Annotated in this window: 66 protein-coding genes (1 of these 66 running past the window's edge); 41 read left to right on the forward strand and 25 right to left on the reverse strand. The window is 54.0% G+C overall.

The features are described from left to right. The first annotated feature begins 320 nt into the window (after nt 1–320). From DET50_RS08065 to DET50_RS08095, 7 genes are all read left to right on the forward strand, one after another. On the forward strand, nt 321–527 hold the full coding sequence (locus DET50_RS08065) for a hypothetical protein (RefSeq protein WP_147252200.1): 207 nt from the start codon (nt 321–323) through the stop codon (nt 525–527). A 155-nt stretch (nt 528–682) separates the two neighbouring features. Beyond that, entirely contained in the window at nt 683–1,585 is a 903-nt protein-coding gene (locus DET50_RS08070; RefSeq protein WP_113862360.1) for an abortive infection family protein, read from the forward strand. A gap of 434 nt (nt 1,586–2,019) precedes the next feature. Continuing rightward, nucleotides 2,020–5,169, forward strand: a complete 3,150-nt coding sequence (locus DET50_RS08075) for a P-loop NTPase (protein ID WP_113862361.1) — start codon at nt 2,020–2,022, stop codon at nt 5,167–5,169. 448 nt (nt 5,170–5,617) lie between these two features. After that, nucleotides 5,618–5,878 carry a hypothetical protein gene (locus DET50_RS08080; RefSeq protein WP_113862362.1) on the forward strand — a complete coding sequence of 87 codons (261 nt, stop codon included), beginning with the start codon at nt 5,618–5,620 and terminating at the stop codon, nt 5,876–5,878. Nucleotides 5,879–5,918: 40 nt separating this feature from the next. Continuing rightward, nucleotides 5,919–6,416, forward strand: coding sequence for a hypothetical protein (locus DET50_RS08085; protein WP_113862363.1), 498 nt, complete (start codon nt 5,919–5,921; stop codon nt 6,414–6,416). A 130-nt stretch (nt 6,417–6,546) separates the two neighbouring features. Next, entirely contained in the window at nt 6,547–6,822 is a 276-nt protein-coding gene (locus DET50_RS08090) for a hypothetical protein (RefSeq protein ID WP_113862364.1), read from the forward strand. A 15-nt stretch (nt 6,823–6,837) separates the two neighbouring features. After that, entirely contained in the window at nt 6,838–7,269 is a 432-nt protein-coding gene (locus DET50_RS08095; RefSeq protein WP_113862365.1) for a hypothetical protein, read from the forward strand. 160 nt (nt 7,270–7,429) lie between these two features. Here DET50_RS08095 and DET50_RS08100 read toward each other — a convergent pair whose 3' ends face one another. Further along, on the reverse strand, nt 7,430–7,861 hold the full coding sequence (locus DET50_RS08100; protein ID WP_113862366.1) for a tautomerase family protein: 432 nt from the start codon (nt 7,859–7,861) through the stop codon (nt 7,430–7,432). Between the two features lie 147 nt (nt 7,862–8,008). Here DET50_RS08100 and DET50_RS08105 point away from each other — a divergent pair, with 147 nt between their 5' ends. Next, the gene (locus tag DET50_RS08105; RefSeq protein ID WP_113862367.1) at nt 8,009–8,464 is read left to right on the forward strand and encodes a metallophosphoesterase family protein; all 456 of its coding nucleotides are present in this window, start codon (nt 8,009–8,011) and stop codon (nt 8,462–8,464) included. A 40-nt stretch (nt 8,465–8,504) separates the two neighbouring features. Here DET50_RS08105 and DET50_RS08110 read toward each other — a convergent pair whose 3' ends face one another. Together DET50_RS08110 and DET50_RS19405 are read right to left on the reverse strand one after the other, a co-directional pair. Then, nucleotides 8,505–8,900: an MOSC domain-containing protein gene (locus DET50_RS08110; RefSeq protein ID WP_404932727.1), complete on the reverse strand. Its 396-nt coding sequence runs from the start codon at nt 8,898–8,900 to the stop codon at nt 8,505–8,507. Nucleotides 8,901–9,029: 129 nt separating this feature from the next. After that, nucleotides 9,030–9,197, reverse strand: a complete 168-nt coding sequence (locus DET50_RS19405; RefSeq protein WP_181799948.1) for a hypothetical protein — start codon at nt 9,195–9,197, stop codon at nt 9,030–9,032. A 124-nt stretch (nt 9,198–9,321) separates the two neighbouring features. On the opposite strand from DET50_RS19405, the gene DET50_RS19490 reads away from it, so the two are divergent. Continuing rightward, nucleotides 9,322–9,459, forward strand: a complete 138-nt coding sequence (locus DET50_RS19490) for a hypothetical protein (RefSeq protein ID WP_220150131.1) — start codon at nt 9,322–9,324, stop codon at nt 9,457–9,459. Nucleotides 9,460–10,016: 557 nt separating this feature from the next. On the opposite strand, the gene DET50_RS08120 is transcribed toward DET50_RS19490, so the two are convergent. Together DET50_RS08120 and DET50_RS08125 are read right to left on the reverse strand one after the other, a co-directional pair. Next, entirely contained in the window at nt 10,017–11,678 is a 1,662-nt protein-coding gene (locus tag DET50_RS08120; protein ID WP_113862369.1) for a choice-of-anchor X domain-containing protein, read from the reverse strand. Beyond that, nucleotides 11,675–13,234 (reverse strand): lipase family protein, encoded by a 1,560-nt coding sequence (locus DET50_RS08125; RefSeq protein WP_113862370.1) that lies wholly within the window; start codon nt 13,232–13,234, stop codon nt 11,675–11,677. The genes DET50_RS08120 and DET50_RS08125 overlap by 4 nt, the downstream gene beginning before the upstream one ends. 1,060 nt (nt 13,235–14,294) lie before the next feature. Between DET50_RS08125 and DET50_RS08130 the strand changes: the two genes are divergently transcribed. From DET50_RS08130 to DET50_RS08155, 6 genes are all read left to right on the forward strand, one after another. Next, nucleotides 14,295–14,723: a hypothetical protein gene (locus tag DET50_RS08130; RefSeq protein ID WP_113862371.1), complete on the forward strand. Its 429-nt coding sequence runs from the start codon at nt 14,295–14,297 to the stop codon at nt 14,721–14,723. Between the two features lie 88 nt (nt 14,724–14,811). After that, complete coding sequence (locus tag DET50_RS08135; RefSeq protein WP_181799949.1) at nt 14,812–16,158, forward strand: S41 family peptidase; 1,347 nt, start codon at nt 14,812–14,814, stop codon at nt 16,156–16,158. Between the two features lie 55 nt (nt 16,159–16,213). Further along, entirely contained in the window at nt 16,214–16,906 is a 693-nt protein-coding gene (locus DET50_RS08140; RefSeq protein WP_113862373.1) for a transposase, read from the forward strand. 73 nt (nt 16,907–16,979) lie between these two features. Beyond that, nucleotides 16,980–17,333 carry a type II toxin-antitoxin system RelE/ParE family toxin gene (locus tag DET50_RS08145; RefSeq protein WP_113862374.1) on the forward strand — a complete coding sequence of 118 codons (354 nt, stop codon included), beginning with the start codon at nt 16,980–16,982 and terminating at the stop codon, nt 17,331–17,333. A gap of 14 nt (nt 17,334–17,347) precedes the next feature. Then, the gene (locus DET50_RS08150; RefSeq protein ID WP_113862375.1) at nt 17,348–17,659 is read left to right on the forward strand and encodes a helix-turn-helix domain-containing protein; all 312 of its coding nucleotides are present in this window, start codon (nt 17,348–17,350) and stop codon (nt 17,657–17,659) included. A gap of 15 nt (nt 17,660–17,674) precedes the next feature. After that, entirely contained in the window at nt 17,675–18,130 is a 456-nt protein-coding gene (locus DET50_RS08155; RefSeq protein ID WP_113862376.1) for a metallophosphoesterase family protein, read from the forward strand. A 24-nt stretch (nt 18,131–18,154) separates the two neighbouring features. On the opposite strand, the gene DET50_RS08160 is transcribed toward DET50_RS08155, so the two are convergent. The 4 genes from DET50_RS08160 to DET50_RS19410 all read right to left on the reverse strand — a co-directional run bounded on the left by DET50_RS08160 (nt 18,155) and on the right by DET50_RS19410 (nt 19,528). Next, nucleotides 18,155–18,616: a DUF3010 family protein gene (locus DET50_RS08160; protein ID WP_113862499.1), complete on the reverse strand. Its 462-nt coding sequence runs from the start codon at nt 18,614–18,616 to the stop codon at nt 18,155–18,157. A 29-nt stretch (nt 18,617–18,645) separates the two neighbouring features. Next, nucleotides 18,646–18,990 carry a PBPRA1643 family SWIM/SEC-C metal-binding motif protein gene (locus DET50_RS08165; protein ID WP_113862377.1) on the reverse strand — a complete coding sequence of 115 codons (345 nt, stop codon included), beginning with the start codon at nt 18,988–18,990 and terminating at the stop codon, nt 18,646–18,648. 114 nt (nt 18,991–19,104) lie between these two features. Then, a complete protein-coding gene (locus DET50_RS08170; RefSeq protein WP_404932729.1) occupies nt 19,105–19,392 on the reverse strand; it encodes an MOSC domain-containing protein in 288 nt (95 codons plus the stop codon). Continuing rightward, complete coding sequence (locus tag DET50_RS19410; protein WP_181799948.1) at nt 19,361–19,528, reverse strand: hypothetical protein; 168 nt, start codon at nt 19,526–19,528, stop codon at nt 19,361–19,363. Before DET50_RS19410 ends, DET50_RS08170 begins: the two co-directional genes overlap by 32 nt. A 124-nt stretch (nt 19,529–19,652) precedes the next feature. Between DET50_RS19410 and DET50_RS08175 the strand changes: the two genes are divergently transcribed. Continuing rightward, nucleotides 19,653–20,069 (forward strand): hypothetical protein, encoded by a 417-nt coding sequence (locus DET50_RS08175; RefSeq protein ID WP_113862378.1) that lies wholly within the window; start codon nt 19,653–19,655, stop codon nt 20,067–20,069. A gap of 230 nt (nt 20,070–20,299) precedes the next feature. On the opposite strand, the gene rlmF is transcribed toward DET50_RS08175, so the two are convergent. The 3 genes from rlmF to DET50_RS08195 all read right to left on the reverse strand — a co-directional run bounded on the left by rlmF (nt 20,300) and on the right by DET50_RS08195 (nt 21,974). Further along, nucleotides 20,300–21,244: a 23S rRNA (adenine(1618)-N(6))-methyltransferase RlmF gene (gene rlmF / locus DET50_RS08180; RefSeq protein WP_113862379.1), complete on the reverse strand. Its 945-nt coding sequence runs from the start codon at nt 21,242–21,244 to the stop codon at nt 20,300–20,302. 119 nt (nt 21,245–21,363) lie between these two features. Further along, nucleotides 21,364–21,654, reverse strand: coding sequence for a helix-turn-helix domain-containing protein (locus DET50_RS08190; RefSeq protein ID WP_113862380.1), 291 nt, complete (start codon nt 21,652–21,654; stop codon nt 21,364–21,366). Next, complete coding sequence (locus DET50_RS08195) at nt 21,651–21,974, reverse strand: type II toxin-antitoxin system RelE/ParE family toxin (protein ID WP_113862381.1); 324 nt, start codon at nt 21,972–21,974, stop codon at nt 21,651–21,653. Before DET50_RS08195 ends, DET50_RS08190 begins: the two co-directional genes overlap by 4 nt. A 184-nt stretch (nt 21,975–22,158) precedes the next feature. Here DET50_RS08195 and DET50_RS08200 point away from each other — a divergent pair, with 184 nt between their 5' ends. Together DET50_RS08200 and DET50_RS08205 are read left to right on the forward strand one after the other, a co-directional pair. Continuing rightward, nucleotides 22,159–22,449: a hypothetical protein gene (locus DET50_RS08200; RefSeq protein WP_113862382.1), complete on the forward strand. Its 291-nt coding sequence runs from the start codon at nt 22,159–22,161 to the stop codon at nt 22,447–22,449. Further along, nucleotides 22,439–22,690, forward strand: a complete 252-nt coding sequence (locus DET50_RS08205; protein WP_181799950.1) for a hypothetical protein — start codon at nt 22,439–22,441, stop codon at nt 22,688–22,690. Before DET50_RS08200 ends, DET50_RS08205 begins: the two co-directional genes overlap by 11 nt. A 12-nt stretch (nt 22,691–22,702) precedes the next feature. Here DET50_RS08205 and DET50_RS08210 read toward each other — a convergent pair whose 3' ends face one another. Further along, nucleotides 22,703–23,449, reverse strand: coding sequence for an SDR family NAD(P)-dependent oxidoreductase (locus DET50_RS08210; protein WP_258546082.1), 747 nt, complete (start codon nt 23,447–23,449; stop codon nt 22,703–22,705). A gap of 201 nt (nt 23,450–23,650) precedes the next feature. On the opposite strand from DET50_RS08210, the gene DET50_RS08215 reads away from it, so the two are divergent. The 8 genes from DET50_RS08215 to DET50_RS08255 all read left to right on the forward strand — a co-directional run bounded on the left by DET50_RS08215 (nt 23,651) and on the right by DET50_RS08255 (nt 30,498). Further along, nucleotides 23,651–24,955, forward strand: a complete 1,305-nt coding sequence (locus tag DET50_RS08215) for a ferredoxin reductase family protein (RefSeq protein ID WP_113862383.1) — start codon at nt 23,651–23,653, stop codon at nt 24,953–24,955. Nucleotides 24,956–25,107: 152 nt separating this feature from the next. Then, entirely contained in the window at nt 25,108–25,437 is a 330-nt protein-coding gene (locus DET50_RS08220) for a thioredoxin family protein (protein WP_113862384.1), read from the forward strand. A gap of 300 nt (nt 25,438–25,737) precedes the next feature. After that, entirely contained in the window at nt 25,738–26,007 is a 270-nt protein-coding gene (locus DET50_RS08225; RefSeq protein WP_258546091.1) for a glycine zipper domain-containing protein, read from the forward strand. 373 nt (nt 26,008–26,380) lie between these two features. Then, the gene (locus DET50_RS08235; RefSeq protein ID WP_113862387.1) at nt 26,381–26,647 is read left to right on the forward strand and encodes a cold shock domain-containing protein; all 267 of its coding nucleotides are present in this window, start codon (nt 26,381–26,383) and stop codon (nt 26,645–26,647) included. 188 nt (nt 26,648–26,835) lie between these two features. Then, a complete protein-coding gene (locus DET50_RS08240) occupies nt 26,836–27,405 on the forward strand; it encodes a DJ-1/PfpI family protein (RefSeq protein ID WP_113862388.1) in 570 nt (189 codons plus the stop codon). Between the two features lie 62 nt (nt 27,406–27,467). Next, a complete protein-coding gene (locus DET50_RS08245) occupies nt 27,468–27,848 on the forward strand; it encodes a ribbon-helix-helix domain-containing protein (RefSeq protein WP_113862389.1) in 381 nt (126 codons plus the stop codon). A gap of 105 nt (nt 27,849–27,953) precedes the next feature. Next, entirely contained in the window at nt 27,954–29,723 is a 1,770-nt protein-coding gene (radD, locus tag DET50_RS08250; RefSeq protein ID WP_113862390.1) for a DNA repair helicase RadD, read from the forward strand. A gap of 106 nt (nt 29,724–29,829) precedes the next feature. Continuing rightward, nucleotides 29,830–30,498, forward strand: a complete 669-nt coding sequence (locus DET50_RS08255; RefSeq protein WP_113862391.1) for an HAD-IA family hydrolase — start codon at nt 29,830–29,832, stop codon at nt 30,496–30,498. Nucleotides 30,499–30,565: 67 nt separating this feature from the next. On the opposite strand, the gene DET50_RS08260 is transcribed toward DET50_RS08255, so the two are convergent. Beyond that, nucleotides 30,566–31,168: a DUF938 domain-containing protein gene (locus DET50_RS08260; protein WP_113862392.1), complete on the reverse strand. Its 603-nt coding sequence runs from the start codon at nt 31,166–31,168 to the stop codon at nt 30,566–30,568. Between the two features lie 123 nt (nt 31,169–31,291). Here DET50_RS08260 and DET50_RS08265 point away from each other — a divergent pair, with 123 nt between their 5' ends. From DET50_RS08265 to DET50_RS08280, 4 genes are all read left to right on the forward strand, one after another. Continuing rightward, complete coding sequence (locus DET50_RS08265; RefSeq protein WP_113862393.1) at nt 31,292–31,774, forward strand: FKBP-type peptidyl-prolyl cis-trans isomerase; 483 nt, start codon at nt 31,292–31,294, stop codon at nt 31,772–31,774. A 103-nt stretch (nt 31,775–31,877) separates the two neighbouring features. Continuing rightward, on the forward strand, nt 31,878–32,270 hold the full coding sequence (locus tag DET50_RS08270) for a hypothetical protein (RefSeq protein WP_113862394.1): 393 nt from the start codon (nt 31,878–31,880) through the stop codon (nt 32,268–32,270). Between the two features lie 129 nt (nt 32,271–32,399). Then, nucleotides 32,400–33,389: an aldo/keto reductase gene (locus DET50_RS08275; RefSeq protein ID WP_113862395.1), complete on the forward strand. Its 990-nt coding sequence runs from the start codon at nt 32,400–32,402 to the stop codon at nt 33,387–33,389. Between the two features lie 215 nt (nt 33,390–33,604). Then, complete coding sequence (locus DET50_RS08280) at nt 33,605–35,983, forward strand: DUF6351 family protein (RefSeq protein ID WP_113862396.1); 2,379 nt, start codon at nt 33,605–33,607, stop codon at nt 35,981–35,983. 4 nt (nt 35,984–35,987) lie between these two features. Here the strand turns inward: DET50_RS08280 and DET50_RS08285 are convergent, their stop codons facing one another. Then, nucleotides 35,988–36,191: a hypothetical protein gene (locus DET50_RS08285; protein ID WP_113862397.1), complete on the reverse strand. Its 204-nt coding sequence runs from the start codon at nt 36,189–36,191 to the stop codon at nt 35,988–35,990. Nucleotides 36,192–36,331: 140 nt separating this feature from the next. Here DET50_RS08285 and DET50_RS08290 point away from each other — a divergent pair, with 140 nt between their 5' ends. Next, entirely contained in the window at nt 36,332–37,225 is an 894-nt protein-coding gene (locus DET50_RS08290) for an alpha/beta hydrolase (RefSeq protein ID WP_113862398.1), read from the forward strand. Between the two features lie 23 nt (nt 37,226–37,248). Here DET50_RS08290 and DET50_RS08295 read toward each other — a convergent pair whose 3' ends face one another. Continuing rightward, nucleotides 37,249–37,869: a TetR/AcrR family transcriptional regulator gene (locus tag DET50_RS08295; RefSeq protein ID WP_113862399.1), complete on the reverse strand. Its 621-nt coding sequence runs from the start codon at nt 37,867–37,869 to the stop codon at nt 37,249–37,251. Between the two features lie 222 nt (nt 37,870–38,091). Between DET50_RS08295 and DET50_RS08300 the strand changes: the two genes are divergently transcribed. The 3 genes from DET50_RS08300 to DET50_RS19415 all read left to right on the forward strand — a co-directional run bounded on the left by DET50_RS08300 (nt 38,092) and on the right by DET50_RS19415 (nt 40,010). Next, nucleotides 38,092–39,198, forward strand: coding sequence for a class I SAM-dependent methyltransferase (locus tag DET50_RS08300; RefSeq protein WP_113862400.1), 1,107 nt, complete (start codon nt 38,092–38,094; stop codon nt 39,196–39,198). Nucleotides 39,199–39,289: 91 nt separating this feature from the next. Next, nucleotides 39,290–39,724, forward strand: coding sequence for a DUF4399 domain-containing protein (locus DET50_RS08305; RefSeq protein WP_113862401.1), 435 nt, complete (start codon nt 39,290–39,292; stop codon nt 39,722–39,724). Between the two features lie 121 nt (nt 39,725–39,845). Further along, the gene (locus tag DET50_RS19415; protein ID WP_175497224.1) at nt 39,846–40,010 is read left to right on the forward strand and encodes a hypothetical protein; all 165 of its coding nucleotides are present in this window, start codon (nt 39,846–39,848) and stop codon (nt 40,008–40,010) included. Nucleotides 40,011–40,128: 118 nt separating this feature from the next. Here DET50_RS19415 and DET50_RS08310 read toward each other — a convergent pair whose 3' ends face one another. Then, complete coding sequence (locus DET50_RS08310) at nt 40,129–40,335, reverse strand: cold-shock protein (protein ID WP_092001675.1); 207 nt, start codon at nt 40,333–40,335, stop codon at nt 40,129–40,131. A gap of 365 nt (nt 40,336–40,700) precedes the next feature. Here DET50_RS08310 and DET50_RS08315 point away from each other — a divergent pair, with 365 nt between their 5' ends. Continuing rightward, on the forward strand, nt 40,701–41,078 hold the full coding sequence (locus DET50_RS08315) for a nuclear transport factor 2 family protein (RefSeq protein WP_113862402.1): 378 nt from the start codon (nt 40,701–40,703) through the stop codon (nt 41,076–41,078). Between the two features lie 42 nt (nt 41,079–41,120). Here DET50_RS08315 and DET50_RS08320 read toward each other — a convergent pair whose 3' ends face one another. The 7 genes from DET50_RS08320 to DET50_RS08350 all read right to left on the reverse strand — a co-directional run bounded on the left by DET50_RS08320 (nt 41,121) and on the right by DET50_RS08350 (nt 45,923). Further along, nucleotides 41,121–42,074: a DUF2860 domain-containing protein gene (locus tag DET50_RS08320; RefSeq protein WP_113862403.1), complete on the reverse strand. Its 954-nt coding sequence runs from the start codon at nt 42,072–42,074 to the stop codon at nt 41,121–41,123. A 34-nt stretch (nt 42,075–42,108) separates the two neighbouring features. Continuing rightward, on the reverse strand, nt 42,109–42,933 hold the full coding sequence (locus tag DET50_RS08325) for a CPBP family intramembrane glutamic endopeptidase (RefSeq protein WP_113862404.1): 825 nt from the start codon (nt 42,931–42,933) through the stop codon (nt 42,109–42,111). 83 nt (nt 42,934–43,016) lie between these two features. Then, nucleotides 43,017–43,508: a hypothetical protein gene (locus tag DET50_RS19420; protein ID WP_181799951.1), complete on the reverse strand. Its 492-nt coding sequence runs from the start codon at nt 43,506–43,508 to the stop codon at nt 43,017–43,019. A 2-nt stretch (nt 43,509–43,510) separates the two neighbouring features. After that, a complete protein-coding gene (locus DET50_RS08335; RefSeq protein ID WP_113862406.1) occupies nt 43,511–43,834 on the reverse strand; it encodes an ElaB/YgaM/YqjD family protein in 324 nt (107 codons plus the stop codon). A 62-nt stretch (nt 43,835–43,896) separates the two neighbouring features. Further along, nucleotides 43,897–44,073, reverse strand: a complete 177-nt coding sequence (locus DET50_RS08340; protein ID WP_113862407.1) for a DUF1328 domain-containing protein — start codon at nt 44,071–44,073, stop codon at nt 43,897–43,899. A gap of 181 nt (nt 44,074–44,254) precedes the next feature. After that, nucleotides 44,255–44,440 (reverse strand): hypothetical protein, encoded by a 186-nt coding sequence (locus DET50_RS08345; RefSeq protein WP_113862408.1) that lies wholly within the window; start codon nt 44,438–44,440, stop codon nt 44,255–44,257. A 187-nt stretch (nt 44,441–44,627) separates the two neighbouring features. Further along, nucleotides 44,628–45,923, reverse strand: a complete 1,296-nt coding sequence (locus DET50_RS08350) for a flavin-containing monooxygenase (RefSeq protein ID WP_181799952.1) — start codon at nt 45,921–45,923, stop codon at nt 44,628–44,630. A 233-nt stretch (nt 45,924–46,156) separates the two neighbouring features. On the opposite strand from DET50_RS08350, the gene DET50_RS08355 reads away from it, so the two are divergent. The 6 genes from DET50_RS08355 (at nt 46,157) to DET50_RS08380 (ending at nt 53,329) form a co-directional block, all read left to right on the forward strand. Next, on the forward strand, nt 46,157–47,542 hold the full coding sequence (locus DET50_RS08355; protein ID WP_113862410.1) for an FAD-binding oxidoreductase: 1,386 nt from the start codon (nt 46,157–46,159) through the stop codon (nt 47,540–47,542). A gap of 36 nt (nt 47,543–47,578) precedes the next feature. Beyond that, the gene (locus DET50_RS08360; RefSeq protein ID WP_113862411.1) at nt 47,579–48,511 is read left to right on the forward strand and encodes a hypothetical protein; all 933 of its coding nucleotides are present in this window, start codon (nt 47,579–47,581) and stop codon (nt 48,509–48,511) included. Between the two features lie 190 nt (nt 48,512–48,701). Next, on the forward strand, nt 48,702–49,715 hold the full coding sequence (locus tag DET50_RS08365; RefSeq protein ID WP_113862412.1) for a DctP family TRAP transporter solute-binding subunit: 1,014 nt from the start codon (nt 48,702–48,704) through the stop codon (nt 49,713–49,715). Between the two features lie 60 nt (nt 49,716–49,775). Beyond that, nucleotides 49,776–50,270 carry a TRAP transporter small permease gene (locus tag DET50_RS08370; RefSeq protein WP_113862413.1) on the forward strand — a complete coding sequence of 165 codons (495 nt, stop codon included), beginning with the start codon at nt 49,776–49,778 and terminating at the stop codon, nt 50,268–50,270. After that, nucleotides 50,260–51,564 carry a TRAP transporter large permease gene (locus DET50_RS08375; RefSeq protein WP_113862414.1) on the forward strand — a complete coding sequence of 435 codons (1,305 nt, stop codon included), beginning with the start codon at nt 50,260–50,262 and terminating at the stop codon, nt 51,562–51,564. The genes DET50_RS08370 and DET50_RS08375 overlap by 11 nt, the downstream gene beginning before the upstream one ends. A 172-nt stretch (nt 51,565–51,736) precedes the next feature. Beyond that, nucleotides 51,737–53,329, forward strand: coding sequence for a BCCT family transporter (locus DET50_RS08380; protein WP_113862415.1), 1,593 nt, complete (start codon nt 51,737–51,739; stop codon nt 53,327–53,329). A 75-nt stretch (nt 53,330–53,404) separates the two neighbouring features. On the opposite strand, the gene DET50_RS08385 is transcribed toward DET50_RS08380, so the two are convergent. Continuing rightward, nucleotides 53,405–53,681, reverse strand: partial view of a patatin-like phospholipase family protein gene (locus DET50_RS08385; RefSeq protein ID WP_113862416.1) — the end only. Its footprint extends 617 nt past the window's final position; only the last 277 of its 894 coding nucleotides appear in the window; the start codon falls outside the window, past its right edge; the stop codon is at nt 53,405–53,407.

Here is a 53,681-nt window from a genome sequence, read left to right on the forward strand (position 1 = left end):
AACAATTAGCCAATAATAGCCGCACCGGAGCGGTCATGGCGGTAAACCGCCTAGTCTGCGAGACTTGCTGAGTAGCTATGAGAAATCCGGGCTAGGCCCTCCAAACTAATCACAGCCAGTGATTTCAGTATGATCGGCGGCACAAATTGCAGACGCTAAATGATCACGTGGCAGAGATGACCATGCTCGTCTAAGCTATTGTTTTATCGATTTATGTGCAGCGTGATTGGTGGTTCAAAGTCAGTAATCATGACGCGGTCAAATTTCTGCAATGACAAAACGCGCTGCCTAATTGCTGTTAAATCTGTAAGGAGGAACGTGTGATGGAAGTTGTATATAGCTCGATTTCAAAAGATGAGAAGGTTTATACCACCGTTACCTTGCACGAGGACGTCGATATACATGGTGGTAACGTGGAAGTTGGCTGTTGGGTGCCAAATTCGGACTCTAGAGCAGCGTGTGCAAAAAATACCAAAAGTGAAGCGATTAGGCTGTTGAAGCTGGCACTGGCCGAATTAGATTCATAAATTTTGAGGTGACCAAGCTTTTAAGGACCGCTGGCCAGCTGGTCGCTTCGTGATTAAATAAAGCGGTCAACCGGACGCCAAGAGCGTACCGCTTTTGGTTCCCTCCGCTGGCGCTCCGGCGCCGATTACCTTAGCGTTGATATGGGGATCTCAAGGTGTTTGAAAAGTTATTCGACGTTTTTTCAAGGCGTGAGCAGAATCTGCCGAATGTGGCGATCAAACCGCTAACGAGGGAGTTTCGGAATCGGGTCTTGATGTTGCTGCGCGATACTCTTCAAAATCAATTTCATGCGTTCCTCCGTAGGCTGCACCAGAAGGCTGCATACCTCTATGGCAAATTTGGACTCTCCGAAGCATCCGCTCACTCATCGCCGGAAGATGACCTTCTAAATTTCTTAGGTACTTGTAGTGATGAGCAGTTTCTTGACTTGATTGAGCTAATCTTTCGGTCGGATCTACCTGGTATTACGTGGCCGGATAATCCACTGATTCAGGGTATAAATGATTTTTTCCGTATTGACGCACTTCCTTACCACCTGACCGGATACTCAATGGAAGAGACTGAAACATCCTTCCATGGCGCTCCTGCTATGTCGATTCGGATTGCGGAATTCCCTCAAATCATTCGCAGGGATAGCGAGGTAGTGCATCAAAGTGCGATGGAGCCCGCGCTTACACTGTTGAGTGCACCAGAGTTTAAACATGCAAACGACGAGTTTTTGAAGGCGCTGGAAGATCATCGAAAGAGTGATCACCGTGATTGCCTCGCTAAATGTGGAAGCGCGTTCGAAAGTGTCATGAAGGTTCTCTGTGCTAAGAACTCGATCCCATTCAAGGAAAAAGACACCGCTTCCGCGCTACTCAAGGCATTGTTGGGAAATGGGCGGCTCGATCAATTCTGGGAGCAGCCATTGATTCTGATCGCGACACTCAGAAATCGCCTAAGTTCAGCGCATGGGGCAGGAGCTGAGGCCAAGGTTATATCCGAGCATGTGGCCACATACGCAGTGAATTCCACGGCATCTGCTATCCTGCTCCTTTGCTCTGAGTTTGGGTAAAAAGCGCATAACAGATCGTTGTAGCTCGTTCCAGCCTGCGGCCTCCACCGGACGCCCCTGACGGGCCGCCGCTAAATAAAAAGCGAACTTTGGCATGAGGCCGAGAGGTCCATGATCTCAGCGCCTAAGACGGGGCAGTTCTTGAGCGGGTATCTCAGAGGGCAATCGTTAAACGTTTTTGGGTTAGGCTCAGCATGTGATCGATAAGCCAAAAACTCACCCCGGAAATTGCGAGACCTAACCTTTGACTTCTAGTGGTAAAGCACCGTTTTTTTATTTTTACTCGCATCTTTGAAACCCATTACGATTGCGGCTACTGTTTAGTGCAAAAATAGATTTCTGTTTCAGCTCGCTGCGCCCACCTGATAGCAGCATCGCTCGATCCGGCCATTGAACAGAGAATCAATTTACTTAACATTGGGGTGAGATTTTTAATGGCGTCTTTGGAAGAAGCTGACCAGCAGTGGATAGATCATCAACTTGCAAGCGGGAAGGCGATACTCTTTCTTGGATCCGGCGCCAGCATAGGTTCCTCCAGTGAGAATGGCGAGCGTCCCCTAAGTGCAGACGAGCTCCGGAATGAGATTTCGGACGCTTTTTTAGATGGAAAAATGCGCGAGAAACCGCTGGCGCAAGTGGCAGAAATTGCAAAAAGCTCCTCGACTCTCACTAAAGTTCAAGAATTTATCGCGAATAAATTCTCCGGCCTTTTACCCGCCGAGTTCCACAAGCTAATCCCCACATTTCGTTGGCATGCAATTGTTACCACGAACTATGATCTTGTCGTAGAAAGAGCCTACCAAAGCTGCGAAAAGCCTCTGCAAGAAATCGCACCGGTGGTCAAAGACGGAGATTTAAGGCGCGCGGCTAGTAAGGTAAACACTGTACCGCTTCTTAAAGTTCACGGCTGTGTAACTCAAATTGACGATCCAGCACTTCCACTCATTCTCGCCAGTGAGGAGTATGCCAAACACAGGCGCAATCGCGAACAGATTTTTAGGGCACTTCAAGACTGGGCAAAGAGCCATCCTATCGTTTTCTGTGGATATGATATTTCGGACCCAAATATATCTCAGATTCTCTGGGATATAGGGGATACATCAAACGACAGGCCTAGATATGTGACAGTCAATCCCGGCTTGATTGATTTGCAAATGAGTTACTGGCGAGACAGAAGAATTCTACCAATTGCAAAAACCTTTTCAGAGTTTTTGATTGAACAAGATCAGAAAATTCCATTACACAAACGAACACTCGGTGGTCTTAGCACTGACGACGCATTATCACTTGCTAAATGGATCCCGTCCCATGAAAAACCAACTGAAACACTGTTAACCTATTTACAAAACGACCTCGTTCATGTTTTCCCTGAAATGCGAACAGAGGGCTTGAAGCCAAAGCAGTTTTATTCTGGCCTGTCCCAGGCATGGGCAGCATTTTCAAGAGAGCTAGATGTAAGGCGTCGTGTAACAGATGATATTGTTATCGAGGCCGTGCTAGAGGAAGAAAATCAAGGTCCACGACTTTTCATATTGAAAGGTCATGCCGGCAGTGGCAAGTCCGTGACGCTCAGGCGTATTGCTTGGGATGCCGCGAATGAATACGAAAAGCTCGTTTTCTTCATAAGCGACGGTAGTATCATTGATCTAAGCTCTCTCAGCGAAATTTACCGCCTTACCAAAGAGCCGCTGCTAGTTTTCATTGACGATGCTTCAGCGAGTGTTAGTTCTATTGAGTACCTTATAAGGCAGTCATTTAAAGATAGTCTCCCGATCACTATTATTGCAGGCGCGAGGACTAACGAGTGGAATATCTGGGGTGGACCATTAGAATCAATGGTCAACAAGAGTTATGAACTCACCAATCTTTCAGAGAAGGAAATAAAAAGCCTACTTGAGAAATTAGATAAATCAGAATGCTTGGGCGAGCTTAAAGGTATGTCCGCCGATCAAAGATTTTCTTATTTTCGATTGAGCGCTGAAAGGCAGCTACTAGTTGCGTTACATGAGGCGACTAATGGCAAAACCTTCCCAGAAATCATCGCAGACGAATTGGATAGGATTACGCCTTTAGAAGCTAAGCAGCTTTACCTTGATATATGCACTTTACATAGATTCGGGGTAAATGTAAGAGCTGGATTAATTTCGCGAACATCTGAAATAAGTTTTGGCGAGTTTGAAAATCGGCTATTTGCACCTTTGCAACATATTGTTAGAACTTTGAATGACAGTAAAACAAGGGATTTAGTATATAAAACACGCCATAGAATTATTGCCAACATGGCTTTCGAAAGCGCTTTCCGAGATCCAACTTCTCGATCGAATCAGATAATACGAATAATTAGAAATATGAATACTGAGTATGAATCTGATGAGATCGCATTCAGAGAGTTGATACGGGGAAAAACTATGGCTGAAGCGTTTTCCGAAAAGCAGCTTTGCGACAATATTTTTGATGCAGCTAAGCATTCGGGCGCTAAGCTTTCTTATATCATGCATCAACGCGCGATCCTCGAGATGAATCATCCGGATGGTTCGTCAAAAAGAGCCTTCGAGATCATACGCGAGGCCGAAGGAAATGCCCTCGATGAGAGGGGGGTAGATAATTTTGCTATCCTTCACACGAAAGCAGTAATTCTTCAGCGCTTGGCAAAAGACAGTCACACCATCCCTGAAAAGGAAAAATATCGTCAGGACAGTAAGCAATACTTAAAACGTCAGTTAAACAACTCAAGAACTTCGCACGCACACAGCTCTTTGGCATCCGTCCTCCTTGATGAACTCGAAGATAAACTCAAGGAATTGGAGGCAAGCTCTCCAGACTCGGGAAATTTGACCTCTCAGGCAATAACGTCATTAATTGGCGAAATTGATCATACGTTAGACGAGGGCCTTTCTAAATTCCCCTCAGATGACAGACTGAAATCCCAAGAGGCGCGCTTGGCGGAGAGTCTCAAACATGAGAGAAGGGCTCAACAAGCTCTCGAAACCGCATTTAAGAAAAACAAGGCCAACGTTTTTGTGGCAGTCCGGCTTTCTCGCTTTTACCAAGATTCCGGGAAAACTGACCAAGCGAAGGAAGTGCTAGACGAATGCCTAAGAATAAATCCAACCGAAAAACGGGCCCACCTGCAATATGCGAAACTGCTGAGGTCCTTGGGTGAGGGTGAGTACCGTGATCAAATTGGCGCTCACCTGCGAAAGGCCTTCTCTGATGGAGATAGTAATTTTGAGGCTCAATTCTGGTTTGCGCGTCACCAATATTTATATGGTGATAAGCACCAAGCGTCTCAGGTCTATCATGGTCTAAAAAAGGCTTCGATGGCACCCGCCAGAAAAAGAGAAAGAAGGGGCTTCGTTAAAGACGACTCTGGAGGGAGAAAAAAGTTTACTGGTGTAATTGATGTTGTATTCAGTGACTACTGTTTTATAAGAGTACTCGAATACAACGATAGCATTTTCGCCCACTTCACCTGCTTTAAGGATGAAGCCTTCGATCAGATTTCCGAGGGCACCAGAGTGAATTTCTTTTTTGGCTTCACCTTCAATGGACCTTGCGCTGACGAGGTGGACTTAGTCCAGTGACAGAACAACCCCTTTTCTCTGAGGTGCTGGTGCAGCGCGTACTGCGTAAACAATAAATAGTCGGAATTTTGCATCGACAGTAGCTCTCGCAGCTGTGTCCGATAGCTCACTACGTTTGGTCGAAGTGTGTTAAGTGCATCCTAAAACCTAACGTTCGCTTTGCGACCAAGGCTACTCACGGACCTCAGCTAAACAAAAGCGAGCATTCAAGGCAAGGCTTTCCGAAAGGGCCTCCAGGCCAAGCACAGCCAATTCATCCTTATTGGATGCAGAAGTGAATTGCAGACGCTGAATGATTGCGTGGCAAAGATAGCCACGCAGGGCTAAGCTATTGTTTTATCAATTTGTGTGCAGCGCGATGGATGATTCAGCGTCAGTGATAATGGCGCAGTTAAATTTCTGCAATGATAAAGCCCGTTGCCTGATGGCTCTTATGTGAGGAGAGATTATGAATCATATGTATCTGTTTTCGGTTACTAAAGGCGTAGAAAAATATCCATTACACGATGAGGCGCAGCGGACGGGCGGCTTCGTCGTGTCTGATACACAGTTTGTAGTTAGGGAAGTGGGTTTGGATCCTGGCCAGGTTATTACTAAAGTAAATGAACAGTATGGGGTTGAGGTAATAGTTGAGCCCCTCACTCAGGAATTAGTTGCCAGTTTCTCAGGCACTGGATTGCAAGAGCACATTGAGCAGTATTGGTCCTAGTGAATTCACATGAAAAATATTACGTGTGAGGAAGAACCAGATGGGAACCCTAAATCTCGATGATCCGCTTGGCTTTTTTAGGGAATTAGTGGATCCGAATTTCAGTGACTTCTACTGGGATTTTCAGTCGGAGGAAGATTGTGATCAAGTCAAGTTGATCCGCGTTTTCCGAAAAATGGTGAATCTTTGTCTTACATTGAATCACCTTGCTGATAAGAATGCGATTGAGCTTGGGTATGGGGAGGCAAAATGGCTAATTCCCGTTATACGCAAGCACTATCCCGCAGAAGGTGCCGCAATTGATGCAGTTCGCCAGTTTTCCAACAACGTCAAACATAAATCGAAACTGGATCATAATTTTGCCACCAGAAAGCGAACTCCATCTGACTCGTTTTTGGAGGGGCAAGATTTGCCTGAATGGTCTTTTACGACTAAATCTGGAGAAAAAGTGGCGATCTGCAGCAATGTTATCGATGCTTATCTGTTTTGGGGAAAGTGGTTTGCTGGTGAACGAGTCCTTCCATCGAAGAACACATAACCAAGCCATTGAGTCTGCTCTGCACTTCCTCCACTTCAATAGACACGCATCGATAACTTTGCAAAGGGAGAAAACCGATGGCCGCCGGGCGCCCTAAGGCAAGCTATATGTATTACTGGAGGGCTGAGAGATGGTGTCTGTAATCCAGAAGCAATTCGTAGTTTCAGACTGGTTCGATAGAATCGAAATAGTTGAGGGAAGATTTATAAGTGAGGCAGTATCGAAGTTCTTAGGTTCGCCGGTGGCTACTGCAGTAGATCGCAACGAAGCAATTGCCTTCGCTTGTGAGCTTACAGATGAAGTTAAAAAGATCGTATTTTCGAAATACCCAAGGCAAAAGCAATCCGATGCTCTGGAAGCGTTGCCGGGAACTAGATATTACATTAAAGCATCAAATAAAAGTTAATAAGGGGAGGCAGTCTTGAAAAACATCGCGACGGAATCTGAATTGTTTAAGGAGATAACTGGAAAAATTATACTGGCTATGAGTGATATTTCAGATCAAACTACGAATGATAAAGTCGTTGATATTTTTAAAAGCTACTCGAACGCCGAGGATAATTTAATTAGAGTTAGGGTCTCGTCTATCGTCTTTGAAGGTGGAAAAGGCCAAAAAGTGACCTACACATGCTACGTGACACTGTATCTGCATGGTTCTGAAGTAAATAGGCGTGCCGACATTTTAAGAAATTTTTTAAAGGTCGGAGCTGCTACCGAAATTTTTCAACGCAATCACATGAAGCTTGGCGATATAACAAACTATAGGGACGCCTCTAGGAACCTTGGACGAGGGAGTGTTGAGGATCGTTCAAGCTTTTCCTTTTCGCTGGTACTAGAAAAGTCTCCATTATAACTGGCACCGTCGTGGACTGGCACTATTGCACCATTTTAATGTTCGCTTTGCGACCTATCCAAACGATGAATTGTTGGATAGAGGGGGCCGGATTAAGGACAGGCTCATTTTCGGCCCTCAATGGCAAGCCTGAAGTCTCTTACCGTGTGTCAGTGTGTGGTCAATCGGGTAACGTGGACCGCTTTTCTGGCGTCATTTCCCGTTCCCATTCAGCTTCATCGCCCGGCGCTGGCAAAAACCGGCCAAACTCGATCATCTGAGTGGCTGGAATGTCCTGCAGATAGATCCAGACGTCCTCAACCGTTATGCCCGCAATTCGGACGATCTCTTCAAGCATCTGGCTCATCAGGGCCTGCTTGACCTCGGTACTGCGGCCTTGCCGTACTAGGCCGTGGACATACACCTGGGGCACCTTGTTCACGGTTCCGCCTACAAAGTGCTCGCCATCATTGGTTCTAAAGAACGAAACCTGGGCAAAAAACCGGGGCGCGCCGGTTTGTGCGTGATGGGCCGTTGTTATGGCCTCCGCTATCTGTGATTTCTGCTGCAGCGACAGAGAAAGATTCGAGACCGTTACAGTATAAGTTGGCATGGGGACATCCTACCGAGAGTAACCTGCATGTGCCTGTTGTGGCCCGGATTGAGAATCAGATGGTCTTGTTTCACTATAGCAACGCTTACCTGCATGGCCACGCACACGGGCCGGCTGGGGTCATTGAGGGATTAGAGGTAGTTAAACATGCAAATCGGAGTGATCGCAGACACCCACAGCAAAATGCGTCCCGAAGCCCTGGCCGTATTGAAAGGCTCGGATTTGATCCTTCATGCCGGTGACGTTGGGCGGGACGAGGTTCTGGAAGCGCTGGAGGCGATCGCCCCGTTAGTTGCGATTCGTGGCAATATCGACAAAACAGGCCGCGCAGCCTCTCTTCCTGATGTTCAGGATCTGGAATTCCTCGGCCACGCTTTTTACATGCTCCACGATGTCAAAACCTTAGACATCGATCCGCAAGGCCTTTACCGCGTGGTGGTCGCCGGCCATTCCCACAAGCCGCGAAATGAGTGGATTGGCGATGTGCTTTATTTCAATCCAGGTGGCGCCGGGCCCCGGCGCTTTACTCTGCCGATCACGGTGGGGCGGTTGCAGATGAGCGAAGACGGTGTGGTTGGTGAGATTGTTGAACTGCCGGTTTGATCGCTACAGTGGTGCTCCCGTACTTGGCCAATTCGCTGTTTCATAGACAGGCCCGGACGTCGTCCCCAAGGGCAATGTCTCCCGCTTCAACCACCCGCGTTGTGATTCCTCCGTGCCCGCGCATGGCGTTGTAACCGCCGGGCCCCAGCAACGTTTCCATTTTGCTGCAGGGATGGCAAAGGCCTGTGTATTCCAGCACCACATTGCCGATTCGGAATTGCTTGCCCTTCAGGGCCAGCAGGTTCAGGCCAGACACTACAATGTTGCGCCGGAAAACCTCGGGTGCGATGGCCTCACGTTGAAGGCAGGACGCGATCGCGTGCAGGTGCTCTTGCTGGATCAGGGTTACCTGCCGTTTGCTGGTTTCGCGACCCTTGAATCGGTCTCCCTCCAAGCCCTTGCCAGGGGTTATCGCCACCCTGTCGAGCGCCTGCATTGGCTCACCGCGTGCGGGGCGGATTCCAATCCATTCCACTCGACCGCATTGGGGGAGGGTGTCTAACAGGGTTTGAAGTGGGGTTGATTCAGACATCAGCGCGCTCGTACACAGAGGGGAAACAGCTCCTTAGTTCCCTTTTTTGAACTTTGCTTTGCAATTGCCGCTCATGCACATCGTACAGTAGTGCTCACGATCCTCGTGCTTGGTGCCCTCTGCGATCGTGATGCCGCAGCCGTTGCAGAGCAGGATGGCAACGTCTCCATCAAATTTCACAATGGCGTGTTCGTATTTCATAAGACCGTCCATTACCGACTTTCACACACTCTTATCAAACTACGATGCCCGCGTCAGGTCAGACTGCTGGTCAGCGATCATCGCTGGTAAGCTTTAACCGGAACTCGCCGGAAGGAGTGCCGCAATGACATCGTCCATTGAAAGTGTCCAGAGCCCTTGGGTCAGGTTTCTCGCACATCTGTTCGTGATCTTTGTGGCCTGGACCATCTTTATTAAATACCTTTTCCCGATCGGCTTTGCGATGGCCAACAATGAGGCATAGGCAACCTATATCTACTGGGATCTGTGGCCGGTTGCACACCTCTGGCTGGCCTGGACGTTGTTGGCAAGGCCCTGGTACACGCGCCTGCTGGCCATTGGCATGTCTGTGGCTGAAATCCTGATCATCGCCACTCTGTTCATCTGGTTCCTGGCGGAGCCGGAGTGGTCTATCTGGCGTACGAACTGGTTCGTGAATAAGGTGTTTGTGCTGGCCGCGTTTGTTCTGGTGTTGGGTACGGCAGTTTTGCGGCCAGAGACACTGAGGTCCCGGATCAGGTGCGGGAAATAAATCTGTGCCGGTTTTACTGCAATCGAACCCCGCAGTTCTTGTGCTCTTTGGCGGGCAGCGATTCGCGGAATTCGCGAGGGTGTTTTCCATTGGTGAGGTGTGGTTGGCGCTGGGGCGGTCCAATGGGCTCGTGATGTGAGCGAGGTAACGGAGGTAGAAGCCGATAGGTCTGTTTGTGGCTTGAATGCCGTTAGGTGGCCAAGCCAGCGCTGGCCAGAAACCCAGCCTGAAAGAGCTGGATTTCTGGCTTTGATGTTTATAGACCTTTTTCAATCAGCATTTTTGACTAAAGGGCGATCCCCCTTCCACCCTGTGGCTGGAGGGCAAGATCCTGACTTCTCCAAGGCTTTCGCTCTGGTGTATAAGCCTTGCATTTGGTGATCAGCAACCTCAGGCTTCCCGCGGGCCATACCCTCAATTTGCTTCAGTTTCGCAAGCAATTGTTTCTTATGAACGGTACAAAGCGCTAATGCAATTCGCCTTATTTCTGCCTGCATATCGGAACCACATCCCACAAACTGAGAGCAACTATAGCCCGAGGTGTCCCCCACATAATCCATCAGACCGGCTACGTTCTCTCCCGAGTTGAAGTTTGGATAGATCAGAAAATTAGTAACCTTGAACGGGCCGCTTGCCCCTACACCACCGATATCACTTCCCAGGAAGGATAGTGTCACTGTGTTAGAGCCTGTCGAAAGGTAGATGCTTGCTTTGCCATCATCGCTGACAAGCTCGTTTTCGCTACCTCTTAAATCAGTCGACAGGCCATAATAACCCGCTTCGCGGGTAATGATTTCTACTGAAACCTCAAGTTTCTCGAAGATCCCGTCATCATTCTCATCGATTCCCCGATCACTGATCACTCCTGTGACAGTCAAAGCAGGAGATTCAATGACAGAGGGATCTACATTTACAGTTCCGATATCAGTCAGATAACCAAGGGGTTCCGCGATTCTCATCAAACCGACGAAGCTGATTGTCCACGGGTGCTCTCCAAGCTTTTTCAAACTTTCAGCACTGAATTCGACGCTGAGCGGCTCGTTGGAACTATAGACAGCTCGGGCGGCATCTATTGTTTGTCCATCCGCGTCGGTAAGTCGGGCAGTAATGGTGTGTTCAGCATTATCTCGTTCCTGGCTCTCGATAAAGGTGAGCTTCAGGGAGTCGACCAGTCCATTTCCGTTAACGTCTACTGTTTCGGAGTCAAATTCGCCAGTCAAACCAAACGTCGACGATGACACACGCAGGGGCTTAACCACGCGTCCTTTGTGCCCCGACCATTCTACGACGTAGCGGACACTGTACTTACCCTCCTGAGCCACAGCGCTAACGGCAGTATAGACACCATCATTCTGTCTGGAATCCGGGGCGGTTCCGTCATCTGCCAGTTGGAGGGTATCTAAAACTAAACCATCATCATCTAAAATTTCGGCAGATATTGTTGCGCCAAGGGCGGGTGAGCCACTGTTTGTGAGTGCCATAGCAATCGCAAAGTATCTGCCGGGTTCAGCAGTCGATTGTTCAGAACCGATAAACGTCGAAAATGATGGAGAAGGGGTTTCGGTAACTGAAAATACCGAAGCGTTAGAGTCCGATGAAACAATAAACCCATAGTCACCCACCGGAGCATCTTCCGATGTAACCGAAACAGTGTTTACCCCATTTGATGGATTTTCTGAGTTTGTCCATGTAAACGCGTAGCTGGCGGCGTTACTCTCATCGATTGCAGTACCGTCGGGAAGCAAAATAGTAAGGCCGTTTGATTCAACATTAACCGCCATCATATTTACGGAGCGATTCTCGACGTGAAAATTATCCTGGACGACTGCCCCACTCGGAATATGAAAAGACTGCACAAGGGGCAACATGGAAGCCGCTCCCGTGACTGTGGATGCCAGCATTAAGCCAATTAATAAGATTATTTTCTTCATTTTGCACCCCATCCCAGAGTTGATTTCCCAATATGAAGTGCCTGACTTTGCGACTCCGTATCAAGAATGGTTCCGTGATTCTTTCCCTGCAAGCTGGTTTCGCTAACCGCATTAGGAACTCCGTTAGCGCTACGCACGCTCACCATCGTGTCATTCGGATTGGGAGTAGACGGCTCATAAACTACTACCGGGACAAGCATCGGAATCCCATGAACGGTGGCAAGTTCCGTACCCCACTCCACCGATTCATTCTCATAAATTAACCGATATAAGAAATTTGCATGCTGGAGCGTATCCACGCCTTTAAACTCCGCTGGGATTTGGTTGCCTTCGACTTCGTTGATATCGACGTACAGATCTCCATTGCTATCAGCGTCGGCGCCGATTGTTGCTATAGGAGTCCCCCCGGATACGAGAAACTGATTCGCAAGCTCCCAAGTCTGCGTTTCCAAGTCACAAATGTCGGCAACGACCTCACTTACACCTCTCGTACCGAAATAGTCCGCGACGACAGTTCCCTCATGCGGACTGCCGTGTGATAGTAAGCTTTTAATAGTAAGTTCGTGGCTTATAGGCTGGCCGTCCATCGTTCCTACTTGAGCCGTGTACTTGCCAGCGGTCAGCATATTAAGCGCCATTCGGCCATCGAGCCCACCCATTGAATGCCCAATCGCATGGAAATCAGCAGAACCGATCAATTGTGCTTGCTTCTTTGCCTCTAGAATGAAATTTTCTGCATGTGCTCTGACCGATTGTAGTTCGCCATTTGAACAGCCCAATGTACCATTGGCTGTATTGTGGCCGACTATTTTTGAGTTTATCCCGAGCTCTCGCCTCAAATATTCAGGGTAACCAGAGTTTTCAAACGAGTCTGTAGAGCCTCCGAGACCTGTCATGAAAAGAAATGAATCCGCAGCGTCAAACTTGATGCCTATCCAATCTATAGATGTCGCCCAAACCCGACAACCGACTCTTCCCGAAGATAATACTGCGTTTTTATTCTTCACATCGATTGCGACTTGAACCCTATTTATTGCTGTGTCCCCTGGGTGGGTCGGAAACCTTAATTTCTCAATGGGGACAACAAACTCGGAATTGAACTTCCATAAGCCGTCATCACCGTCAAGTACACCCAGTAACTCACCATTTAAATACACTTCATTGTGTTCTGGGTATAATGTATCTGCTACACCATCCCAGTCGCAGTCCCCTGTGGGCACGGTATTCGCGTCTACATCATATGCAGGGATGAAGATTCTGACATTTTCAGATAGCGCGCCATTAGCAACAGCCTCTGCTAAATCTCCCACGTAACGATTGTTGGGTATTGCAACGTCTATTTGATAAGCGTAGCTGTCATAATACATATACTCATCAAGGGTATATGGTCGGTAGTCGGTAACGTTAAAGTCGCCACCCGGTATATCGATTGCATCATAACTCAGAGGCGAATCGCCTCGGTGTTTTGGATAACTTGTTCCGACTTCTGCATTTGCAGCGAAGGAGCCGATTGATATCGCAATCGATAGCAATCCAATTCTTCCAAAAAACTGCATAATCCTCTTCCTTGTTTGATATTTCTGGGAAACTTTCTCTGAAATACTGAATAAATTTTTACCAAACTCTTGTTAGTAATCTCCTAAGAAAATTAAATAAGAGGATGTTCCGAGCTTGGGAGGGTGAAAGAGGAAAGAGTCTTTTTGAACTGGAATTAATTTTTCCGTTCACACCTTCCATAGCGTGGGGGAAATCCTTGAGTGAAGAGGCACCGATTAATCTACACTACGGAGTAGCGATTAAATCGTGGCCTATCACACTTTAAGTATGCATGGAAAAGGCATCTCGCCCTATGACAAAAAACGAAAAGAGTGTGAAGTTATGTAATTTTGAGTACAAGTTCAAAATTTTTTTATTCGTACAAAGTAACTAGATTTTAAGGAATTCTACAAGATTTGCCTAAACTCTGAGTTGAGAAGCTGGGGCAGGTCTATTTATCTTGTTTGATTGTGCCGGCTGCCAAGGGGGTATTCGATGGCGAAATTGCAGAGGTAGTTCTTTTGGCCCGCTTCAAACCCGTATTTTCGAAGTAGCCTTAGTATCCCAGTCACGATGCTTTTGTGGTCTATCGTCGAGGAGTTACAAAAACCCTAAGGCGTCGAACCGAAGTCTGATTTATGTTTCAGGTCTGATTGTCAGAGGGAAGCAAAAACAAGGAAGTTCGAAAAATAGATTTGAGCCAGACCCACCAGCCCCTTATTGCTGCACTCAGAAAAACCGGGACAGATCTATTTTTAGGTCTCCATGGTGAGTCTGCACACACAATCTCCGAAAAGCTCCAGCGTGATCTCTTTGGATTCGTTCGGTTTCCTTTTTTGAAACCTTACGCTAGAGTTTCCAAAAAGGAAATAAGGACGTTCTGTGCACATAATTTCGTGAAAAACCGGGACAGATCTATTTTTAGCCCCGGTTTTCCCTAACATTGTCGGCTTTTGAAACCAGGTTGCTAAACCAGCGGTATTGAGTTGAATAGACCTGGCTTTCGGATCGGGTCTTTTCCTGAGCGCTACACTTCCAGACAACAGTTATCTTCTCAACTGTCAGAGTGGGAGAGTCACAATGCAGGACTACGAACTCTATTACTGGGGCCTGCCCTTTTGCGGTAATTTTATTCAACTTTTTCTGGAGGAGGTTCGGGCGGATTACCGCAAGCTGGATGCCAGCGAGGTCTACCCTGATAAAAACCTGAACATCCAGTACCCCGGGATGGCACCACCCTATCTTTACGACTGCAGGGCCCAGGTCTGGTTCGCCCAGATGCCGGCGATTCTCATGGAACTCACCAACTACAATGGCACAGTGATGTGGGATCAGGATTCATGGGCCGAATTCCGGACCCATGGCTTGGCCGACTGGATGGCCATTTTCGAAAAGACCGGCCAGGCGCACCTCCTCAAGCCAAACGCGGGCTATTCCCCGATGCCGGGCGCATGGGAGGCCATTACGACAAGGTCTGCGCCTGTGTCTTTGATGTCTTTTCCAAATTAAAACACTTTTTTGCGGCGAAGAAAGGTGCAATGGTTGTGTGACTGTAGCCTGACGTCTGAAACCAACAGAAATGGACCTGGAGTCCTCTATGAAAACCGCCCAACGCCGCGGCAGTTCTCTTTCCAGCCCTGATTTTGCGCGCCTGCAGGGTGTCTGGCGTTCCCAGGGTTACGGCAATGTGTTGCTGATCGAGGAAGATTGGTACACCCTTTTTGAAGAAACCAGCATCAGCTGCCTGAAGATTCATGCGGGCAGTATTGAAGAACTTGGCCACTATTACGAAGATTTGGCGGTATCCCCTGGTGGGCAGGCGTTCAGTGCCCATCGGGTAACTGGAGTAGCACGCATCAGATTCCGTCGCCTGAAAGGATTGCCCGTCAGTGTCACTGAAAGTCACAGGCACAGGGCAGAGGATCCGCAATACAACTTTGACGTTTTCTGGCGAACCTTTCACGAGCAATACGCCCTGTTTGAACTCAAGGGTGTGGCCTGGGACCGGGCGCATCATGACTATCTTCCCCAGATTAACGCGAACACATCCCAGGAAACGCTCTTTGCCATCATGGTTGCGATGCTACGGCCCCTGAAGGATGGTCATATTCGTCTGCATTCACCCTGGGGTCATTACAGAGCAGGTGCCCAGCCGGCGCTCTTCAGGCGGCTGACACAGGAACTTGAAGACGCCAATGATGACCGGGAGCTCACCAGCTACCTGGGCGATCTCAAAGAGTCGGCGCGTGACGTGATCCATGAGGATTATCTCGCAAGCGCCGTTAGCCATGGCGGCAACCGGCTGGTGGAGTGGGGGCGCCTTAATGACCTCATCGGTTACCTGAACATCCGGGCCATGGCCGGGCAAAGCGGCAAGTCAGGAAAACCGGCTGCGGACCTCAGTGCGGTCGATAGTGTGATGAAGATGGTGCTGGCAGATGTTGGCGAGCTCCCCAATCTGGTGGTCGATCTTCGAAATAATGGTGGCGGGTACGATGGTGTCGCACTGTGCTTTGCAGCGTACCTGATGGATCGCAAACGGCTGGCTTTCACCAAGTCAGCCCGTCATGGCAATGGATTCACTGGAAAGCAGTCTGTCTATGTCACGCCTGTCAATGAGACTTACCAGGGCAACCTGTTTGTGCTGACCAGCGAGCTAACGGCCAGTGCCGCAGAAATCTTCGTGCTCTCATTGCTGCAGCATCCCCGTCTCACTCTTATTGGCGAGCCTACCCAGGGCATCCTTTCCGACACGCTCGAGCGCCATCTGCCAAATGGCTGGCACCTGACCTTGTCCAATGAAATCTACCGGGCCTACGATGGTGAGATATACGAAGATGTCGGCATCCCGCCACACATCCGTCTCAAGTACCTTGGCCGAAAAGGGCGCGAGGAAGGCAAAGACCCGATGCTGGAGCGTGTAATTAAGCTGGTCGGCGGTTAACATCGACCTTCAATGCACAGAAAGGATTCTGTGATTTAAAAGCAAGGAGACGCTGATGCCCAGACAGGCCAGGGTGATTGTGCCCGGTTTTCCCCACCATATTGTTCAACGCGGTCATAACCGCCAACCAGTGTTCGTCGAACGCCGTGATTTTGAGTACTACCTGGCAAACCTTCAGGAATGGAAGCAGGTCTATGAGCTGGAGGTGTTCAGCTACTGCCTGATGACTAACCATGTTCATCTGGTCGTTCAAGCGAACGACAATCTGACTTCAATTCCCCAATTAATGAAGCGCCTCGCTGGTCGACAGACCCGATTTGTGAATGCCCTCGAAAAACGCAGTGGTTCCCTCTGGGAAGGACGCTACAAGATCAGCCCGATTGATACTGACGCCTACCTGCTGGTTTGTTGCCGCTATGTGGAACTCAATCCTGTTAAGGCGGGGATGGTGGATAAACCTGAGTTGTATGAATGGTCGAGCTATTCTGCGCGGGTAGGGTTGTCACACTGTTGTTGGCTGGATGAGCCCGACACCTTTCGGGCACTGGCAGGTAGTCACCAGCTGAGGGTTGAGGCCTATCGACAATTCGTTGAACAGGAAGATGGTTCTTCGTCAGACGAATTGATTGGCAACGCGATCAATAGCAACAAGCTGACCGGTGGCAACAAGTTCGTGGATGAAATTGAAAACCGTATCGGTATCAGAGTTGAAACTCGTAAGCTCGGAAGGCCTGCATCTAAAAAGTAGATCTGTCCCGGTTTTAGGCTGGCACGGTTGTACCTATTTAGGTACACTGGGTTTGCGCCAAGGAAGGGGTCGTATGACAAGGAAAATGGTTAATGTCGTATTTTACAGAACAGCCAATGGTCGAGAGCCGGTCAAAGAATGGTTGCTGAAGCTGGATAAGGAAGATCGTTCAGTGATCGGGACTGACCTGAAAACGGTGGAATATGGATGGCCACTGGGTATGCCTTTGGTAAGGGGCTTCTCTGGGAAGGCTAACTCAGACTTGTGGGAGGTCCGCAGTGATCTCTCGAACGGCCGGATTGCACGAGTGATATTCACGATGTTTCGCAGCGATATGGTGTTGCTGAACGGCTTCATTAAAAAGACTCAGAGAACACCGGATCAAGAGTTGGCGAAGGCGAGAGATCGAAAGAAGAATCTTGTCTGAATGGGAGCAATAAAATGACACAGCATAAGCACGTTGGCAGCTCTCTCGATGATCTGCTCGAATCTGATGGTACGCTTGAGCAGTTAGAAGCTGAGGCGCTGAAGCGGGTAATTGTCTGGCAGATTCAACAGGCTATGGGGCACACCGGCATAAACAAGTCTCAGCTTGCCCAGAAAATGCATACCAGCCGGACGGTGGTTAACCGCCTTCTAGATGAGAAGGATACCGGTGTAACCATCACAACGCTTGTCAAAGCGGGGCGAGCTTTGGGTATGACCTGGACTTTGCAGGCTGGTGAGGATAACGGATCTGATCGCGCGGCTTGAGCGGGGCTGGGAAGCATGCAAATCGGAGTGATCGCAGACACCCACAGCAAAATGCGGCCCGAAGCCCTGGAGGTTTTGAAAGGCTCGGATCTGATCCTTCATGCCGGTGACGTTGGGCGGGACGAGGTTCTGGAAGCGCTGGAGTCGATCGCCCCCTTGGTTGCGATTCGCGGCAATATCGACAAAACAGGCCGCGCAGCCGCTCTTCCTGATGTTCAGGATCTGGAATTCCTCGGCCACGCTTTTTACATGCTCCACGACGTCAAAACCCTCGACATCGATCCGCAAGGCCGTTACCGCGTGGTGATCGCAGGCCATTCCCACAAACCCCGTAATGAGTGGATTGGCGATGTGCTTTATTTCAATCCAGGTGGCGCCGGGCCCCGGCGTTTTACTCTGCCGATCACGGTGGGGCGGTTGCAGGTGAGCGAAGACGGTGTGGTGGGTGAAATTGTTGAACTGCCAGTTTGATCCATTGGGGAAACCGGTAGAAATCTATTTTCTGAGTTCACACGTTCCGCTTCGCTGACCCTGCAGCTGTCCCACATAGGCGGCGATAAACGCCGTTTCCTGAAACGCCTTCAACCCCGTATCGGTAAAAGCGATGGACAGCGGGTTGGAGGCCAGGGTGGATTTGATCAGTGCCGGGGGCAGCAGGGTCACCATCAACTCAATATCGGTGATCAGTTGAATGGCCGCTTCCATTTTGAAGCTGATGGCACCTCCGGCAAATTTGCCTTTTGGCATCCGCTCTTTGATCGCGACAGTAGTGACCCCGTATTCGGCCATTAACGCCGCAAAGGCCGCCTGGAACCGCTTAAGATCCTCACGGCTATGGTTTTTCGGCAGTGACAGCTTGCGCACCTTGCACTCCGGCAGGTTGAACTGCCCCCTGTCCATATTCAGCAAACACACCACCGCATCGCTGCCGGTCAGCTCAACCCCGCAAACAATCATCGCCATTGCCCTCTATGTTCCAGCTGTCGTCAGCCACAGCACTTTTTGAATTTGATACCGCTACCGCAGGTGCAGACGGAGTTGCGGGAGGGCGATTTTACCGTAGTGACCGTCCCGCCTTTATTCAGGATAGCGGTGAGCTCGTTGATGGATTCAACGGCGCCCTCGCGGGTATCAACCGAAATAGTCGCATGCAGTTTCGCCTCGGCCACTTGTGCTTCAACCTCCTGCTTGCGCGCTTCACTGGTCACCACCAGCGTTAGCGGATATTTCCTGCTGCCACTCTTCTGGCTGGCGTTGGTCTGAAAGCCGCCGTAAGCGGTGTGGTGCTGGCGTGCGTCCTGCCGGCCCTTGTAGAAAAATTTGTCTGACATGCTGATATCCTGATAGGGAGAGTGCCCAGGCTAGTGCCGGGGGGAGTCTTTTAGCATGCTTTTGGGAACGGGGATATAGGGAAAACCGGGACATCCATGCTCAGTGAAACGTGATCATAGACAGGCCCGGACGTCGTCCCCAAGGGCAATCTCACCCGCTTCAACCACCCGCGTTGTGATTCCTCCGTGCCCACGCATGGCGTTGTAACCGCCGGGCCCCAGTGACGTTTCCATTTTGCTGCAGGGATGGCAAAGGCCTGTGTATTCCAGCACCACATTGCCGATCCGGAATTGCTTGCCCTTCAGAGCCAGCAGGTTCAGGCCAGACACTACAATGTTGCGCCGGAAAACCTCGGGTGCGATGGCCTCACTAATTCCCTTTTTTGAACTTTGCTTTGCAATTGCCGCTCATGCACATCGTACAGTAGTGCTCACGATCCTCGTGCTTGGTGCCCTCTGCGATCGTGATGCCGCAGCCGTTGCAGAGCAGGATGGCAACGTCTCCGTCAAATTTCACAATGGCGTGTTCGTATTTCATAATTCCGTCCTTGCCCGATTTTCACACACTCTCATCAAACTACGATGCCCGCGTCAGGTCAGACTGCTGGTCAGCGATCATCGCTGGTAGGCTTTAACCGGAACTCGCCGGAAGGAGTGCCGCAATGACATCGTCCATTGAAAGTGTTCAGAGCCCCTGGGTCAGGTTTCTCGCACACCTATTCGTGATTCTTGTGGCCTGGACCATCTTTATTAAATACCTTTTTCCGATCGGCTTTGCTATGGCCAGCAATGAGGCGTGGGCAACCTATATCTACTGGGATCTGTGGCCGGTTGCGCACCTCTGGCAGGCCTGGACGTTGTTGGCAAGGCCCTGGTATACGCGCCTGCTGGCCATTGGCATGTCTGTGGTGGAAATCCTGATCATCACCACTCTGTTCATCTGGTTCCTGGCGGAGCCGGAGTGGTCGATCTGGCGCACGAACTGGTTCGTGAACAAGGTGTTTGTGCTGGCCGCGTTTGTTCTGTTGTTGGGTACGGCACTTTTGCGGCCAGAGACTCTGAAATCGCGGATCAGGTGAGGCGTTGTCAGGAAAATCGCCACCTGCGCTGAGGGTTTCTTACTCGAAAACTACTGTGAGGGCTGCGGTGTTGGGCTGTTTGGTGAGGATTATTTCAGTTTCACCAGAAAGCCCGCCCCAACTATCCGGAAGAACCTGGCGATCCATTGTGCGGTGCTTCTTTTCGGAGTTGCTTGCGTGTTGTTATGGTTTTCGTTTGGCCGGCCGTGACGGCTTAAACCGCGATCGGCTCAGATGAACGTCCAGGCCAATACCCTCGTCCTCTTATTTCCCTGCTTCATCTCTATTTCACGAATATCAACGGCGCCAAGCTTACGAATCAACTTCTTTGCAGGCTTAACATTGTCAGCTTTTGAAACCAGGCTGCTAAACCAGCGGCATTGAGTTGAATATGCCTGGCTTTCTCTTATCAGCTTTTTCAGGAACAGCTGTTCACCCCCCTTACACCAAAGCTCTGCTCCCAGCCCGCCAAAATTCAGAGTGGGGGATTTAGTTTTGGCTTTTTGTTCACCGCGACTACGAGCAAGGTTATTGAGTTTAAGCCGGCTACCTTTAAGTGCTTCATCGGCCGAGGCATGGAAGGGTGGGTTGCATACGCTGACGTCAAAGAACTCCCCAGCGTGAATGATCCCTTCAAACATGTGGTTTTTATCGGGCTGCGTGCGTAGCGTGAAGCGGTCTTTGAGTGTGGGGTTGTTGGCGATAATCGTGGCTACGTTCTCAAGCGACTGGGTGTTAATGTCACTACCGACACACTGCCAGCCGTAAATTTGGCAGGCCAGTAGCGGGTAGATTCCATTTGCTCCGGTCCCTATATCGAGCAGCTTGATCTTGGGCTGTTCGAGCTGAGGCTCAAGCCCAAGCAGGTCCGCCATGTGATGGATATAGTCGGCTCTGCCCGGGATTGGAGGGCAAAGCGCACCCTCTGGAATATCCCAATCGACAATGTTGTAGTATCGGTTTAATAACGCGGCGTTGAGAGTTTTTACTGCCAATGGGTCTGCGAAATCGATGGAAAGGTCGCCATGAGCGTTCGGTTTTACATGGGGGGCTAGTGCCGGGTGGCTTTTCACGAGAGCCGGGAAGTCATAGCCGTGGTTGTGCAGATTCCTCGGGTGCAGACCCTTGCGAGCAGGCTTTGTTGAAACCGGGACAGATCTGTTGTTTGGGTTCATAGGCAAGCCTGCACCCCGTCAAAAAGTGCCAGTTCAACTCCTTCAATAACCCGCGTAGTAGTTCCCCCATGCCCACGCATGTCGTTGTAGTAGGTTTTGAAGTAGGGATGGTTCACCTGTTATGCCGAAGCCCGGTCGTTTTCAACTGCTTCCAGCTTCACCCGAAAACCGCAGGCTGCAGCGTATTTGCTGAGTGTTTCCCAGCTTGGATTGCTTCTGCCACGCTCAAGCCGGGATATGTTGCTTTTGTTGGTTCCGAGTTTCTTCGCAACGTCCTCTTGGGTGAGGCCAGCTTTGGTTCTCATCGTAATCAGCTGATCGATCAGGCTGAATTCGTCTTGAAGGGAATTGTATTCCCGGCGGACCTCGGGATTTTCCAGTGCCTTCTGCTTAAACTGTTTGAAATTCATAATTTTTTGACCTCCTTCAACCGCTCGTTGGCGAGCTCCAGGTCTTTCTTCGGTATTTTCTGATCCTTCTTTACAAAGACATGCAGAATGATAATTCGCTTGCCCTGCATGTAGCAGAAGATGCCTCTACCTATTCCTTCTTTGGCTTTCGCGCGAATTTCGAAAAGCTCGCCACCCAGTGACTTTGTGTGTGGCTCCCCAAGATTTGCCCCATGCTTCTCCATCAATTCCAACAGTCTAATCATTCTGGCTTGAATCTTGGGCGGCAGCTTGGCCAATTCTTCGTCTACTTTCCCGTAGAATTCTATTTCCCAATCCATGGGCGCTCCTTTGCCTTTTGGTTATCATATACGATAACCATGGCTTCGAGAAGTGATTTGGTGTCATGACACGAAAACCGGGACAGATCTATTTTAGATGGATTTAAGGGCATAGAATTAGCGAGTCGTATTTTCTGGGTGCTCATGTGCAGCCAGATAACAACCGCAGCGAAAGGCGCCGATTATGCACGTGGATAAAGCAAAGAAGCGTATTGCCAAGCAGGTTAAGAAGGGCTTTCACGGGTATCCGTTAGTTTCGCTGGAGTACTTTGGTAAAACGCCGGATTCAGCCAGCGAGGTTGTTATTTCATTTACCGAGGAAGAGGGCGCGGAACCCCAGAAGCAAAGGTTTGTGAGTGGGGGTGATGCCCGGGAAGACGAAACCATTCAATCTACCCTCCTGAAAATCATTGAGCGGGCTGATGCCAAAACGGTAACTGAGGTCAACGGTATTTCCATTCTCAATGAAACTTGATCATAGGCAGGCCTGGACGTTGTTGGCAAGGCCCTGGTATGCGCGCCTGCTGGCCATTGGCATGTCTGTGGTGGAAATCCTGATTATCTCGACTCTGTTCATCTGGTTCCTGGCGGAGCCGGAGTGGTCTATCTGGCGCACGAACTGGTTCGTGAACAAGGTGTTTGTGCTGGCCGCGTTTGTTCTGTTGTTGGGTACGGCACTTTTGCGGCCGGAGACGCTGAAGTCGCGGATCAGGTGAGGCGTTGGCGCCTCAGGACAGAACCTGGCCTCCGTCCACCACCAGTGTCTGTCCGGTTATCCACCGGGCCAAGTCGGAGGCCAGGAACAATGCCACGTCGGCGACTTCCTCCGGCGTGCCCAGGCGCCCGAAGGGAATTCCGCCGCGAATACGGTCGTAGAGCTCCGGATTGTTCTGGCGGGCCTGATCCCAGACGCCACCCGGAAACTCGATCGAGCCCGGGGCAATGCCATTAACGCGCACTTTATGCGGGGCCATGGCTACGGCGAGGCTGGCGGTGTAGTGAGCGACGGCGGCCTTGATCGCCGCGTAGGGAGCGGTGCGTGTCGAGGCGTGCAGGGCGGCGATGGAGGCAATGTTGATGATCGTGCCTCCGGTTTCCTTGAGCGCTGGCAGGCAGGTATGGCCGGCGCGGACCGTGCCCATCAGATCCACATCAACGCTGCTCAGCCAGCCTTCTTCGGTGTCCTCCCGCCCGAAGGCCGAGGCGCAATTGACCAGCACGTCCAGGCCGCCCATCTCGCCCATGGCGTTTTGCAGATAGGTTTCCAGCGCGGCCTTGTCGCCGATGTCGCAGGAGGATACATGCAGTTCCAGACCCTCGCCTGCCACTTCTTCCGCCAATGCGTCCAGGGACGCCTGCCCGCGCGCGCACACGGAAACGCTGGCCCCGGCCCGGACAAATCCCAACGCGATGGCCCGGCCAATACCCTTGCTGCCGCCAGCGACGATGACGCGCCGGCCCTGGAAATCAAACATGATTGACTGCTCCTGTTTTCCCATCAGGTTTGGTCTCGCCTCTGGTCGCGCCAGTGGCTCGAAGCTCTGGCTACTTTACGCCGAAATGTGGAAATGAGGAAAACGGGGGCAGATCTACTCTTATCCTGGAAATAAACATGTCCCGGTTTTATCAGGCAGACTACATTAAATGGCCAAAGGAAGGGGGAACAGACTAGCCAGATGAAACCGCTCTTATTGATTGTTGCTTACCTCGTCGCCGTCACCTTGCCGCTGATCCTGTCCGCATGGTTCGGCGGCCCGCCACGCCAATTTCACCAGGAGCTGGCCTCCGGCCTTGGCATTCTTGCCTTCTCGATGATCCTCGTGGAATTCATCCTGTCTGGCCGCTTCAAGACCATTTCCAATGACGTCGGCATGGATGTGACCATGCGGTTTCACCAGATCATGGCTCGCACGTTACTGGTCTTTGCGCTGCTGCACCCGTTGCTTTACCAGGGGACGCCGACAGGAGGGGAGCGGCCCTGGGATCCCACACGACAATTGACGCTCACGACCGATTTTGCCGATCTGGCGACCGGCATCGTCGCCTGGCTGTTGCTTGCAGGCCTGGTTGTCATGGCCATCGGGCGCACCCAGCTGGGCTACCGATACGAAATCTGGCGCCTGTTGCACGGGCTCGGCGCGCTCCTGATCGCGGTGTTTCTGTTGCACCATACCGTGTATGCCGGGCGTTACGGATCGCAGCCGGTGATGACCTGGGTGTGGCTGGCCCTGACGGGCGTGGCGGTTGGGTCGCTGCTGATGGTTTACCTGGTGGTTCCCTGGCTGCAGAAGGCTCACCCCTGGCGGGTTACGTCCGTCGTCCGGTTGACGCCCAAGCAGTGGGAAGTGACCGTGACCCCCGACGGTCACCGTGGTCTGGATTATAAGGCCGGGCAATTCGTCTGGCTGAATGTGGGGCACAGCGCCTTCTCGATGAAAGAGAATCCGTTCTCCATTTCCTCTGCGCCGGCGGCCGGCCCGGAAGTCTCCTTCATGATCAAAGAGCTTGGTGACTTCACACGAACCATTGGCGAGATAATACCTGACACCGTCGCCTATCTGGACGGCCCTTATGGCAACCTGACTGTCGATGGTCGCGAGGAACCCGGGGTCGCACTCATCGCCGGTGGTGTTGGCCTGGCTCCGCTGCTGGGCATACTGCGGCAAATGCGCCTGACCGGCGATTCGCGCAAGGTGAGGCTGATCTATGGCAACCGGATCATCGAGCAGATTGCCTATCATGAGGAGCTGGGTGATGAGGATGTGGACTATGTGCTGTCGGAGCCGCCGGACGACTGGCCAGGAGAGACAGGCTTCATCGATGGAGCGCTGATGGATCGCGTGTTTTCAGAGGAAGAGTTCAGTGATTGGGTCTTCGTGATGTGCGGGCCTGGGATCATGATGGATGTTGTTGAAGATCACCTGATAAAGCGGGGAACACCGGCTCACCGGATTCTCTCTGAGCGGTTCAGCTATGATTAATACAATCCGGCGGTGGACTCAGCGGCGGCGGCTTTCTCTGGTTATCTGGGGGCTGAACATCACCCTGGTCCTGATCCTGCTGGTTTTTGTGTTGCGCTGATTCCGGGTAGGACAATTAAAATTGAACCAATCATGCTCATCAGGGTGTCACTGTGATCAACGTTTGCTCAGGAGAAGCCTTATCGGAACTGCTGCAGTCGAACCCTGCGGTTCTTGTGCTCTTTGGCGGACCGCACTGCGGTGTCTGCCAGGCCATCAAGCCTCAACTCGAAAAGCTCGCGAACGACGAGTTTCCGAAACTGGTGACGGCCTACATTGATTGTCAGGAAGCTGCCACGCCGGTGTGTGCCGCTCGCGGTATTTTTTCTCTGCCCGTGGTCCAGCTATGGTTTGGCGGGCAGCGATTCGCGGAATTCGCTAGAGTGTTTTCCATCGGTGAGGTGCGTTCTGCTCTGGAGCGGCCTTATGGGCTTTTGATGTGAACTCAGTGTTGGGGGTAAAAGCCGCAACAAGAAGAAAGATCAAATCCGTCAGTAGGTTACATCTCTTCATTAAGTCTAACTTGTTGAATTTTAAATAAAAATTAACATGCTGCTCCGCGTGTGCTCCTGATATTCTCGAATGGTTCACAGAACTGATCAGTGACTGATGGGACGATGGAGGCAATGTTTTCCTTCCCGCGATGCTGGGCAAGTCAGACCACCTGAACAATGGGATTTACGTTAATGAAAATGAAATCACTGCTCGTTATTTTATCTCTGAGTGTCACCCCATTGGGTGCCATGGCGGATGACACAGCCGACGCCGCGATAGGTGGCGGTCTTGGTGGCGCAATCGGCGCTGCCATCGGCAACGAGGTAGGTGGCAGAGACGGTGCTATTCTCGGCGGTGCCGTCGGTGCGGCAACGGGAACAGCCATTACCACCAGAGATCATGAAGAATACTACCGCGACCGTGATCGCCGTCATCATGACTATGATGATCGCCGGTCTTACCGTAAGTCTGGTGGCCATTTTTGTCCACCGGGCCAAGCGAAAAAGGGCAACTGCTGATACGCGAAAAGCCTGAAATTTTATTCGTGCGTTTCAAAAGCCTTTCTCTAAACGGGAAGGCTTTTTTTATTTTCGGCCCGGAGCTCCGAAATGATCAAGCCTAGTTGTTACAGCTGTCGAAAAAAGTTTGAGCCATCTGCGCTGAGGGTTTCTTACTCAAAAAACTACTGTGAGGGATGCGGCGTGGGGCTATTCGGTGAGGATTACTTCCGTTTCGCCAGAAAGCCCGCCCCGTCTACCCGGAAAAACTTGGCTGTTCACGTTGCAGCGCTTTTTTTCTGTGTTGCTGGTTTGTTGTTATGGCTTTATTGAAAGTTAAACAGTGGAAGCCATGAAGCCGTCGAATCAACTTTGACCGAAGGGATACCTGCAAGTGAATCAAAAAGGCTCACTCACCTCATGGAACGACGCAAAGGGTTTTGGCTTTATCACTCCGGAAAACGGAGGTGAGCGTCTGTTTGCCCATATCAGCGCCTATCAGGGGCGGGGCAGGCCGGTCTCCAATCGGAAAGTGACATACAGCATCACGAAGGATGCTCAAGGCCGGCTAAGGGCAGGGCGGTTCCAGTATGCTGGAGCAGCAAAAGTGGGCGCCAGTATAGCTCCGGGAGAGTGGGTGGCGGCAGCAGTTGAACTTTGACTTGTCGCAGTCATGGCAGTCGCTGTTCTGGTAACTCACAACGGGAAACACTTTCCCGGGTCCTCCAAACCTGGATTTATTTTCGAAGCACTCGCCCTATGAGGCCTGTAGTAGTCCTTTAATACCCGCTCCACCATCGCCACTGCTACTGTTTCCAGAGCTGGCAACACAAGCACAAGGAGATAGCCATGAGCGGGAAGAAGATTCTGATGATTACCGGTGATTTCACCGAAGACTACGAAACCATGGTGCCGTTCCAGGCACTTCAGGCCGTCGGCCACACGGTTCATGCCGTTTGTCCGGACAAGAAAGCGGGCGATACCGTCGCCACGGCCATCCATGATTTTGAGGGCGACCAGACCTATACAGAAAAACCGGGCCACCGGTTTGCCCTGAATGCGGATTTTGACGGACTCGACCCGGCAAACTACGACGCGCTGGTGGTGCCCGGCGGTCGCGCACCCGAGTACCTGCGCCTGAACAAGGATGTGCAGAATCTGGTTCGCCATTTCTTCGAAACCAACAAGCCGGTGGCGGCGATTTGCCACGGTGCCCAGTTGTTGGCCGCCGCGGGGGTTCTGGAGGGCCGCAAATGCTCTGCCTATCCGGCTTGCCAGCCGGAAGTGGAACTGGCCGGCGGGACCTTCGCCGGTATCGAGGTTGATCAGGCGGTCACCGATGCTAATCTGGTAACAGCGCCTGCGTGGCCGGCCCATCCGGCGTGGCTGGCGCAGTTCTTCAAATTGCTGGACCAGTAACGCAACAGGGGCCGGTCCACCGGCCCTTCAGTGCTCTCAAGCACACCCCCAGGGAGGCCGTCATGTGCAAGCTCTTTATCAACGCCGACCCGGAGCTTTGGGTAAGTCGGACCCACTCCCTGCGTATTGATGGCATGGTGACCAGTGTGCGGATGGAAAACGCCTTCTGGCAGGTACTGTCAGAGCTGGCCGAACGGGATGGTATGAACCTGCCGCAGATGATCACCCGGCTTTACCACGAATCCATTGATGCCGGCCATGATCTCGGCAATTTCACATCCTTTCTGAGAGTCTGTGCGCTGCGCTATCTTGAGCTGCAGCTGAGCGGCGACGTTCCGAGGGATACTCGGGTACCGATCGCTTCACTTGATGCAGACCGCATTCTCGCGGGCGAACCCGGTGAGCGGGCAACAACGGAAGTGGTGAGCAAAGCAAGGCACTGACCTCAAAACGTACAGCGGGGCAGGCGGTTTTTTGCTGACACCTAAAGGCAACAGCATTTGCTAGTATTGCCCTTCTTTAGCCCGAAGCCGATATAGCCCTGCAATATGAACACGCCCCTCAAACTGCGGCCCTACCAGCAGGAAGCCGTCGATGCCACGCTGAATCATTTCCGCAAATCCGATGAGTCCGCCGTCATTGTCCTGCCCACCGGCGCCGGCAAAAGCCTGGTCATTGCCGAGCTGGCCCGCCTAGCCCGGCGCAAGATTCTGGTGCTGACCCATGTAAAAGAGCTCGTTGAACAGAATCACGCCAAGTATGAGAGCTATGGCTTAACGGGCGGTATCTTCTCCGCCGGGCTGAAACGTAAGGAAAGCGGGCATCAGGTGACCTTTGCCAGTGTGCAGTCCGTCTCGGCGAATCTCGATGAATTCCGAGATGAATACTCGCTGGTGATCATCGATGAGTGCCACCGAGTCAGCGGTGAGGCAACCAGTCAGTATCAGCGGATCATCGAGCTGCTGCGGCAGCAGAATGACGCCCTCAAGGTACTTGGGCTGACCGCCACACCCTACCGTCTGGCGATGGGCTGGATCTATCGCTATCACTACCGGGGCTTTGTCCGCAGTGAAGAGGATAAGCCCTTCCAGCACTGCATTTACGAATTGCCGCTGAGCTACATGATCAATCGGGGCTATCTCACCAAACCCGAACTGGTGAACGCGGCGGTGGCGCAATACGATTTCTCCGCGTTGGCCCAGGATCGCTTTGGCGAGTACGCCGAGAGGGACGTCAATCAGCTGCTGAGCAAACATAAGCGTGTGACCCGGGCCATCATCGAGCAGGTGATGGAGCTGGCTGCCGACTGCCAGGGCGTGATGATTTTTGCGGCCACGGTGGACCATGCGCGGGAGATCACCGGCTATCTGCCGGAGCACCAGACTGCTCTGGTGACCGGCGCGACCGACCTGAAGGATCGGGACTTGCTGATTCAGCGCTTCAAGCAGCGGCAGTTGAAGTATCTGGTGAATGTGTCCGTGCTCACAACGGGCTTCGATGCGCCCCATGTGGATTTTATCGCCATTCTTCGCCCGACCCAGTCGGTGAGTCTGTATCAGCAGATCGTGGGCCGAGGCCTTCGTCTGGACGACGGTAAACGGGATTGCCTGGTGATCGATTACGCGGGCAACCATGTGAACCTGCACCACCCGGAGGTGGGGGAGCCGAAACCGAACCCCGACAGTGAGCCGGTGCAGGTGTTCTGCCCGGGTTGTGGTTTCGCCAATATCTTCTGGGGGAAAACCGACAGTGACGGTCGTGTGATCGAGCACTACGGCCGCCGGTGTCAGGGGCTGCTGGAACCGGCGGAAGGGGATGAACCTGCCGGGCTGGGCGGGCGCCCCCAACAATGCGATTACCGTTTCCGCTTCAAGGAGTGCCCGCACTGCAGTGCCGAGAATGATATTGCGGCCCGTAACTGCCAGCAGTGCCACAAAGCGATCATTGACCCGGACGATCAGCTGAGAGATGCGCTGAAACTCAAGGATGCCATGGTGATCCGTTGCGCCGGGATCACGTTAAGCGTTGATGGCAACAAGCTGAGGATCACCTATCACGGCGAGGATGGGGAAGAGCTCAGCGAGTCGTTTGATTTCGGCAAGCCGGCACAGCGTACTGTCTTCAACAAACTTTTCGGGCGCCGTTTCGCGAATGGCCAGGCGCCGAAAAGGTTCAACGAGCCGGGTGAGGTGCTGGAGATGCAGGTGTTGTTGTCGGCCCCGGATTTCGTCATCGCCCGCAAGCAGAAGCACTATTGGCAGGTGCAGGAACGGATTTTTGATTATCAGGGCAATTATCGTAAGGCGAATGAGGCGTAAGGACGGGTTTTTCTGGCCCGGTTTTCCATAAGTCCACAAATCAGCATACCGCGATACCCTGAACTACACTCCTATGAACCTACACCGGCATAGGGAGGCTCTGGATATGGCTGACCGACCGAACGTAGTTTTATTTGATGTCCTGGAGACATTGATTGATCTGGATCCGCTGGCAGCCCGGATGGAAGCGGTTGGCCAGCCAGCGACCATTCTGCAGCCCTGGTTCCTGCGCTTTCAACGCGATGCCATGGCATTGACCCTTGCCGGTGACACGGCACCCTTCGAAGCTCTTGCACGGGAATCACTCCGCACGGAAACGAAATACACGCTCAGTGAGCGTGATATTGAATATGTGATCGAAGGGTTTTCCACGCTGCCCACCTTCGACGATGCCGCGCCGGCGCTGAAGAAGATCTCTGAGGCGGGCGTGTCCGTTGGATGCCTCACCGTTAACAGTCCTGACAAAACACGCCGTTTCCTCGAAGGTGCAGGGCTTTCCGGGTTTGTTGACCACGTAGTCACCTCGCAGGACGCGGGTATCTGGAAGCCTCATCCGGAAATCTACCGTTTCGCTGCAAAACGTTTGGGTACGCCGATTGAGCGCCTGGCGCTGGTTGCCGTGCATGCCTGGGATTGCCATGGTGCAAAACGGGCCGGTGCAGTTTCAGGCTGGTGTTCGCGCCTTGAATACAAGCCTGGCGATGTCTTTCTGCCCCCCGATGTCACGGGCGATAGCCTTGTTGAGGTTGCAGACAAACTGATGTCACTGCACTGAACATTGCGCACTCCGGCAATCTTCATATTGAGCTGGTCGTCAGTTCGCAGGGTCCTGGGCGACCATCTCAATGTATTGGCCGAAACACCAGTAGCCGGTTGTTGGCAGGCATGGGGTGGTTTTCAGCAAGCGTCATTCCGGCCGATTCCGCCAGAGCGCTGATGTCTACCAGGTCCCGGATGCCCATATGGGAGGCCTGGGCTCTCAGGTGCTGATCAAAACGACGGTTGCTGTCACTCGAGTACTCGCCCTGGTTGTTGAAAGGGCCATACAGGCAGAAGGCACCGTCTTCAGACAAGCGCTCACCGATACCACGGAACATCTTCTCGACTTCACTCCATGACATGATGTGGGCGGTATTTGCGGAGAAGGCCCATTGGAAGGTTTCGACCGGCCAGTTGGCATCGCTTACGTCCAGCTCAACCACGGGCAGGATGTTGGGCAGGGCGGCCTGCTCCAGCCGGGGACGACACAGATCAGCGGCCTCAGGATGGTCACTCGGTTGCCACTGCAGGTGGGGCATGGCCTTTGCGAAATGCACGGCGTGCTGTCCGGTGAGTGTTCCGATTTCCAGGGCCTTGGCCGGCGTATTAAAGATTTCCTGCAACTTCTCCAGGATCGGGGCTTTGTTGTTCTCACAGGCCTGGGAAAAGGGCAGGTCGTTGGTCATCGGGTAATATCTCCTCTAACGGGTGGCGACAGTGGCTGCCGCTACCCGATGCTTTGGTGATTAGCTGAGAATAAAGTCGCTGCTGGTTATAATGGCATACCTTGAACCGTCACGGAGAATCCTATGCCAATCGAAAAGAATCAGGTGGTCCTGTTTCACTACAGCGTCAGTGATGAACAGGGCAACGTTGTTGAAAGCTCCCGTGGCGGCGAGCCGAACGCCTACCTGCATGGCCACGGCGGCATTATCCGGGGCCTGGAGGAAGCCCTGGAAGGTCGCGACGCCGGCGAAAGCTTCAGTGTCACCATCACCCCTGATAAAGCCTATGGTCCGCGCAAGGCCGATGCCATTCAGCGCGTGCCGATCAAGCATTTGATCGGTGCCAAACGCTGGAAGCCGGGCATGATCGCCCAGGTGCAAACCGAGCAGGGCCCGCGCCATGTGGTCGTCGCCAAGGTCGGCCACAAGTTCGCCGATGTCGACACCAACCATCCGATGGCCGGCAGAACCCTGACCTTTGATATTGAAATCCTTGAAGTACGCGCCGCTACTTCGGAAGAGCTTGCCCACGGTCACGCCCACGGCCCGGGCGGCCACCATCATTGAGGGATGGTTTTCACGACGTCAAAGCCCTCGATATCGATCCGCCAGGCACTTTGCTTCAATCCCGGTGGCGCCGGGCTCCGGCGCCTTTATTCAGGCTGTATCCATGATGAAATCAATCGCCCTGGCGGTACTGTTAGTCGTACTTCTGGGGTTTATCGGTGTTCAGTATTACATTACTTCCGTCCCTGCTCTCGAGGCTCCCATCACCGTTGGTGAAGTTCGAGAAGTGAAGTCTGAAAAATCGCTGGTGGTTACACTGGTGGACAGCGGTGGGCAGCGATTTACCGTCGGGCTTAGGGGCGATACCGCCAAACCGGAGGAAGCCGCGCTTTTCTATATCCGGAATCCGGATGTCATTCCCTATGTGTTCTGGCCGAGTCTTCGGAGTAATGATGAAAAGCGGGTTCTGGAATTGCTGGAGGACCTGATCGAATCTGAAGCGTCAGAGGTTGCCGCCGTTCGCAGCATCTATTCGGTCTTGAAGGAACGCAACTGACGATCATTTGAGTCATTACTGTTTGCCTGTCGGGGTTGAATTCACGCGTCCTCCCTCGCATGTCTCTGGTACGAAGCATTCACAGTGCCGCATTTGCTCCAAACGGTTTTCAAGGCAATGGGAGGAAGCATGGAGACGCGAACATTCGGAAACACCGACATTCAGGTCACACCCGTCGGGCTCGGAACCTGGGCTATTGGCGGCTGGATGTGGGGCGGAACAGACGAAGCCCAGTCCATCGATACGATTCACCGGGCCATCGACAAAGGCATCGGCTTGGTCGACACGGCGCCGGTATACGGCTTCGGGCGCTCCGAGGAGATCGTGGGCAAGGCCCTCGCCGATGGCCGTCGGGATCAGGTTGCCCTGGCCACCAAGGTAGCTCTGAACTGGAACGACGATCACGATAAGGTCTGGCGGGATGCCACCGCCTCGCGCATAGAGCGGGAGGTTGAGGATTCCCTGAAACGCCTCCAGACGGACCGGATCGACATTTACCAGGTCCACTGGCCGGATCCGAAGACGCCCATGGAAGAGACCGCCCGGGCGCTGGAAAATCTCTACCAGGCCGGAAAAATCCGCGCCATTGGTGTCAGCAACTTCACGCCTTCCCAGATGGATGAGCTGCAGAAGAGCGTGCCCCTTCATAGCCTGCAGCCTCCGTATAACCTGTTTGAACGGGAGATCGAGCAGGAGATCCTGCCGTATTGCCGGGACAACGGCATCGCCACTGTCACCTACGGCGGGCTTTGTCGTGGTCTGTTGACCGGCAAGATGCGGGAGGACACCCAGTTCACCGGTGACGATCTGCGCAAGAACGATCCCAAGTTCCAGGGGGACCGCTATCGCCAATACCTGAATGCCGTCGCGGAACTGGATCAGTTTGCCCGCGAGCGGTATCAGAAAAATGTTCTCACCCTGGCGCTTCGCTGGCTGGTGGATCAGCCCGGTGTCACTACCGCGCTATGGGGTGCGAGAAGACCGGAACAGCTGGACCCGATCGATGACATCGAAGGCTGGTCGCTCGACAAGGAAGCGATGGCCGCGATTGATGACATTCTGGCGAGGTGCATCAAGGACCCTGTAGGGCCCGAGTTTATGGCGCCGCCGACCCGGTAATTTTCGGTCGGGGCCGGGCTCGTTGCAGCGGGAAGTTTGCTCGCTGTAGGGAGTCCGGTGCCTTGTGCCTGAGCTGTTTGAAACCCCTGATTTTCAGCCGCCTTCGGTAGCATTTCTGCAAGCCCCAATTGCCATGGGATGTTTGTTTTTTGTACAGATTGGGCCATATTGGTGAATGCGCTTCTCTAAAAACATCAGGAGAGAGGGAATTCACCATGCAATGGAAGCTGCTGTTTACACCCCTGGTTATCATCCTGGCCCTGGCCTGGCTGCCAGTCACAGGCCATGCGGCCAACCCCCACTACGATCTGAAAGTGCTCTCCAGCGCGCCGGACCAGGTGTCCGGTGAGGATGTGCTGGTGCAGGTTTTGTTCAAGGGCCACCCCATTGAATCAGAGCCGGCGGTGCAGTCACGTCTGCGACAGCTGGATTTCTGGTTGAATGGTCAGCCCGTCAATCCGGAGATCCGCGCCGGGCGCCATGGACATGAGGTGTTGGTGTCCGGGCTTCGGGAAGGCGAGAACCGGCTGGAGCTCCACCATCGTAGCCAGGGGCCGCTGGCGTCCGTCGATATCACCGCTTACCCCGTCACTGGTCCTATTTTCTCGGGGCCCCAGCAGTACCCGTTTGTCTGCACTGTGACCACGGAATTAGGCAAGCAGCCTTTTGTGGATACCGATGGTGACACGGGTTTTCCCGTCCTCGATGAGCAGGGCAGCCAGATTGGCCTGAGCCGGGACTGTTCCATCGAATCCTATGTCACCTTTTTATACCGCACCACCGGCGGCAGCTGGGCGCCATTGCCGGATGACGGCAGCCGTCCGGATGATATGGCCACAGCGCAATTGACGGACGGCCGCACCGTGGACTTTATCGTTCGCCAGGAGCGGGGCACCATCAACCGCTTCATCTACAGTTTCGCGACCCTTGCCGAAGCCGGCGACGAGCCCTGGGAGGCGTCCACCGTTAACTGGAACGGGAGGCTGTTGTTCCACTTCCAGGGGGGTGTCGGGATTGGCCATTCTCAGGGATCCATCAGCAACAGCCGGGCATTGCAGCCGGATACGTTGCAGAAGGGCTACGCCGTGATTTATTCCACCGGCACTCGCACCAGCCCCCATTACAACCTGCAGGTCGGTGGCGAGACAGCACTGATGGTGAAGGAGCATTTCATCAAGCGTTTTGGTGTGCCGGACTACACCGTGGCGATCGGTGGCTCTGGGGGAGGCATCCAGCAGTATGTGTACTCGCAGAACCATCCGGACCTGCTGGACGGCGGTGTGCCGCAGTATTCCTATCCGGACATGGTGACTCAGACCATTCATATTGGGGATTGTGAGCTGCTGGAGTACTACATGGATGCCACCGACCGGGGCAATCCCAAATGGCAGACCACGTCCAACCGTAGCTGGCTGGTGGGCCTGAATTCCAACGATCAGTATCCCGACCCGTTTGCCCAGATCAAACAGATGCTGGGCTATAGCACTGCGCCCGGCATGACCGAATGCATTCCTGCCTGGCGTGGTCTGACGCCTCTGGTGATGAACCCGCACTTTGGCTGGGCTGAGAATCAGGAACTGATGCAGCCGGAGGGCGTTATGGACGATGTGCACTGGACTCACTATTCGGACGCCAAGAACATCTACGGCGTGGATGAAAACGGCGAACCCCGCACCCTGTTCGACAACGTGGGTGTCCAGTACGGTCTCCGTGCGCTCCGGGAAGGCAACATCACAAAGGTGGAGTTCCTCAAGTTGAACGCCCAGATAGGGGGATGGAAGCAACCTTCGGAGATGGTCCAGGAGGGCTTTCCGTTCCTGGGCTCGGTTTCCGACGTATTGGCGGATCCGACGGCCTTTGATCCATGGAGTTCGCGCAACATGAATCTGAGCCCGGACAGTGGAGTGACACCGGCCCCGCGCACCGAGGGTGATGTGGAGGCCATCCGCGCCGCGTATAACTCTGGACTGGTGTTTGATGGCCAGCTGAATATGCCGGTCATTGACTGGCGGCATTATCTGGAAGAGGTGCTGGATATGCACAACAGTCACCAGTCCTTCTCCGCCCGCCAGCGCATCATTAACCGGATGGGCGATGCCGGCAATCAGGTCATCTGGTTCACGGACGCCCGGCCAACGGACTACTCAGACCCGGATGAACCGGAACCCCGGGAGGAATTCAACCAGACCTGGATGGCGTTGGAAGTGCTGCACGACTGGATCACCAACATCCAGCAAAATCCGGATTTGGGCATCGCCGCCAACCGCCCGATGGAAGCCCAGGACGCCTGTTTCGATACGGACGGCACATTAATTGATGCCGGTGAGACCGTGTGGAACGGCATCCTGGATGATGAGGCGGCTGGAACCTGTACCAGCCGATTCCCGACCTACACCACCTCAAGGATGGAAGCGGGTGGCTCCATTGAAGGCAGCATTTTCAAGTGCAGTCTGAAGTCGGTGGACGCTGCTCTGTCGGATGGAACCTATGGGCCGGTCTCGTTTACGGTTGAGGAAGTTGCCCGCCTGAACGACATTTTCCCGGACGGGGTCTGCGACTACAGCCAGCCCGATCAGGGCCGGCCCGCGGGCTAGCGGTTCAAAGTTCAACGAATCGGGGGATCAACATAATCCCGACGCCGACAGCCACCATGATCACGGCATCGGTTATCAGGTACGGGTAAAGAATCAGCGCGAGCCCGCACCAGCGGACGACCATATTCGATTGCCTTCGCCCGTAAATGAAATAACCGATGCCAATGGAGCTGAAGATGAGCCCCCAAACAAGGATCGCAGTGTCCATAGCGTGAATGTCTCCGGCGGAAAAGGTTTACCTTATCTTCTGCGGACTTGCTTGGGGACCCCAAAAAATCTCATACGGATCCCATCTTGAATCAATGAGCTATCCTGAGATTCTCAACCTTCACGTATGAGAGCCGAGCAATGATCGAAACGCCACTGGAATTCCCGAGCCAGGGTACAACCTGTCGCGGTGTGCTTTATACGCCGGATGCCGACAGCAGGAATTTTCCGTGTATCGTGATGGCGCATGGTTTTGGGCTGACTCATGCCAGTGGTCTCGCACCGTTTAAAGAAGCCTTCTGCAAGGCGGGCTATGCGGTTTTTGCCTTTGACTACCGCCATTTCGGGGACAGTGATGGTCAGCCACGCCAGGCGCTGAGCCCCAGCAAGGAAGTGGCTGACTGGCTGGCGGCACTGAATTTTGCGCGCCAGGTGGAGCGGATCGACGGCAGCCGCATTTGTCTGTGGGGAACGTCGTTTTCTGGTGGGCTTGTGATCGCGGCCGCGGCACAGGATGGAAACGTGCAGTGCATCATCTCCCAATGCCCCATGATGGATGGTTTGGCATCTCTGCTGGGTGTTGTCGGTTATGCCGGCATCATGCAGGCGATGCGCCTGACTTGGCACGGAACGGTAGACTGGATTCGCCGTTGGCTGGGGATGTCTCCCCGCTACATCGCCTCGGCGGGCCGCCCCGGGGAGTTGGGCATGATGACGGCGCAGGATTGCCAGGAGGGGTATGTGCCTCTGTTGGCCGAGAATGCGTCGAACTACGTTGCTGCGGGCGTGAGTTATACGATCCCTCTTTTCCGGCCCACCCGTTTGGCCAGCAAAGTGACCTGTCCGGCACTGGTGCTGATTTGCGACCGCGATACGGTCGCCCCGGCAAAAGCTGCGGCCAAAGCGGCCGAAAAAATGCTGAACTCCGAAGTTAAGCACTATCCGGTCGGGCATTTTGATGTGTATCGGGGTGACGCTCTGGATCAGTCCATCAAGGAACAGCTTGAGTTTCTGGGGCGCCAGCTGCCGGCGTGAAGCGAGCGCCCCAGGCAGCCCTGCTACCTCGACGCGTCTGGCTCGAATAACAGCTTGATGTAACTTCGAAGCAGCATAAGTTGGTGGGGCAAAAGGCCCCGCTCTCCGGTCGCCCGACCCAGAACAAGGCCTCCCTCGATGACCGTTGACACCATGTCGGCCAACGCATCCGGGTCGATGGCGTCCCGGGGTTCGTAACGTTCGTAGATCAGGTCTAACAGCGTGCGAAACCGCGCACGCCAACTCAGGACAATTCGCCTGTTCAGTTCCCGAACATCTCGATCAAACAGGCTTTCCTGATAACAGTAGGTTGCCACCAGGCAGCCTGGATATTCATGGGGCAGGTCCTCCATTATCTCTGCCAGCAACTTCAACCCCACCAGGAATCCCTGCAAAGGGTCCTCGGTCAATTCCCGGCCACGGGCAAACACGTCATCTAGCAGGGCGTCCTCACGCGCCATGTAGCGCAACAACAAGGCGCGAGCCAAGGCGTTCTTGTTGGAAAAATGGTACAGGAAGCCACTCTTGGTTATGCCGGCCTCGGCAATCACTTCTTCAATTGAGGTTGCACCAAAGCCCTTCCTGAGGACGGATTTTTCGGTGATGTCCAACAACCGATCACGGGTAGCCTGACCTTTTTCCATCTGCCACCTCCGGGGAACCATACCCTGAGTATGGTTTCCGTGCGGGAACCCCGACCGCCAGTGCCCAAAGGCACGCTTAAGGCTCTGTATCCCATTGTTTTAAAAAGATTCGGAGCTTTCTGGTAAAACCATACCATGTGCTCTCTGGTTGCTTTTCGCTTCCAGGTACATCCTGTTCTTAGCGGGAAACAACCCGTTAATACTAATAAGGAGGATAGCACCATGATAAGCAACGCAGAGACTCTCACTTATGACATCACCGAAACAGATCAAGCGCTGGCAGAGGCATTCGGCGACCGCATGGTGGATACACTGAACGCCGGGGCGTTGGCTCTGATGGTCTCGGTCGGCCACCGAACCGGACTGTTTGACGCCATGGCGGAGATGCCGGCCGCAACCAGTGCTCAGATTGCGGAAAAGGCTGGACTGAATGAGCGATACGTCAGGGAATGGCTCGGAACGATGACCGTCGGCAACATTGTCGAGAATGATCCCGCAGGAAAAACCTACTACCTGCCCAGGGAATACGCTGCCAGCCTGTGCCGGAAGTCACCGACAGACAACATAGCGGTGTTTGCGCAGTATATTCCGCTGCTTGGCTCGGTGGAGGATGACATCGTTCACTGCTTTCGCAATGGGGGAGGCGTCCCCTATGAGCGTTTCGAGCGGTTTCACGAGGTTATGGCTGAGGACAGCGGTCAGTCCGTTGTTCCCGCCCTGGAAACGGATATCCTCCCGCTCGTACCAGGCCTTATTGAGCGCCTGGAAAGAGGGATCCACGTACTCGACGTCGGTTGTGGCAGGGGGCGGGCACTGAACAAGCTGGCCAGGCTCTTCCCGAACAGCCAGTTTACCGGGTACGACATATCCGAGGATGCCGTCCGGTATGCCAGCCAGGAAGCCAGGGCACTCGGGAACGACAACACAAGCTTCCAGGTATTTGACGTCAGTGACCTTGAACACAGCGATCGGCCCGGCACTTACCATCTGATCACCACCTTCGATGCCGTGCACGACCAAAGGGACCCGCTTGCTGTGTTGCGGGGCATCCGCAAATCGCTCGCTGACGACGGTGTTTATCTGGCGCAGGACATCAAGGGATCAAGCCATCATCACAGTGACAGGGACCACCCGATCGGCCCGTTGCTTTACACCGTGTCCTGCATGCACTGCATGACGGTTTCCCTGGCACAGGGTGGCGAGGGCCTGGGAGCCATGTGGGGGAGGGAGAAAGCGCTGGAGTATTTCCGTGAGGCGGGCTTCCGGAATATCGACGTGCATGAGCTGGAGCATGATTTCCAGAACTACTGGTATGTATGCCGGCCCTGAGCTGTTGACCAGCCCCGAAGGTAGATATTCAGCAAGATCCCGAGCTGTGTCCTACAATTGAAAGACAGTCCGCTGATTCAAGGAGTGAGTCATGAGCATGATCAACAGCGTACAACGTATCTTCCTATCTTCAGGTCTTGCTGCCGCGATGGTTGCCGGGGCCCATGCCGCGACGCCTGCGCCTGAAGGGGCGGCGGTGTACTTTGTAACGCCAACCGACGGGCAGACCGTGAGTTCGCCGGTGACAGTGAGGTTCGGCCTGGAGGGGCTGGGGGTGGCACCAGCTGGCGTGGAACGCGAGCGCACCGGCCACCATCACCTGCTCGTAGATGTCGATGAGATGCCGGCGATGGATCAACCGGTTCCTGCAGATGAACGCCATATCCATTTTGGCGGCGGACAAACCCAGACTACCCTGGAGTTGTCGCCGGGCGAGCATACCCTGCAACTGCTGGTGGGTGACCATATGCACGTGCCCCACGAGCCGCCTGTGATGTCCGAGAAAATTACCATCACGGTGGAGTAATGGTTGGGCCTGAGCTGGTGTAATTGTTGGTTTGGGGTGTTTCCAACAATTTTTTCCGGTTTCGGGTATTATGGACGATTAATGTTGGCGAATAAGCCAGGATTTAACTTGGGGAAATATGATGAGCAAGAAACCTCAAAAATCTACATTAACCTCTGCCCAGATTGAGGAGCAGACTGCTGCTTTTATAAAATCTGGCGGGTCTGTTGAGTATGTGGATAAAGGTAAAAGTGGGCAGTTTTCCACTACAGGTTCAAAGCAGATTAACCTGAAAAGTGGTCAATGATTTCTCGGAAGCCGGGGCAGGTTGGGTGAAATAAATCTGTCCCGTTTTTACTCGGTTTTCGGCATTCAATAAAAAAGGCAGCCTTAGCTGCCTTTTTTCATCACGTATTGGCTGTTATTTACAGGCCAATTACGTTCTCTGCCTGTGGGCCTTTCTGGCCCTGGGTCACGCTGAACTCAACTTCCTGGCCTTCGGCCAGAGTCTTGAAGCCGCTACCCTGAATAGAGCTGTAGTGAACAAAGACGTCGGAACCGCCTTCACGAGAAATAAAGCCAAAACCTTTTGCTTCGTTGAAGAACTTAACGTTGCCGGTAATTGTAGACATAAATAGATATCCTGAAATTAATCATTAATGTGCCGTCAAAAGATCGTTGTGACCTTTGATCAGCGATATGCGGGAAACAAAAAACGTGCAGGATCAAAAACAGGACAAGAGGTGTGACAACACAAAAGGTCTTATTCGTGAAATGCTTTGCTAAATCTTTCCAACGACATAGACAGTACGCTAATTAAGAGGCCCTGCATAGCAAAGTTTTAAATGTTTTCTGAAAACCCCGATTTATTTTCTCACTCTCTTCGGGATTGCCTCCTGCAGACCCATGTTGTAGGGGCAGTCTCTGCGTATTCAGCGCATTGTCACCGCTCTGTTTTCTGCTATACAAGGAGTTGGAGCTTGTTGGGAGCTTGTTGATGCAGCCGAAAGACATTGTGGCTCAGTTCATCGCGGATATCCGTGCCCAGCGGCTGGATGAGGCAAAGGCCTTGCTGGCTGCCGAGGGGTTTGAATATGTGGGCCCGAATATGCGTTTCCTGAGCCGGGACGACATGCTGGCCTACCAGTTCGGTATGTTTGCCATCCAGAAAGATCTGGTCCTCCGGCAGCTCAGTGCCGACGGTGAGCATGTGTTTGCAATCTTGGACTACCGTACCTACTTCGAGCCAATCGGGGACGTGCGCCTTGCCGTATGGTTTCGTGTGCGGGAAGACAAAATCCAGTGCGTTGAAACTTTCTATAATGCGGCAGTGATTGAAAACATGCTGGGTGGGAGCCTGCCGTCAGCCAAGTGAAAGAATGGCCAGGGCTGGTCAGTCCATCACGGCCTGGCCTGATCAGTACCTGTAGTTCATGCCAACTGCCAGCAGGTACGAAGACTCGTCGTAGAAGGTGAGGTTGGATTGGGTGTCGCCATAGCCGGCGAAGGAAATGAACGACCAGTCTTCCCATCCCATGAATTCCGCGTATTCGTAGGCAGCGAACAGGCTGAACTCGTCATCCGAACGCTTTTTATTGAACAGCGTGCTTGCGCTGTCATAGTCCCGGCTGGCGAACCCCGCCGTTAACACCAGGCTTTGCCTGCCCAGAAGATTGACCCAGCTGACTTCGGCACCATAAGAGTCGAAGCTGTCGGCGCTGCCATCGGCGTCATGTTGGATAAAAATGGCAGACGGTGTGACGAAGCTGGTGGGCGATACAGTGAATCGGTAGCTGCCTTTCGCGTAGTAGCTTTCGGCATCGCGGGCCAGATCCGTGCCGGCGTTGAGGTCTTCCTCCACATCTGTGGTGGCGTAGGCAAGATCGAGGCTGAAGCTGGATCCCGAGATGCTGTCCAGCTTCAGGCGGTAGGCATTGCCTGTAACGTCCGTCTCTTGTCTGGCGGTATTGAGCTGATAGGGATTCTGCCAGGTTTCTCCGGATATCACAGTCGGTAAAAAGGAAACATCGACAACGGTGCCGGAGCCGAGTTGGTGTTTATATCCAAGCTGAACGGCCAGTGTGCCGACGGCAATATCTTCCCGTTTGGTACCAAAGTAGATTTGCTGCCCCAGTTCCTTGCCAAAGGTGTAGGCAATATTGCCCAGTGGCGCTATCAGGCTTTCTGATTCATTTTGGGCCTTGTTCTCAAGGGATGTGATGGTTGCATTACCGTCGGTATTGAAATTGGAGGCTGAAGACGTAACAACTGCATTCAATGAAACCTCCCCGCTGATGCCTTGCTCGGGAGCCAGCTGCGCGTAACCAGGCAGTGCGATGACCAGGGTGGAAAGTGCCAGATACCTTTTCATTTGAAAGCTCCGAGAATCATGGAGTGGGCAGGCGTTATGGAGGCACGACCTCTGTAATGCTGTATTTACGAGTAAACATGGTCCTGTGGTTCAGCGAGACGATGACGACGGCAATCAGCGCAAACAGATAGGTGTCGTAGGGCTGGGCATCGGGCCAGGCGGGATTGATGAGCATGAAGTGAAAAAGTGCGGGGAGGAAAATGCTTCCCCCGGACGCATTGAATAGTGGCGTGACAATAACGCTCAGGGCGATGGTGCCGGTGAAGAAAGGCAAAAATGACCAGGCGCTTTGCTCAGTGCCGCTCAACAGGAAGGCCGGTGTGTGCCAAACGCCCCAGATGACGCCGATAATGAGGGCCGCCCAGATCGGGGCCATCCTGCGCTGGAGCAGAGGTAGCGCCAAACCACGCCAGCCAAATTCCTCGACCGGGCCTTTGATCGCGATGAGAAAAAGCGCGACCAGGAAGGATGAAGCGGAGGCGAAAGGAAAGGCCATCTCCGAGAGATTCCCCCTGAGGAGTGAGCCTGCAAAGAACACCAGGGGGACTCCGAGCAGAAGAAAGACATACCATTGCCATGAACAGCGCCAAAGGAGGGCACGACCAAGATGCCTGCGCATTCCTTCCTGGCCGGACCATCGGAAAATCACAATGAATGCCGAGATGGCCGGCGCCCAGACCGCAAGGTAGAACAAAGGGTGCCGGCCGGTGATTTCACCGAACAGCCCAACCATGGTCTCCGGGAGAAAGATGAAGGCAGCCAGGATTCCCCAGGCGATGCCGAAGGTAAGGGCCAGAAACAGTGCCATCGACCGAAACGGGATGGCATCGGGTTGCATGATTTTAGCGGGTGAAGGCATCGTCTGGAGTCCCGGATATGGGCGCCTGCGGAATCAAGCGGTCCCACTCAACAATGATAATAGCCGGGTTAACCAGCTATGTTTCAAGTCTCAACGCCGTTGTGATCTTCGTGGGTCTTGTGTTCTGGGGCTGGCTCTGGGGGCGAGTCGGTCTGTTTCATCAGCTCCATGCCCCCTTGCATCAAAAGGGTTCTGAGCCGGGGATCTGATTCGTGTGCGAGGCCAACTGCGAACGCTGCCAGGGCCGATTCCAACGGATTTTCCCGGATCAACTCCCGTAGCTTATCGATACCGGATGTCGTTCCCGCAGTTTTCCCTATGCTGCTCTTTGCGGAGGAGCGCCTGGTAGTCATGCGCCAGAAGAAGACGGCCAGCAGGAGTGCACATCCGGAACCCACCACCGCCATGGCCCCGGCCTGCCCCAGATATGGAGATAGCGACAGGATGGCAGCCTGGATCAGGAGGTAGAACCCGGTAATCAGAAGGGCGGTAAGCAAAACCAGCGCGAGTATGAATCCCGTGACCGCGGCAACGGCTTTGCGAACCGCATCCTTCATTGGTGCTGAGTCAGGCATGGTCAGCGATCGAGCAACTTACCAACCAGAACACCTGCCAGGAACATGATCACGATACTGAGGAACGGCCGCTCCTCTATCTTGTGCTCAACCTCGTTAACCGCCTTTGCACCGGTGTCCTTGGCCCGGTTCATCGCATCGTTGCCGGTTTTCCTGACCTGATCAAACGCCTCATGACCCTCCCGGAGAATCTCGTCCCGGAGGTTGCTGATATTGCTTTTCTGACTCTCGGTTACCGAGCGGGTCAGATTGGCCAGGTCCTCACGGAGCTGCTTCAGATCCTGCTGAAGTTGCCTGTATTCGTCCTGGCTGGATTTGGTTTCCATTTTCCGTCTCCTGAATCAAGGGGTTTACCGTTCCATTGGCGAGCCGATGCTGATGGCATTCGCTAGATTTTTGGACCTCTGCCTCGCAGGGCGTTAACCACCAACGACACAACCAGCAATACCAGGAAGATGAAAAACAGTATCTTCGCAAAGCCGGCAGCAGTCCCTGCGATACCGCCAAAACCGAGAACACCGGCGATGATTGCAATGACCAGACATATGACAGCCCAATAGAGCATTTCCTATCCTCCTTCCATGGGTGCATTTTAAGCATGGCACGCGGCCCGTGTGTGCGCAATTTTTAGCCAGGTAGGTTGACGGACGGTAACCGGGCATCCATCCGGGAATGCTTTCCGGGACCAGTGATCTGACCTTTTTAAGTTCTGTCCCTACTGCATTTGCAGAGAATTTCCCGAAGAGTCAGTGCCGCGGATTATTTTTATCAGAGTACGACTCTTCATCCGATGAGTTCTCATCGGATGTCAGGTAGTAATCCTTCTCTTCGAAGGTCTTCACCTCAGGATCTTCAATGCTGTTTTTGCGACGGCCCCGATAAAGCCAAAATGCCACAATGGCGCCGATAATGATCAGTACGATCCATTTCATGTCCGTTTCCTCGGTTCTTGGTCCTTAATCACTTTCTGCTCAAGGCCCGGCAACAATGTCAGGCCTGCAGTCATCAGCAGCCGGGGTAAGTGTTGGTCTTACGAAAGAGAATAGCAGTTTGGTGTCCGTGGGCGAGGAATGAGCGTGAGAAGCAAGTCTGCCCCGGTTTCGAAGCACGCATCGCATCTCAAGGGATAGGCATCGGTCGTCTCCAGGGATGGAACAGTGCAAGCCAGAGATACTTCAGGTACCAAATACCAAACGGGTAGCTCCCCCTGTCCTGCGGCGCCAGTAGCTTGACGAGATCAAAATGGTTGGTAAATGCATGACTTGGCGGCCTCACAAAAACCGACTCGCCACCGATGTGAGACATGATGGACTTGGCCACGTGGGCATAGGCCCAGGGCGTCGAGGTATTGGTGTCGAGCACGCCCGGTGCCAGCAGGAAGAGGTTGGGAGCGTCGGCGGAGAGGAAGCGCGAGTAGCAGCGACTGCTGATCTCATTGAGGTTTCTTGCCTTGTTAAGTACTTCCAGGCCGAGGAAACCGAAGTCAACACTGTATCCGGTACCCCAGAGCAGCAGATCGGTTTCCAGTTCTTCGCCGCTTGAAAGCTTGATAGTCTTGCCGCTCAGTGAACTCACTTCGCCGCGATGGCGTTCAATCTGGGCAAAGTTTTTGATCATGCCCGGCCGGCCCGGGATGAGCTGGTCGTGACGGATGTCGAAATCGACCTCTGGCATGACCTCGTTGATACCCGCTTTCGCGTACCTCGCCCGCAGATCCTTGTTGGACAGTCGATGGAGCATGCTCGCCGGCAGGCAGAGCATCTGGTATCTGGCCAGGACCCGCATGTCGGTGCCAAGGTGTTTGGATTGGCGCGTCGGCCGCATCCACTTGGTGGAACGATAGATCCAGGCGACACTGCGCGCGCCGTGGGCGAAGCAGAGATCCAGAAGATCGTACGCGGAAGCACCGCCTCCCACCACGGTGACTCGCTTGTCTCTCAACTCTTCGGGATCGGGTAAGGCGGAGGAATGATACTCGAGAATCGAGGAGTCGATCCGTTCGACCTGTGGGACGACGGGGCGATTGTGTCCACCGGTGGCGGCGATAAGCCACTTCGCTTCGTGCGTTGCTGCATCTGTGGTTATATGCCAGCCGTTTTCGCACGGCCGGGCACTTGTCACGGGCGCATTCAGGCGGATATAGGGGGATAGTTTAAAACGCTCGGCCCAGGCTTCGATGTTGCCCAGGATGTTGGGCTGGTCCTCGCCTGCGAGCGGGAGGGTGCCAAGTGTCCAATCCTCCTTGCGGAACTGGATGTCCTGCCAGGAAGGGAGGTCGCGCCATAGGCCTCCGATGCGCTCAGCGCGCTCCAGAAGCAGCGCGTTCAGCCCGGCGTCTTTGGCATACTTCAGACAGATGACGCCGCCAATGCCCCCGCCCACGATAATCAGATCGAGGCCTTCCTTGGTGTCCATTGGGTGCTCCTGCAAATGCGGTGGCATCCCGAAGAGGTTAGGGGGTGATCGACGCATTGCGTTCAATTATCAAGCTACACCCACCTGACCCCCAGCGCCAGCATTCCCCCGCTTCCTCGCTAAATCCGGCTAACAATTCCGCCGTAGTCCTCAAACAGTCTAATAACCCGCTGGTGTTCCCGCTGGAAGGGCGCAGGATGGATAGAGGAGCCTTACGGGGCAAGGAGATGGTTATGACTACATTACAGCAAGGAACGATAAACACCTTCAGAGGGCAGTTCGGTGGCCCTGTGTTTGAGCCGAAAGATGCCGGGTATCACGAGGCACGTCAGATCTGGAACGCCATGATTGACCGGAAGCCGGCGCTGATTGCCCAGTGCCATTCGGTGGAGGATGTGGTGGCCGCGGTCAACTTCGGGCGCGATCAGTCGATGTTGGTTTCGGTCAAGGGCGGCGGGCATAACATCGCGGGCAACGCGGTGTGCAACGATGGCCTGATGATCGATCTGTCGCAAATGAAGGACGTTGAGGTTGATGTTGAGAAACAACGGGCCTTCGTGGGGCCCGGCTGCACACTGGCAGATTTTGACGCGGCTGCCCAGGTGCATGGGTTGGCGACGCCGCTGGGTATCAATTCCACAACGGGCGTCGCAGGCCTGACCCTGGGGGGCGGGTTTGGCTGGCTCAGCCGGAAGTTCGGCATGACCGTCGATAACCTGATTTCTGCAGACATGGTAACCGCCGATGGGCGCCAGACTCGCGCCAGTGCCACAGAGAATCCGGACCTTTTCTGGGGCACGCGGGGTGGTGGCGGTAACTTTGGCATTGTTACCCGGTTTGAGTTCCAGCTGCACCCAGTAGGGCCGGAGTTGTTGAGTGGGCTGATGGTATTCCCGTTCAAGCAGGCCCGGTCGGTGCTGACGCAGTTTGCGCGTTTCACGGAAATCATGCCCGATGAACTGAATGTGTGGTTGGTGATTCGCCATGCGCCACCATTGCCCTTCCTGCCTGAATCGGTTCATGGCGAGCCGATTGTCGCCCTGGCAATTTGCTACGCCGGGGACCCGGAAGTCGGCGAACAACTGATTGCGCCTCTGCGTTCGTTCGGCGACGCGCACGGAGAGCATGTCGGTGTTCAACCCTACGCCAACTGGCAACAGGCGTTTGACCCACTGCTGGCGGACGGTGCGCGGAATTACTGGAAGTCCCACAATTTCGTAAAGCTGACCGACGATGTGATCCGCGTTGCGCTCGAGTATGGGGGCAAGCTGCCATCGCCCCACTGTGAGATCTTTATTGCCTCGATTGGCGGCCAGACCGGCCGGGTGGCGCACGACGCCATGGCCTATTCCAGCCGTGACGCAAACTACGTGATGAATGTGCATGGACGCTGGGAAACACCCGGGGAAGATGAGCATTGCCGCCAGTGGGCGCGTGCATTCTTTGACGCTGCCAAGCCTTATGCCAGCGGTGGCGCTTACATCAACTTCCTGTCCCATGATGAGACTGACCGGGTCGAGTTTGCCTACGGGGCGGCCTACAAGCGGCTGGTGGAGGTCAAGCAGAAGTATGATCCGGAGAATCTGTTCCGGGTGAATCAGAATATTCGGCCTCGTTAGCCGGCACTTCTCGAACAGGGAGATGCGGGGGGAGACATGCCTCACAAGCCTAAGGCGTTGCCGAGCGGTTTGGTCTGGCTCAGGGTAACGGCAACAGTCCTGGCCTGGCTCCTGGTGGTGGTTTTTATTCACCGGCTGACTCACGTCTATCAATACGAGCTTGTGGAGATGCTGAACCTCCCGGTGTTGAGAGTGGCAGCCACAACACTGCTGCTCACCGCGCTGGTCTATTTCATCGCCCTCAGTTTGCCATGGCTACCAAATCCCCGAGCCCACAGCGTTTGCATGGTGTTCGTGTGGGTGACGCTTCTGGTTCTCGGGCATTCCCTGTCACATATGGGATTCCATGATGCTCAGGCTATGTTGTTGACGATGCGGGATGCGCTGGGGCCCATCACCATCGTTTTGTTAGTGATTTTGTACGGCCTGGTGCTGGCGATGCCGTTTCTCCCGGGGGTTGAGTTGGGACTGCTCATCATGGCGGTCTTCGGCCCTGCCGGTGCATTGGCGGCCTACATGGCGACCCTCGGCGGGCTGATGCTGGCGTATGGAGTAGGGCGGGCGCTTCCCGAGCATGTCGTTGTGAACTGGCTGGGGCGCATAGGTGTCGTTCTGCCACGCGGTGGGACAGCAGCTGCGGCGGATCGTATCAACGCGCCAAAGGCTATGGCGTTATCCCCACCGCGAAGACTGGCAGCAACCTTACTGAAACACCGTTATTTGTCGCTGGCGGTGTGCCTGAACTTTCCGGGTAATGCCGCGCTTGGCGGGGGTGGCGGAGTTGCACTGCTGTGCGGCGTCAGCCGGCAGTTTAGCTGGCGTGCCTTTGCTTTTACCTTGGCAATTGCCATATCGCCGGTGCCGATTCTTGTTTTGGCTGGTCTGCTGAGCACTGAGCCATTGATGGAGCATCATGGATTTCTCCACGATGGACTTACGCACATTGAGAGGCTGTTCGTTCATGACTGACCTTTTTGAAGAGGCTGATCATGTCGTGGTACCGATTTGTTTTTTAATAGCTTACTACTACGATTGGTAGAATCGGCGCGAGTAATCGTATTCGTTGCCTCCCGCTAGCGCCATTTCTATAATCGCTGGGCGGTCCGCTGCCTGATTGCCGTTTGGTGATCCGAACAACTCAAATAAGAAGGAATTTGCTATGTCGAAACGTCGCTCACTTCTGGCTGCCGCTGTGGCGGCTACGTTCCTGTTCAGTGGCGCTTCCCACGCCCAGTATAAGGATGAATACACCGTCTCGACGGTTTTGCCGTCTGCCTTCCCCTGGGGCCAGGCTGCTGACAAGTGGGTGGAGTTGGTGAACGAGCGCTCTGACGGGCGCATCAATATGAAGATTTACAGCAACTCCCAGCTGGTCTCCGGCGACCAGACCAAGGAGTTTTCTGCCATGCGTTCCGGGCTGATCGATATGGCGGTCGGTTCTACCATCAACTGGTCGCCCCAGGTGCCGGAACTGAACCTGTTCTCACTGCCGTTCCTGATGCCCGATTACGCTGCCATTGATGCCATTACCCAGGGCGAGGCGGGCGAGGCGATCTTTGCCGCCATCAAGAAGCGCGGTGTGACCCCGCTGGCCTGGGGCGAAAACGGTTTCCGCGAGTTGTCTAATTCCAAGCTGACCATTGATGAGCCGTCTGACCTGGACGGGCTGAAGATCCGTGTTGTCGGTTCTCCGCTGTTCCAGGATACGTTTACTGCCCTGGGCGCCAACCCCACCCAGATGAGCTGGGCCGACGCCAAGCCGGCACTGACCACCGGTGCCGTGGATGGCCAGGAGAACCCGTTGTCGGTGTTTGACGTGGCGCGTATCGATCAGGTTGGCCAGAAATACCTGACCCGCTGGCATTACATGGCGGATCCGCTGGTGTTTGCCGTCAGCAACCAGGTGTGGGACCAGTTCTCCCCAGAAGATCAGGCCCTGCTGAAGCAGGCGGCCATTGATGCCGGCCAGTGGGAAATCGAGAAATCCCGAGATGAAGTGGACGAGACGCTCGCCGCCATCAAGGAGCGCGGCGTGGAAGTTACCGAGCTGACCCCGGAACAGCGCGACGCCTTCAGAGAGGCTACCAAGTCCGTCTATGAGCAATGGAGGTCACGTATAGGCGAGGACCTCATCAAACAGGCACAGGACGCTGTCGCCAACCGCAACCAGTAAGTCAGACCTGCCCACGCGCCCGCCAACATCGGCGGGCGCTTGTTCCATAACGGAGTTTTCATGCCGTCCCGTTCTCCCAAGTTTCGTCCTGAGGCCTGGCTGGCCACCATTGCCATGATTGCGATCTGCGGGATTAGCCTGGGCAACGTGATCGTCCGCTACGCGACGGATGCATCGTTCGCCTTCACCGAGGAGTTCTCGGTGTTCTGTCTGGTGGTGCTCACCTTTGCGGGGGCGGCGGTGGCCGCGCGCCATAACCAGCACATTCGCATCGAGCTGATTGAACACTACCTGCCACCGTGGGCGTGCAAAGTGGTTTTTGTACTGCAGTGGCTGGCCGGTATCACCGTTGTGGGCATCATGACCTGGTACGGCAGCACGTTCGCCTGGCAGGAATATCAGTGGGAATCCCTGTCACCGGGGTTGGGGTTGCCCAACTGGATCTATGTGATCTGGCTGCCGCTGTTGTCCGTGGCCATCATCATCCGCATGACCCAGAACCTGATCGACCGCCTGCGGGGCAAGACAGATCCGGAGGCGATTCATGAGTCCTGATCTTTTGATGGTTGCCAGCTTCCTGCTGGCCTTGATCATGGGCGTACCGGTGGCCATTGCCCTGGGGGTGGGCGGTGTTGTCGGCATTGTGGCGGGACTGCCTCCCGCCATGCTGGGCACCTTCGGCACCAATACCTACAACAGTGTGGCCAAGTACCCGCTGATTGCGATTCCCCTGTTTATTCTGACGGGTCTGATCTTTGAGCGGGCGGGTGTGGCCGCTAGCCTGGTTCGTTTCGCGCAGGCGATTATTGGCCCCCGGCACGGGGGGCTGACGGTGGTCGCGGTGCTGGTGTGTCTCATCATGGGTGGCATGAGCGGCTCGGGACCTGCCGATGCCGCGGCGGTGGCGATGGTGATGTTGCCGAGCATGAAGAAGGCCGGGTATCCGCAGCCGTTCTCTGCCTCCCTGATTGCGGCCTCGTCGTCCACGGCGATTCTGATTCCGCCTTCCATTGCGTTGATTCTCTATTCCATTGTGGTGCCCGGAGTGGATCTTCGGGCGCTGTTTGCGGCCGGGCTGTTCCCCGGCATTCTGGCGGGCGTGTCTCTGCTGGCGCCGGCCTTGTATTTTTCCAGGAAGTACCGCTGGGAAGATCCGGAAACCGTCGAGCGCCCGCCGTTCTGGCCCAGCTTCAAGGCAGCCCTGCCGGCGCTGTTTGCCCCGGTGATTATTCTCGGCGGGCTTCGTTCGGGGCTGTTCACTCCCACGGAGGCTGCCGTCGTTGCGGTGACCTACGGGGTGGTGGTCGGTTGCCTGCTGTACCGGAATCTGGGCCTTCGGGACCTGTGGAATCTGATGACCGAGGCGGCCGTTACCTCCGGGGTGGTCATGTTCATCATTGCGCTGGCTGGCATCTTCGCCTGGGCGGGCACCACCCTGGGTACCTTCCAGCATTTGGCGGATGCGCTGCTGTCACTCTCTGAAAACGGCTGGGTACTGCTGGGTCTGGTGATGATTCTGGTGCTGATTGCCGGCATGTTGCTGGATGCGATCTCCATTTACCTGATCCTGATCCCGATCGTGCTGCCGCTGATGAACCACTTCGGCTGGAACCCGATCTGGTTTGGCATTCTGCTGGCGATGAATATCGCCATCGGGCAGTTCACGCCACCGGTTGCCGTTAACCTGATGGTAACCACCCGTATTGCGAATATCCGCCTGGAACACACCATAGGCTGGTCGCTGGTCTTTATCGTGGCTATGGCCTCCAGCTTGCTGTTGGTGATGCTCATGCCGGGCATTGCGCTGTGGCTGCCGGAGAAGCTTGGTTATGTGGTGGGGACCTGGTAGAAGCAATGAGCGCACCCAATTACCTGTGCCGGTTTCGGGTTTCCTGAATCCGTGAAGACCGTAAGTCGGGTTGGACGTTTAAATACTTAGAGTTCAAAATATCTGCGTTTCCAAAAAGGGAGGTACATTTTCCAACCAGCTGCCGATGCATGCAGCTACAGGAGTCCTCACATTGGGTGACGTAGTCAAAGACGATTATCAGACCGATTACGTGGCCGGGCAGGATAATATCGCCCGGTTCGGTTTCGATATTCACAACATCGTTTTTCCGTTAACTGCCTTTCTGATTGTCGCGTTTGTTGTTGCGACACTGATTTTCCCCGCCGGAGCGAAGGAACTGCTCGATAGTGCCAAGAATGGCGCCATTGAAGTGTTCGACTGGGGGTTCCTTCTCAGTGCCAACCTGTTTGTGCTGCTGTGTCTGGCACTGATCTTTATGCCCGTGGGCAAGATCCGGATTGGCGGTATTGATGCCAGGCCCGAGTTTTCCCTGCTGTCCTGGTTTGCGATGCTGTTCGCCGCCGGCATGGGCACGGGGCTCATGTTCTGGTCTGTTGCCGAGCCGGTGGCCTATTACACCGATTGGTATGGAACGCCGCTGGGGGTAGAGCCGAACACCGCAGAGGGTGCCCGCCTGGCGATGGGGGCGACCATGTATCATTGGGGCCTGCACCCCTGGGCGATTTACGCGATTGTCGGCCTTTCGCTGTCGTTCTTTGCGTTCAACAAGGGCCTCCCGCTGACCATCCGCTCCGCCTTTTTCCCTCTCCTTGGCGACAAGGTCTGGGGCTGGCCGGGCAATGTCATTGATACTGTGGCCGTTCTGGCGACGATCTTCGGGCTTGCCACGTCACTTGGCTTCGGTGCCCAGCAGGCAGCCTCCGGGATTTCCTATCTGTTTGATATCGAGAGTGGCCTGAACGTCCAGATCGGCGTGATCGCGGGTGTCACCGCGGTCGCAACTTTCTCTGTTATCCGGGGCATCCACGGTGGTGTGAGGTTGCTGAGTAACGCCAACATGGTGATGGCAGGGCTGCTGCTGGTGTTTGTGATATTCGCCGGGCCCACCCTCGCTATTTTTCAGTGGCTCTGGGACACAACCGCCTCTTACGCATCAAACATGTTTGCCCTGAGCAACCCCTTTGGTCGTGAAGAGGATACCACCTGGTTCCATGGCTGGACTGTATTCTACTGGGCGTGGTGGATCTCCTGGTCACCGTTTGTGGGCATGTTCATCGCCCGGGTATCCAGGGGCCGCACGGTGCGCGAATTTGTGACGGCGGTGCTGATCATTCCCACCATCATCACCGCGTTCTGGATGAGCGGCTTTGGCGGCACAGCGCTTGAGCAGGTCCAGAACGACGTGGGCGTGTTGGGTTCTAAGGGCCTGACAGAGGTATCTCTGGCCATGTTCCAGGCGCTGGAGAACATATCGCTCTCGGCGATCACCTCGTTCATCGGCATTACCTTGGTGCTGACCTTCTTCGTGACTTCTTCCGATTCCGGCTCACTGGTGATCGACAGCATTACCTCCGGCGGCAAGACCGATGCACCCAAGGCCCAGCGGATTTTCTGGGCTGTGACCGAGGGCAGTATCGCCGGCGTGCTGTTGTTCGTGGGTGGCGAGCAGGCCCTGAATGCCTTGCAGGCGGGTGCCCTGAGTGTCGGGCTGCCCTTTACCCTGGTGCTTCTGGTGATGAGTTACAGCCTGTTCAAGGGCCTTCATCACGAGCGCCGGTTGCTGCTGGCCGAGGGTAGAGCGTGATCGCAGAGAACCTTTTCCGTTTTCTGCCTGAGTGACTTCCGGGCCCTGACTCCGGCGATGGCCGGACGGGCCCGGTTAGCTCCGATGGTGCACGGAATGTGCGTGGTGTTTAAGGTCTTTGATAATCTCGGGCACCTTGAAAGGAAGCAACTTCCGGATCGCGTGCAAAAGATAAATCGCAAGGTTCATCTTCTTGTACCAGAGCACGCGGCGAATCTTTTCCTTCATGGGGCGGTAGCCCTCCATGTACAGCTCGTCCACACATTTGGCGTTGTTGGTGAGGCTGTATTGGCTCAAATCGAGCGGCACCACGATGTCTGCGTTTTTCAGCTGCTTGCGGGTATTGAAATCG

This window comes from Marinobacter pelagius, assembly GCF_003315345.1.
Lineage (GTDB): Bacteria > Pseudomonadota > Gammaproteobacteria > Pseudomonadales > Oleiphilaceae > Marinobacter > Marinobacter pelagius_A.

Bases quoted from the DNA above. Each gene is read 5' to 3' on its own strand.
- DET50_RS08215 (WP_113862383.1), top strand. From the start codon at position 23,651: ATGAAACCGCTCTTATTGATTGTTGCTTACCTCGTCGCCGTCACCTTG.
- DET50_RS19410 (WP_181799948.1), bottom strand. From the start codon at position 19,528: ATGAAATACGAACACGCCATTGTGAAATTTGACGGAGACGTTGCCATC.
- DET50_RS08205 (WP_181799950.1), top strand. From the start codon at position 22,439: ATGAAACTTGATCATAGGCAGGCCTGGACGTTGTTGGCAAGGCCCTGG.
- DET50_RS08210 (WP_258546082.1), bottom strand. From the start codon at position 23,449: ATGTTTGATTTCCAGGGCCGGCGCGTCATCGTCGCTGGCGGCAGCAAG.
- DET50_RS08225 (WP_258546091.1), top strand. From the start codon at position 25,738: ATGGCGGATGACACAGCCGACGCCGCGATAGGTGGCGGTCTTGGTGGC.
- DET50_RS08375 (WP_113862414.1), top strand. From the start codon at position 50,260: ATGAGTCCTGATCTTTTGATGGTTGCCAGCTTCCTGCTGGCCTTGATC.
- DET50_RS08335 (WP_113862406.1), bottom strand. From the start codon at position 43,834: ATGGAAACCAAATCCAGCCAGGACGAATACAGGCAACTTCAGCAGGAT.
- DET50_RS08120 (WP_113862369.1), bottom strand. From the start codon at position 11,678: ATGAAGAAAATAATCTTATTAATTGGCTTAATGCTGGCATCCACAGTC.
- DET50_RS08130 (WP_113862371.1), top strand. From the start codon at position 14,295: ATGCAGGACTACGAACTCTATTACTGGGGCCTGCCCTTTTGCGGTAAT.
- DET50_RS08255 (WP_113862391.1), top strand. From the start codon at position 29,830: ATGGCTGACCGACCGAACGTAGTTTTATTTGATGTCCTGGAGACATTG.
- DET50_RS08370 (WP_113862413.1), top strand. From the start codon at position 49,776: ATGCCGTCCCGTTCTCCCAAGTTTCGTCCTGAGGCCTGGCTGGCCACC.
- DET50_RS08270 (WP_113862394.1), top strand. From the start codon at position 31,878: ATGATGAAATCAATCGCCCTGGCGGTACTGTTAGTCGTACTTCTGGGG.
- DET50_RS08325 (WP_113862404.1), bottom strand. From the start codon at position 42,933: ATGCCTTCACCCGCTAAAATCATGCAACCCGATGCCATCCCGTTTCGG.
- DET50_RS08160 (WP_113862499.1), bottom strand. From the start codon at position 18,616: ATGATTGTTTGCGGGGTTGAGCTGACCGGCAGCGATGCGGTGGTGTGT.
- DET50_RS08240 (WP_113862388.1), top strand. From the start codon at position 26,836: ATGAGCGGGAAGAAGATTCTGATGATTACCGGTGATTTCACCGAAGAC.
- DET50_RS08350 (WP_181799952.1), bottom strand. From the start codon at position 45,923: ATGGACACCAAGGAAGGCCTCGATCTGATTATCGTGGGCGGGGGCATT.
- DET50_RS08360 (WP_113862411.1), top strand. From the start codon at position 47,579: ATGCCTCACAAGCCTAAGGCGTTGCCGAGCGGTTTGGTCTGGCTCAGG.
- DET50_RS08145 (WP_113862374.1), top strand. From the start codon at position 16,980: ATGACAAGGAAAATGGTTAATGTCGTATTTTACAGAACAGCCAATGGT.
- DET50_RS08105 (WP_113862367.1), top strand. From the start codon at position 8,009: ATGCAAATCGGAGTGATCGCAGACACCCACAGCAAAATGCGTCCCGAA.
- DET50_RS08275 (WP_113862395.1), top strand. From the start codon at position 32,400: ATGGAGACGCGAACATTCGGAAACACCGACATTCAGGTCACACCCGTC.
- DET50_RS08315 (WP_113862402.1), top strand. From the start codon at position 40,701: ATGCAGCCGAAAGACATTGTGGCTCAGTTCATCGCGGATATCCGTGCC.
- DET50_RS08280 (WP_113862396.1), top strand. From the start codon at position 33,605: ATGCAATGGAAGCTGCTGTTTACACCCCTGGTTATCATCCTGGCCCTG.
- DET50_RS08260 (WP_113862392.1), bottom strand. From the start codon at position 31,168: ATGACCAACGACCTGCCCTTTTCCCAGGCCTGTGAGAACAACAAAGCC.
- DET50_RS08295 (WP_113862399.1), bottom strand. From the start codon at position 37,869: ATGGAAAAAGGTCAGGCTACCCGTGATCGGTTGTTGGACATCACCGAA.
- DET50_RS08140 (WP_113862373.1), top strand. From the start codon at position 16,214: ATGCCCAGACAGGCCAGGGTGATTGTGCCCGGTTTTCCCCACCATATT.
- DET50_RS19405 (WP_181799948.1), bottom strand. From the start codon at position 9,197: ATGAAATACGAACACGCCATTGTGAAATTTGATGGAGACGTTGCCATC.
- DET50_RS08135 (WP_181799949.1), top strand. From the start codon at position 14,812: ATGAAAACCGCCCAACGCCGCGGCAGTTCTCTTTCCAGCCCTGATTTT.
- DET50_RS08340 (WP_113862407.1), bottom strand. From the start codon at position 44,073: ATGCTCTATTGGGCTGTCATATGTCTGGTCATTGCAATCATCGCCGGT.
- DET50_RS08195 (WP_113862381.1), bottom strand. From the start codon at position 21,974: ATGGATTGGGAAATAGAATTCTACGGGAAAGTAGACGAAGAATTGGCC.
- DET50_RS08285 (WP_113862397.1), bottom strand. From the start codon at position 36,191: ATGGACACTGCGATCCTTGTTTGGGGGCTCATCTTCAGCTCCATTGGC.
- DET50_RS08245 (WP_113862389.1), top strand. From the start codon at position 27,468: ATGTGCAAGCTCTTTATCAACGCCGACCCGGAGCTTTGGGTAAGTCGG.
- DET50_RS08320 (WP_113862403.1), bottom strand. From the start codon at position 42,074: ATGAAAAGGTATCTGGCACTTTCCACCCTGGTCATCGCACTGCCTGGT.
- DET50_RS08310 (WP_092001675.1), bottom strand. From the start codon at position 40,335: ATGTCTACAATTACCGGCAACGTTAAGTTCTTCAACGAAGCAAAAGGT.
- DET50_RS08300 (WP_113862400.1), top strand. From the start codon at position 38,092: ATGATAAGCAACGCAGAGACTCTCACTTATGACATCACCGAAACAGAT.
- DET50_RS08150 (WP_113862375.1), top strand. From the start codon at position 17,348: ATGACACAGCATAAGCACGTTGGCAGCTCTCTCGATGATCTGCTCGAA.
- DET50_RS19420 (WP_181799951.1), bottom strand. From the start codon at position 43,508: ATGCCTGACTCAGCACCAATGAAGGATGCGGTTCGCAAAGCCGTTGCC.
- DET50_RS08345 (WP_113862408.1), bottom strand. From the start codon at position 44,440: ATGAAATGGATCGTACTGATCATTATCGGCGCCATTGTGGCATTTTGG.
- DET50_RS19415 (WP_175497224.1), top strand. From the start codon at position 39,846: ATGAGCAAGAAACCTCAAAAATCTACATTAACCTCTGCCCAGATTGAG.
- DET50_RS08090 (WP_113862364.1), top strand. From the start codon at position 6,547: ATGGTGTCTGTAATCCAGAAGCAATTCGTAGTTTCAGACTGGTTCGAT.
- DET50_RS08080 (WP_113862362.1), top strand. From the start codon at position 5,618: ATGAATCATATGTATCTGTTTTCGGTTACTAAAGGCGTAGAAAAATAT.
- DET50_RS19490 (WP_220150131.1), top strand. From the start codon at position 9,322: ATGACATCGTCCATTGAAAGTGTCCAGAGCCCTTGGGTCAGGTTTCTC.
- DET50_RS08155 (WP_113862376.1), top strand. From the start codon at position 17,675: ATGCAAATCGGAGTGATCGCAGACACCCACAGCAAAATGCGGCCCGAA.
- DET50_RS08355 (WP_113862410.1), top strand. From the start codon at position 46,157: ATGACTACATTACAGCAAGGAACGATAAACACCTTCAGAGGGCAGTTC.
- DET50_RS08100 (WP_113862366.1), bottom strand. From the start codon at position 7,861: ATGCCAACTTATACTGTAACGGTCTCGAATCTTTCTCTGTCGCTGCAG.
- DET50_RS08175 (WP_113862378.1), top strand. From the start codon at position 19,653: ATGACATCGTCCATTGAAAGTGTTCAGAGCCCCTGGGTCAGGTTTCTC.
- DET50_RS08190 (WP_113862380.1), bottom strand. From the start codon at position 21,654: ATGAATTTCAAACAGTTTAAGCAGAAGGCACTGGAAAATCCCGAGGTC.
- DET50_RS08305 (WP_113862401.1), top strand. From the start codon at position 39,290: ATGAGCATGATCAACAGCGTACAACGTATCTTCCTATCTTCAGGTCTT.
- rlmF (WP_113862379.1), bottom strand. From the start codon at position 21,244: ATGAACCCAAACAACAGATCTGTCCCGGTTTCAACAAAGCCTGCTCGC.
- DET50_RS08290 (WP_113862398.1), top strand. From the start codon at position 36,332: ATGATCGAAACGCCACTGGAATTCCCGAGCCAGGGTACAACCTGTCGC.
- DET50_RS08075 (WP_113862361.1), top strand. From the start codon at position 2,020: ATGGCGTCTTTGGAAGAAGCTGACCAGCAGTGGATAGATCATCAACTT.
- DET50_RS08265 (WP_113862393.1), top strand. From the start codon at position 31,292: ATGCCAATCGAAAAGAATCAGGTGGTCCTGTTTCACTACAGCGTCAGT.
- DET50_RS08110 (WP_404932727.1), bottom strand. From the start codon at position 8,900: ATGCAGGCGCTCGACAGGGTGGCGATAACCCCTGGCAAGGGCTTGGAG.
- DET50_RS08365 (WP_113862412.1), top strand. From the start codon at position 48,702: ATGTCGAAACGTCGCTCACTTCTGGCTGCCGCTGTGGCGGCTACGTTC.
- DET50_RS08125 (WP_113862370.1), bottom strand. From the start codon at position 13,234: ATGCAGTTTTTTGGAAGAATTGGATTGCTATCGATTGCGATATCAATC.
- DET50_RS08085 (WP_113862363.1), top strand. From the start codon at position 5,919: ATGGGAACCCTAAATCTCGATGATCCGCTTGGCTTTTTTAGGGAATTA.
- DET50_RS08200 (WP_113862382.1), top strand. From the start codon at position 22,159: ATGCACGTGGATAAAGCAAAGAAGCGTATTGCCAAGCAGGTTAAGAAG.
- radD (WP_113862390.1), top strand. From the start codon at position 27,954: ATGAACACGCCCCTCAAACTGCGGCCCTACCAGCAGGAAGCCGTCGAT.
- DET50_RS08165 (WP_113862377.1), bottom strand. From the start codon at position 18,990: ATGTCAGACAAATTTTTCTACAAGGGCCGGCAGGACGCACGCCAGCAC.